The following is a 57,375-nucleotide window of genomic DNA, read 5'->3' as shown; positions in this document are numbered from 1 at the left end:
GAAGCGGCTGACACGGCGAGCGGGCTTACGGCCGCACTAAGGCGGCTGATCGCGAATGTTCCGGGCCAATTCCTGCCGGGCTCGTTATCCTGGGTGGTAATCCGCAGCAGGGGCGACCGGCCGGTGATACTGAACGAGAACGGAGTTATTGCTCCCGACGGAACGAGCATCGTGGCGTTGCTGGACCGGGACAACAGGTCGGGGCCAAATCCTCGCACGTTGCAAAGAATGTTTGGCTTGACGAGCGCAGAAACGCACCTCGCCTTGCGTTTGGCTCAGGGCGACGCACCTTTGGAGATCGCTCGCAGCTGGCGTCTCAGCCGCACCACGATCCGTTCCCAGCTTGCCTCGCTGTTCGCCAAGACCGAAACGAAACGCCAGGCGGAACTGGTGGCCCTTCTTGGGCGTATTTCGGTCCTGCCATAAGGGCCGGCCACTTAAATGCAATCGCCGGACGTCGGCGTCCGCCCGGGATCCAGACGACGCAATTTGGAGTGTCATGATTTGGCAGGTCGTGCATCGCGTTGCGCGGTTCGTGGCACCGACGTCGCCTGAACTCCACCAGGTTCGATGCGCTGACGTAAATATCGGAAGCTGGAATCTCGGACCGGCAATTCGGTACTGTCGAACGGAATTCGAAAGGCGACAAGTTGGACAACGATCTATGCAGCGAGTCTGTCCTTGCCGCAACGGAGAAGGTGGAAATCGCCCGATCGCGTTCGGATCAAGCGGTGAAGAGACTTGCGCGGACAGGACCGATCGTCGTCACCGGCGCAGCAGGTTTCATTGGTTTTCACGTGGCCTCGCGGCTTTTGCGTCTGGGTGTCAAAGTCGTGGGCGTCGACAATTTCACACCCTATTACGATCTGCGGCTCAAGGAAGCGCGGTTTGCACGCCTCTGTAGCGAGGCGGAGTTCACGCCGATACGAATGGATCTGGCGGATGCCGCGCGCGTTCAGTTGCTGTTTTCAAACGTTCGCCCCTCACACTTTGTCCATCTCGCGGCTCAGGCCGGCGTGCGTCATTCAATTGTTGACCCGCACGCCTACGTGCAATCGAACATAGTGGGGTTTCTAAACGTCCTTGAGGGCTGCCGGCATTACGGCGTCAGTCATCTCGTCTACGCCTCCTCGAGCTCCGTCTACGGCTTAAATCGAACCATACCGTTTTCCGAGCACCACGGCGCCGATCATCCCGTCAGCTTCTACGCCGCCACCAAGCGTTCGAATGAATTCATGGCGCATTCCTACAGCCATTTGTTCGACCTGCCCGTGACGGGACTGCGCTTCTTTACCGTTTATGGCCCCTGGGGCAGGCCCGACATGGCGGTCTATTTGTTCACGCGCGCGATCATCGAGGGCAAGCCAATCGAAGTAGCCAATGCCGGCCGCGTCTGGCGAGACTTCACCTATGTCGACGATATCGCTGAGGGCGTGGTTCGGGCACTCGCTGCACCGCCGCGGCCCGATCCGAATTGGGACCCTTGCACCGCCGACCCTGCTACAAGTTCCGCGCCGTGTCGCGTCTACAATATCGGCAACGACCGGCCCGAGGAGATCAACCGGCTGATTTCGATCATCGAGACCGCCCTTGACAGCCGGGCGCTTCGCGTGGATGTGCCGTTGCCGCCTGGCGACGTTCTGGAGACGCGCGCCGACGTCAGCGATCTCCGCAAGGCCGTCGGCTTCGCCCCGGCGACACCGCTTGAGGACGGAGTGCAACGCTTTGTCGAATGGTACCGGGACTTTCATGGAACGGATGCCGCGGTCAGCATACGGCAACAAACGTCGGTGAATGATGAGGCCACGGTGTAGGCCGCGCCTTGTCGGGCAACGATCTGCCACTCGGCAAATTTGAGATTTCGCATTTTTTCGGACAGAGAATAAAGCGAGTGTCGGCCCCAAAGCCGCCCCCGCCAGCCTCTATCCGACACAATCTTGGACTCGAAATTTCTGAACGCTGATGCCGTCGAGTATCGGGCGCGATAACATCAGATCAGCGCAGGAACCAATGAGGCGGCTGGCCTTCGACTGCGCGCGTTCTGAGCGACGCCAGCGCAAAGATCAGCCCAGGGAGAATTTTCAGCCGTTTGCTGATATAAATCGACATCGCCACATTCCAAATCGCCAACGCAAGCGCGAGGCCCACTGCGGCGCCCGGCGCGCCGTAGAGCGCAATTCCTGCGGCACAGCCCATGATGCTGGCCGCGGCGCCGGCGATCATGGTTGCGGCTGCCGCCCATTCGTTTCCAGTCATCATCAAGAGGAGCATCTGGGGTCCGCATAGCGCGACAAAGACATATCCGAGAATGAGTATCCGCGCGACGGGTGCCGCTGTACTGAAATCTCCGCCGAACCAGCTCAACAGAGGTTCAATAATCGCAAGCATCGGGATGGCCATCGCTATGGCGCCGCCAGAGGAAAGTAGGGCGGCCCGTGAAAACAGCTGCTGCAGAGCCATCCGATCGCCTCGGGCATGAAGGGCGGCCGCTGTCGGCGCAAACATCGTCGAGACAGCGACCAGGGAAAGGCTCACAAGCAATGCGACGTTCAATCCCAAGGCGAAAATGCCCGCTTCGCGAATGTGATGCGTCCAGCCCAGCACCATGACCCCGGCCCGGCTGATGAAAACATCGAGCCCGGCCATGAGCATCATTGGCGGAACCGCGGACCACCATTCCCGCGACTCGTCGCCTGGCTGAACCTGCCGCAAGCCGGGCGGCTGAAATTTTGCCGCCATGATGAACACCAGGCCGACCGTGATGGCTGAACTTGCCAGCACCGCCTGCATCACCAGGGGTGCGTTGGGGGTCCATGATCCGGATAAGACCGCCATTCCCAGCAACGTCAACAATAGGCCGTCGCGCACGATGCGTTCCGGCATGAGGGCCGAGACACCGCCGCCGAAAGCACGAACAAGTGTTGCGCCCAACGCGTAGGCGGTGACCAAAGGCACTGCTGCCATGCCTAGCAGCTGGCTGGTTTGAAGCTCCTTGTGAGAAGAATCCGAAAAGAACAAGACCAAGGCGGCGCCAATGATGCCGAATAGTGTCGCTGCCGCCAGCGACCTTTGCAGAGCAAACCTGATTACCCCGTGTACCAGGTCAAGCCGCCCTTTGGCACTGTAGGCGGAGACGAAACGCAGCAAGGATACATGGAACCCAAGCGTTGCAAGATAGGCAAGCACCGAGGTCCAGGCCAGAACATAGGAGTAGATGCCATAGCTGGTGGAGCCAACGATGCGCGCAATCAATAACTGCGCCAAGCTGGTCAAGCCCGCACCCCCGATATAGACCAAAAGAGCGAAGATGCTGGCATAGCCGAGACCCCGGCCCGTGTCCTCCTTGTGCGGCAAAACCATATTTGTTGGAGCAACGGAGGCCGCAGGGAAGCGGGCGAGCTTCGGATCGCTGCAATCGTCGATGTCTCTTGCGCCGGCGGGCCCAGCTCCGGTCTGCGAACTCTTCGATATTATCTTCCGCTCGACAGACTGACTGCCGCGACGGTCGTTACGCGGAAGCCCGCATGTGACACTCATGATGTTCTCTCGAGCAAGAGATCTGCGCTGTCCCCAAACCGATAGCCAGCGTGTTTCTGTAGATTGACGTGCGTGAGAACGCTGCCTACGGGGACCTGAGCCGTCTCGTCCTCCGTCAGCAGCTGCAGAACACCGCGCGCGATGCTGCGACGCGTCCTGCCCCAGCGAACGGCGAACAGAACCACGTCAGCCCAGCCCGTCAGTAGCCTGGCCTCAGGTCCTCCAAGTCCCAGCGGTCCATTTATAATGACGACGCTGTAGATTGAGCGCAGCTCATCTGTGACCAGGGATCCGTCGATCATCGACAGCTGCGGCAGCAGATCCTCTGATGGTGCCAGCGCCATGAAGTCGATTCCAATTTCAGGCATTCCCGTGACCGCGTCGTGCAGGGGACAACGGTCGTTCATATAGTCTCCAAAGGATTTATGCGGCCGGAGCGCGCCGAATTCGTTCAGGAACTCGTTCGTGAGGCGGGCGCCCGTGCTGTCAAGATCGAGAAAAAGCACTCGTCCCCCAAGTCGGGTAGCTGCCAACGCCAGGCTCCATGCAAGCTCGGTCTTGCCATCATGCCGGATACTGGACGTTACGAGGATGACGTGCGAAGCGCGGCCCCTCGCCTTGTTGAGTGTCACGGTGACGAGGAGGGAAGTGATGGCTCGGCTGTAGCTGGACTGTCGTTGGCCAAGAACCAGCTGCTGTAGTCGTTTCGCGTGTATTGTGGGCGCTTCCGGTATCAGCCCCAGGCATGGGACCCTGAGCGCGGCTTCAGCTTCGGCCTCGCCGCACAAGGTCTGATTGAGGCGGCTGCGGACCATCACGAAGATCCCGCCAATGAGACCAAACACGATCATGCCGGGCGGAATAAGGAAGATGGGCGGCAGGGTTTTTGGATTCGTCGGCGGCCACGCCGCTGAAAGGATCGAGACTCCGGGCAAGGGAGTTGCGATACGCTGCACCAGATCCTGTTGTTGCGTGAGTAGCTGGTTGTATCGCTGCGTCAAGATGCTGACCTGCGGCTCGAGCGCACGCAAGCCGGAAAGCCGGCCGGCTGTGTCGGCCACCACCGCATCAAGCACATTCTTGCGCCCCTCCAGAGCCGCAATCTGGGCACGGTAGATGTTCGCCTCCGCAGCAATGCGAGCAGTGCCTTGTTCGATCTCGCGGTTGATTGCAGTACTCAGGCCCGCATCCGCATTGTCGTTGGCTTGGCGAGCCGCCATGTCGGCCAGTACCGGTGACCCGATCGCTTCGGCGAGCGCCGCGACCGATGCTCCTTCCTTTCGCAAAGCCTCGATGTGTTGAAGGCGAGATTCCGTTGCGGAGAGATCCGCCTTCGACAAAGATATCTGCTGGCTGAGCTCGGCTGTCTCCTTGGCAGCGTTGTCCGCCGCACCTTGATCGACCGCGCCATGGCTCAGCCGATACTTTTCCAGGCGGTCGGTTGCTTTCGCCAAGTCGCTTTGTACGACCGGTAGGCTAGCGACGATCGAGGCGAGTTCCAGTCTGTCTGACGCCCTGCGCTTCTGTGCGAGATCGTCGATGTATACTTGGACGAACGTATTGGCCACAAGGGCGGCTCGCGCCGGATCGTTGTCGGTAAAGCCGACCGTGATCACTCTTGATCGCAGTTCCTGTCCAACCCTCATGCCCTTCCGTAATGCCTTGAGTTCGTCTTCATCGGCGGCCGCCGGCTTGCCCTGCGGCCAAATGCTTTCCAGCAGACCGGCTGCGAAGGTGCGTATGTTCTGCAAGTCGCCGCCGGCCGGAGCGGGGCGTGAATTTCCGGTTACGACATCCCCTTGCTCAGCAATGTTACCAACCTCCGTCTTGCGCAGGGCTGCCACCACGCGACGCAGATGCCCCTGCGAAGAGAGCATGGTTAAGTGGTCATCAATGCTCGCATCCAGCATCTCCTGCGCAGAATCTGCGCCTCCGGGAGCCGCATTCCTGCCAGGAGCATCGACAATCACCTGTGCGGTCGACTCGAACAGGACGGGACGCGCAAAACCCGCAAGCCCAGCCAACACACCGCCCAAAATCACCATTGCAAGCAGGAACCATTTTCTCCTCGCGACGGTAATAAGGAGTTGATGGAAGGGGGTCTGCGCGTCGATCTGTTCGCGCAGGAATGGCCTCATGCGCGGGTTGATCTCGCGCGTCGGCACGTGCATTTCAGTGGCGCGCGGAAGGTGAATGCGGCTGACTATGGAACCTTCCATCTTATACTCCTGTCAGTTCGAGCACTGTAGACATGCCCGTTGCCGGCCCTGGGGGCCGCCCGGCCTCGTTGCGCCAGGCCTGGAACATCAATGCGGGCCACAAATCACGAGAATGGTCCTGTCTTCCGTCAAGGTGGTCGCGCCAGCACATCGCGACCTTCGCAAAGTCGAAGATCCCATCTCCGGAGAGGCGCATATCGGCGACCAGATCGCTGGCCCAGTCGCGCAACGGGCCTCTCAGCCAGACCGCTATGGGAACATCGAAACCCTGCTTCGGCCGGTCGATCAGCCGTTGCGGAAGATAGCGGCTCAGCAACTGACGAAGTATCCACTTGCCTTTGCCATTGCGAACCTTCGCATGTGCGGGCAGCCGCCAAGCGAATTCGACAACCCGATGGTCGAGAAGCGGGCACCGGCCCTCGAGGCTGTTGGCCATGCTGGCACGGTCCAACTTCACCAGTATATCGTCGGGCAGGTAGCCGGCCATGTCGTCGTACAAGAGACGGGACAGCAGGCCATCAAGCCGGGGTGACTCTTGAATTGATGTGGGCGGCTTGTGGAGTGTGAGGCTCTCGGTCGATACTCCGGTCAGCCGTTGATACAATTCGTCCTCATCTGCTGCGGCGAGCAGCCGAGCGAGGCGGTGCAGCCGATCGCTCCGCAGCGCGAGCCGTGCACTCGCCGAAAGCGGCAGCTTGCTGACGAGATCGTAGCGCGCCGCACGGGCCAGCAATTCGACCCCTGCAGCAAGCGTGTGACGCAGCGGCGACGGCAGCGCATGCTGTCGTTTCAACCGCGCCGCCATGAAGTGGCGGGCGTAACCGGCGAAGCATTCATCGCCACCGTCGCCTGACAGGGCCACGGTAACATGCTGGCGGGCGAGCCGCGCCACCAGCAAAGTTGGTATCTGCGATTCGTCGGCGAACGGCTCGTCCCAGATCTGCGGCAATTCTGGAATGACCTCGCGCGCAGCGGCGGCCGAAAGGTGTAGTTCAGTATGATTGGTGCCCAGATGCCGCGCAACCTCCGCGGCGTGGGGAGCCTCATCAAACCCGCCTTCTCCGAAAGCAATCGTGAATGTGCGCACCGGCTTCGGCGACTGAGCCTGCATCAGCGCCACAACGGCGGAGCTGTCGATGCCACCAGACAGAAAGGCACCCAGCGGCACATCGGCTACCATGCGTTCCCGAACGGCAAGTCGCAGCAGGTCGTCGAGTTCGTCGGTCAGTTCTTCGTCGGTGCCGGCGATTGGATTCAGTCGACCGTTCGCGGCGACTTCAGGCAGCGACCACCAGTGTCGGACGCGTTGCGAAAGGGATGCGGCACTGCGCGCCTCGGCAAAATCTGCCGCCGTCACAGACAGAACCGAGCCAGGAGGTAACTTGAATACGCCTTGCCAGATGCAACTGTTACCCGGCACCCATCCCTTCGAAAGCATCGTCGCAGCCGCGTCGAGATCGAGCTCCTGACAGAACCCTGGAAAACGATTGATCGCCTTCAACTCGGAGGCAAAAACAAGCGCATCGCGTGTTGCAGCAACATAGAGCGGCTTTTTGCCCATTCGGTCGCGGGCGAGATGGAGGGTCCTGGTCTTCAGATCCCACAATCCAAATGCGAACATGCCAGCGAGGCGCGTCAGTGCGGTGTCGAGACCCCAACTCTCGATTGCGCACAGCATGACTTCGGTATCGCTGGCGCCACGGAACCGATGGCCAGCGCCTTCAAGTTCGCGGCGCAGATCGCGGAAATTGTAGATCTCGCCGTTGAACGTAATGGCATATCGGCCACTTGCCGAATGCATTGGTTGGCGTCCCGCCTCCGATAGATCGACGATAGCCAAACGCCTGTGGCCGAAGGCGATGCCGGCTTCACGGTTGACCCAGAAGCCTTCACCATCAGGCCCGCGATGACGAAGGCCCGTCGTCATCTGCCCTATGGCCGTGAGCGGCCTGGCACTGGCTGCATCGGGTGCAAGGAGAATTCCGGCAATCCCACACATGCCATCACCTCCGGTCGCTCGAGGTTGCCGAAACCGTTTGCGGCGTTCCGGCAACAAGGCAAATGGTCAGCGCAAACCACACGATTGGATGGCGGATGATCAGATGTGGCATCCCGAAGATAACGATCGACACGACGAGCACGAACAGGGCATCGAGCTTTGCACGCCATGCGCATAAAGCCGCCGCGCCGACAATCCAGGCCAGGGCTAGGACTGCAATCAAACCACCTTGAGTGTATAGATCGAGAATCGTGTTGTGAGCCTCGAAAGGCCGGGGCAGAAACTGGCTGTAGGAAATGGGCGGGCGCTCCAGATGCGGCCCAGGACCAAGGCCCAGGGATCCTGACGTCAGGCCCTTGCCCAATGCATCTCCCCAGAGATGGAGGCGAAGTGCGGCGGTTTCGGCGGTCGCGTCGCCGCCCTTGTCCTTGGTGAGACTTAAGGCGAACTGTTCGACGCTGCCCGCTTCCGTGAGAATGTAGGGCGTCATCGACAAGGCCAACGGAAGGAAGCCAATCATCAACAGGAGGGTAACTTGCCGGGAAAAGCTGGCCTTGCCGTCACCGGTTGCGAGCCATGTCCGAACCCGCAGCCCAAGAAATATCAGGCAGGCCAGGACCGTCGTGTACAGATAGGTATCACTCTTCGTCAGCCTTCCGATATAGATGGTCAGGATAAGGCTGCTGAGCCCGGCCAATCTCGCCCACGGATTGCTAGTGGTCGTCGCAAGATGCAAGGCGAATGGGCCAAAGAGTGCACAATAGAGCGCGAGCTGGTTCGGGTTCTCGGACCAGCCGCGGAAGCGATCCCAGTACCACGGATCGACGCCGGATTGGTGGATCCAACCCCATCCAAGTGCCAGCTGAACAATAAAGCCTGCATTCGCGATCGCGACCACCCACCACGCAGTACTGCGCAGATGACGATCAGCCTCGGGCTCCGCGGCGGCTAGGCAGGTGACGCAGATCAGCAGCAGGTAGGCTATCATATCGTGCATCACCACCGACAGGTACAGCACCGTGGTCAGATAGCCGACGATGGTGCCAATCCCCAGAGCAAGCGTCATGATCAGCCAGAAGCCCGCGACACGGATCAGGGCGGGCCTGACTACCAAGTGACCGCCGGCGAGCACCCGGCCGATCGACAGCATGATCCAAAGCGCGAGAAACAGCTCGCCATAGCCGAGCGGCACTCCCGGAATGGTGAGCTGCGCCGCATAGGACATCGCAACGCCGCAGGCCAGCAACGCGTCGCGGATCATCGGCGCGCTCCACCCAATGCGCGGTTTACAGCAGCCTCTTCAAGCAACGCCGGCGACGCCGGTCGAGCGAAGCCGCCATGGGATTTGGCGCTAAGGACATTGTCGTAGAGATCACAATATTGCTCGACCACCCAGGGCAGCGAGAACTGCGTCCGGACCAGCTCGACAGAGCGAGCGCCCATGGTCCTTCCTTTCCGGCGGTCGGACAAGACGTCTATAATTCGACACGCAAGGCTGTTCGGATCGTGCGGTGGGACGAGATGGCCGTTCCATCCGTCTTCGACCACCTCATTGCAGCCAGGCATCCTTGAGGCGACGATAGGCAATCCTGCCAGCCCTGCCTCCAGCAGGACGCGCGGAATCCCTTCGCGGTATTGTGTCGGAAAGGCGAACAGATCGGCCATGCCAAGCAGGGCAGGAACGTCGCGTCGTGGGCCCAAGGCGATGACATGGGGCGCATGTCGATCAATCTCCGCCTTGTCCACCGCAAATGGGCCCTCGGATTCCAATGGCCCGACAAGCACGAAACGGGCATCGGGCCTTTCAGCCAAAATGCGAGGGACTGCCTTGAGGAGTGTCGGGATGCCTTTCTGGCGAGTTAGCCGGCCGACAAAAATTACGATCTCGGCGGATTGGAGCCCAAGCTCCTCGCGCATTTTCATCGCCGACGGGCCAAGATGCCTTGCCATGGCGAACGCATCGACGTCGATTCCAGAACTGCGGATCACTCGTCCGCTGCCACGTATGATCAGTCGGTAGCGTTCAAAGAATGACTGATCGTCCCGATTTTGGAACACCGTAGCGGCCGTCCATAAGGACGAAAGCCATTGCAGTCCGCAAAAGATTGGGCGCAGGGCCAGGGCGCGCGGTTCCAGGGACGAGAACGTCCAGCCCAGACCGTTGATTGTGCGCACGACTGGAACGCTCCCGCGCACCGCAAGTGGCGTCACCAGGTTGGGCTTGGTGTCGAAGCTTTGGATAATATCCGGCCGGAGTTCCGCCATCAGCTTTCGAATGGTTTTGATGGCGGCCCATTCCCCGCTGCTGCTGGAAAAGCGGTCGAAACCGTAGCTGCGATGCGGAATGCCATGCCGCAGGAATGCGGCTTCACCGCCGCTCGAAACCGCAGTAACCTGGAATCCCTTCTCTCGCAGCGACATCAGGAAGGGGATTCGCAGGGCGTGATCCTCGCCTCCAACACACACGAGGTGCGGATTCATCCTGCGTCTCCTGACCGTTCGCCGTAGCCCGATCGCGCGAAGTGGCCGGCCGTTGAATTTGCTTTCATAGTGTTGGTTTCGTTACCCATCACGCCCAAGATCACGGTAGGGGCAGGCCTTGCCACTGTCCTCGTCTGTTTGAATGACACACACCGTGTCCCGGAAACGGATCGCCGTGCCCAGCCGGTTCAGGTAGCCGCGCGTTGCATCAAAAAGGTCGGCACTGCCCAGATGCCCGAGCACGGAGTGGTCCGTTGACAAACGGCTCGCGCTCCGCGGCACTTTCCTGTCTTGGTGCTGGTTGCCGTCGGAATGCCGCCTAATTTGCGCGGCTAGCTCATCCTCTGGATGCGCGAAGTTTGACCACGCGGGAGATGATCGCCCGTGCCTCCGATGCTAGCAGGATCGGAATGCCGTCGCGTACCGGGTAGGCAAGTCCTGCGCTCTTCGATACGAGTTCGTCGCGATCCCCATCCCAGGCAAGTGAGCCTTTGGTCACTGGGCATACTAACCGTTTCAACAACTCAGGATTGAAAGAGGCATTCTCTTCGGCTCGCCTATCCGCATCCATCTGCTATTCCTTTCTCGGCTCCGACGCGAGCGTCTTTCGCACAAAAGCCATCACCCGACGTTCGAGTCATTTCTGTAAATCGTAGAGTTCCGGCAAGTGTCATAAGCCTTGCAAACAGCACTTTCACGGTAGGTGCAGGCTTGGCCACCTGTCGTCGTCTGTTTGAATGAATTGACATTGAACGGAGCTGCGTGGCGGCGAAGTTGGAGGTGAGGTGTTGAACGCACAATGGGTAAGCACGATCGGAGACAACCGTGATAGGTGACCGGAAGGTTTCGTTATTGAAGACCGCTCGCGGTTAATGCTCTCGAGCCAGTGTTTGACCGTTCCGGCCAGTCAATACGGGCGACGAAATCGTAAACCGGACCGCCGGGTACTCCCCAATTGCTTGACCAGACCACCTGTGAACCGTCTGGGGACGGCGAGGCGTGGGTCTCACTCCAGTAGTCGAATGGAGCGTTCTTCGTCTGCACAATACGTCGAACCTCTCCGCTGCCGTCGATGCGCAGCGCGATGACTTCCCGCGCATACGGCGCCCAATTCGGATATTTCGATACTTCGTCCGGGTCGCCGGAATAGCTAAGGAACACCCAACCCGGCCTGTCCAGTGACCTGAGCGATGCATGCTGTGCTTCGCCATATCTCATCAGCGAGGTGACTTTCCCATCTGACAGCCTTCGCTTGATCACCTGGAATATGTCCGGATCGGATTTACTGATCCCCACATAGATTTCGCTGCCGTCGGCATCGACCGTCATGTCCCCATGGCCAGGCCGATGATGCTCGGTCCATTTTTGGCGCAGAACGCCGTCAACCGAAAAGATGAACGTCTGTTCAGTTTCGTCTTTTAGGTACTGAATGCATAAGATGTTGACGCCTAGCGGCGAGATTGAGCAGGCGCTGTTGGTCCCGACAAGCTGTGCGAGATCGATTTCCGGAAACTTCCGCCGCTGTTTGAGATCGTAGGCAAAGACGACCGCTTTGCCGTCCCCGCGAACCGCGCGCACGGCTATACGGCTGCCGTCACGGCTCGGATTCCCTTTATAAGGGCCGAACTGGAGATCGCTACTGTCAGTCGAAACAAACAGGACCTCCTCATGATTGGTGCGTGGCGCCCACGTCGAGATTTTCCGACCACCGACGCAGATCATCAGGTCGGGATCGCGAGGGTGCCATTCGCATTCGATCGATCGAACACGGCGAAAAAGCGGAGCGTAGGTGCGCCCATCCAGGAAGCATAAGCCGCCGCAGCCGTTGCTGATGACAAGAAGGCTCTGATCCGAATTCCAGGCCTGAGCGCTCGAATAGCGGTGGCTGCAATATTTGCTCCCGCATGCGATGCCGGCGCCGAGGATTCCGGGTTTGGTTATTCGCGTGAAAGTTGTGCCAAATGCCGCATCCTTCGCCGGGTGCAGGTAATCAGGCAGGTCCATGGCCACCGGCGCGACGAACTTTGTCGATGCCACATCCTCTTCACTCACCGCTCCGCGCAGATCTATGGATGTCGCGCTGGCAGCTAGCGTCAACGCCAAGACAATTTGGTAGCGAAAAAAGCGCATGTCGTGTCAACTCACGCGGTTCCGTCTCAATAGTTCGATTTCCGTTTTTATTGGACACCTTCTTCTCGACGCTTCAAAACCGTATCTCTCTAAGCTTCAACCCTTTTAAATTTCGCCCGCGCCGCGCCAAACTTGTCAATTACTCCACGCGCTATTATTTCGGTGGCGGCAGCGAGCCCGTCTGAATCTAAGCTTTCAACGCAAGTTGTCGGTACCGGGAACGATCCAAGTTGTTCCTCGATAAGATTAACGTGGTCGATATGATCAAGACTGCTCTGCAGATCAACTTCGAGGAACTTCTGAATGATGCCGAGATTACGCCGGCGTTCCCTCAACCGCGCCTCTAGAATCTCTCGTGGCGCCTGCAATCGGACAAGCAGGTCCGGTTTGGGTAGAAGCTCGAGGGCGCACGACACCCTTTCACGATCCGTTATGCCGCTGAACAAAACCAGCGAGCACACGAATTGCACCATACCCTGGTCAAAAATTGAGATCGTGTCCTTGGACGCTATTGCCGCGCGCCAGGCTTGTAGAAGAGCTTCAAGATGCCAGTTCAGACGAGCCGCCCACAGCTCATTCTTGGGTGGAAGGATCTTAAGCACTTCTGCACCGAGAGAACGCTGTCCAATCCACTTTGAATGCAAGCCGGAGACTAGTTTGAAGGCGGCTCTTCTAACCGGGTGTCGACGGTCGCCGGTCTGCAAAACAACAGAGTAGCCCTGAGCTCGCAGAACGTGCACCAGCTCGCACGCCAACGTCGTCTTACCAGCACCGGACGGCCCAAATAGCTCCAAGATCATCTTTCAATCCAGACTGAGGGAAGCCTTCCGGCAGTGATGTTATGTCCATTTGCTGAAGCGAACGCCCATCTCTTCCCGGGATGTCTAGCCGACGAGCCAGGAATTCGCGCCATCCGTATGAATGACGGTGTGGTCACGTTAGGATATCGACGAAGGCCATAATCGTGAACGGAAGGAGTGCGTTTCGGTCACTATCCTTCCCGATTGCCTTCCATCCGTTTGCCGTTCCGTCCCCGACAGGGCTGTGCAGTAGCCCAATGCCCCAGCGCACCTCCACGGGGCTCAGTAGTCATAAGTTCGGCATGTCTCATCCGTTCGGGGGATGCGAGATACCCAGCCATCTGGAAACCTTACCTCTGCGATGGCCCCACCCAGAACTGATCTTTTGCCGCCTCTATCGCCAATAGAACAGCTTGGGGGGCATCCAATGAATATGTTGGACAAAAAATCTTCGATTCCATCTCAGGAGAAATCGTATGAAAGCGGGCAGATGAGCGAGGACCTCAAGTCATATCCGTCAGCAGGGGCTACAGCCGCTATGCCTACTAGTTACGACGCCGAAGTCGCGGCCGCGGCCTATGATCTCCCAACAAAGCAGAGATATCAGGATCCGAGCTTTGCGAGCTGGTACCTGGACGGATATGCAGGCCGCTTGAAGCTGTCTACAATTGCATCCTACGTCATTGCGCGACGGGAGCAGCGCTGCATCGCCAAGGCGCTGGAGAGGTGCAGCCCGCCTCCATCCCAGGTGCTCGATATCCCATGCGGAACCGGGAAGCTGGCTGGCGTGCTGGGCCGGCATGATTGTCAGGTGCTGGCTGCAGACATTTCAATGGAAATGATGGCCCTGGCTAAGTCAGCATATGAAGGTCAGCCCGGATTTCGGGGATTCATCCGATGTGACGTGACGCAACTGCCGTTCGCCGACGAAAGCTTTGACACGGTGGTCTGTCTTCGCCTCATCCATCTTATCCCGCCACATCTCAGGCGCGACATTATCATGGAGCTCGCGCGCGTTGCCAGCCGCCGTCTGATCGTATCCTACGGCGTTGGCACCCGCCTCCAGAGAATGCGACTAAGGCTGCGGAAGATAATCACCGGAAGGCTGTCGGCGCCTCATCCCGTCAATCTTAACGTTGCACGACAGGATTTCGCAGAGGCGGGGCTCGAACTGGTACGCTCTTTCAGCGTCCTCCGGTTCCTGTCCTGCGAGCAGCTGTTCGTACTTGAGAAGGTAAAGGCGTGGCCTGCCGCCGGTTTGCAGCCTTTGCGTTAGCACTGGCATTGCGGATCAAGCCGCTGATGGGTGTCAAAAGCTGAAACGGCGACGGGAGGTGGCTGTGGAACCGGCAGGCAAGGCCATTCCGGCGCGCATGGCATCACTCGACCTGCTGCGCTTGGCCGCAGCCCTCGCGGTCGTGCTCTATCATTATCTTTTTGGCGGCGCGATCGCCGGAAGTCTCGATGTGGAATATCCTGCCGCAGCACCTTACGCCATCTATGGCTATCTCGGCGTCAATCTGTTTTTCCTGATCAGCGGTTTCGTCATCGCGTGGTCGGCCGAAGGTCGAACCTGGCAGGAATTCGCGGTCGCCCGCTTCGCCCGGCTTTATCCCGGATTCCTCGTCTGCATGACCGCAACTTTTGTTGTTCTCGTCGTCGCCAAAGACCAGCGTTTTCCGACCGATATTGCGACCTATGTAGCCAATCTCTCTATGTTCGCCCGCCTCTTCGGCAGACCATCCATGGATGGGGCCTACTGGTCGATCATGCTCGAGATCCTGTTCTACGGCTGGGTTGCAGTGCTGATCTTTGCGGGTGCCTTTCAGCGCTGGAAAATACCTATCGCTGCCATCTGGCTCGCAATTTCGGCAAGCAACGAGTTCTTCTTTGAGAACGCGGTGATACGCATTCTCTTTATTACAAACTATGCGCCTTTGTTTGCCGCCGGCATCCTCGCGGAAGACATCGTTGCAAGGGGCCGTTCGCCGGCTGCGTTCCTGCTTCTTGCCGTCGCATTCCTGGTGTCTTGCCAGACCATAATCTTCTCTCACAACTGGATGCATGAGCACTTTGGCGCTGCCATTTCGTATCCTGGTCTCCTCGCTGCCAATATAGTGGTCTACGGAGTCTTCTCTGGCGCGATACTGCTCCGCTCCGTGATTGCTCCATCCAAGGTTGTCATGATGCTCGGAGGATTGACTTATCCGCTGTATCTTTTGCATCAGTATATTGGCTACATCTCGCTTAACGCGCTGGCGCCGCATGTCGGAAAGAACGCCGCATTCTTCGTTGTCTTTGCCGGGATTCTTCTTGCCTCTTTTCTCGTCTGGCGCTTCATCGAGACGCCGGTACGCAAGCCGCTCGTTCGCGCTCTGGTGTCTGGGATATATCGCCTTGCACCAGCGTCGCAGCCAATCCGGCCAACCTCGTCCGCACGAACATCGTGATCAGAAGCGCTCGGCGGGTGTGCCAGAAAGATTCGCGTTAATCGCGAAACACCGGGGTATCCAGGCTTGGCACGCTGTACGGCACACTGGATGTGTCCCGCTTCCGGTTTCATTGACGGCTCAGCCGATTCCCCAGCACCCCGCATGACGAGGCTTCAAGAGCAGCGAAGCGCACTCCAAATAGCGCACGCCAGGTCCGGCACATGGCGCAAGACTCTCTTGCGACCTGGCACCGCATCGAAGGGCTTATCGGGGAGAAGGTCGCACTGTGTGTATCAACTTACGATCAAAGTTTCTCTCACGGGGTGCCGGTATGTGATTTGGCGCTAATATACGCAGTCTGTAGGTAGGGCGCTGTCGAAACAGAAAAAGGAATATTGGATGACAACTCTGCATTACACGTCAGGTGGATCGGGCACGGAAATTGCTCAAGCCGGATTCAATCTGGCTGACGTTTCATCCGTTGACCAACTCAATGCGCTGCCGGACGGTATGAAAGGCATGGTCTATCTGAACGAAACCGACGGAGTAACCTCCTCCTTTGTCGACAAGGTCACGCCCTTCATCGGTAATCCAAAGCTGTTCGGATTCTTCCTGGTTGACGAGCCGGATCCCACCGGCCAATGGGGTACCTACGCCTCTGCCGCAAATCTGAAGGCAGAATCCGACTGGATTCATTCCAATGTGCCGGATGCCAAGACCTATATCACGATGATGAGCCTGGGGACGTCGGCGAATCCAGATTTTTCGAACACCTACAATCCCGCCAGTACGGGTATCGATTACTACGGCGTGGATGTCTATCCTGTCCGCACGGATGGCGCGGTCGACTACAACATGATCGACAAATTCGTCGCCGCCGCTCAGGCATCGGGCATCCCGACGAGCCAGATCATTCCAGGCTACCAGACGTTTGGAGGTGGCGACTATAACACCGACATGGGTGGCAAATATGTCGTGCCCACCGCCACCCAGATGGAAACCATGATGGACCACTGGGCCAAGCTGGTTCCGTCACCCGCCTTCGACTACGCATACGCCTGGGGTTCGCAGCGAGGCGACACAGCGTTGGAGAGCTCTTCGGAACTGCAGGCCGTTTTCCGGGAACACAATCTCAACACTGGAGGGACTGCTCCTTCCGAAGCCGCGGCTACTGATCCCAGTTCTACGGCGAGCATCCCTTCCGAAGCCACCACCGGCGATAGCGCCTCGACTGCCACGGCTCCGTCCGAGGCCACCCCCAACGATAGCGCCTCGACTGCCACCGCCCCGTCCGAGGCCACCCCCAGCGATAGCGCCTCGACTGCCACGGCCCCGTCCGAGGCCACCACCGGCGATAGCGCCTCGACTGCCCCTGCCGAGGCCACCACCGGCGATGGCACCCCGACTGCCACGGCCCCGTCCGAGGCTACCCCCAGCGACAGCACCTCGACTGCCACGGCCCCGTCCGGGGCCACCCCCAGCGACAGCACCTCGACTGCCACCGCCCCTTCCGGGGCCATCACCGGCGATAGCAGCTCGACTGCGACTGCCCCTGCCGAGACCACTACCGGCGATAGCAATCATAGCAAGACCGCGCTTTCGCACCTCCTCGCTGGCAATAGCAGTTCGACCGACACCGCCGCCTCCACAAGCGATGGTAGTGATAGCAAGACCGCGCTTTCGCATCTCCTCGCCGGCAATGGCCGTTCGACTGATACCGCCGCTTCCAGCGCCACCACAAGCGATGGCAGTCATGGCAAGACCGCGCTTTCGCCCTTCCTCGCCAGCGACGGCAGTTCGACTGCTACCGCCGCTTCGGGCACCACCACCAGCGATGGCAGTCATGGCAAGACCGCGCTTTCGCACCTCCTCGCCGGCAATGGCAGTTCGACTGATACTACCGCTTCCGGCGCCACCATCAGCGATAGCAGTCATGGCAAGACCGCGCTCTCGCACCTCCTCGCTGGCAATGGCAGTTCGACTGATACCGCCGCTTCCGGCGCCACCACAAGCGATGGCAGTGATAGCAAGACCGCGCTTTCGCACCTCCTTGCCAGCGACGGCAGTTCGACTGACACCACCCACGATAATGCCGGCGACAAGGTAAGCGAGGGCAGCAGCGTTGACCGCATATTGGCTGCGTTGAACCATTCTCTTTCGGCCGGCTCGGAGCTTCTCCCGACCAACGACCCGTCCGACACAACGGCAACCAGCCTGGTTCGCCACGGGTTCGCGCAGACCGTCCAGCCCGATGAAAATGTCGGCGCCCAGGCAAAAAATGGCGCCGCCGAGATCATGTCCGGCCACGGAGGCAACGACGCCTTCGACTTCAGCAAGCTCCAGGACAAGCTCCACCTCGATCAACCCGCTCTTACCGAGCTTAAGTCGGGCGGGCTTTCATTGCATGCTTCCTCTGCTGATACGGCCGCCGATGATGGTTCCCACCACATCATCTTTGACAGTACAACCGGATCGCTCTCTATCGACAGCGATGAAGTCGGCGGCGCAGCTCAAGCGCAGCTCGCTACCCATTTCCCGTGGCAGCATCAGTCTTTGTGATCTGAAAACCCGGAGTGGCGGACCTTCAAATGGAGTCGGGTCCGCCGCTCCGTCTTTGTTCAATTGCGCCACGGAAGCTTGGCCAAGGGAAGATAAGATACCGGCGGACATCGGAGAGATCGAAGTTGGTCGGCATCATCACCAATGCGAATTTCGGATTCGCAACACTAAGCGGTCTCGGCAATTTTCAGCACGGCGTCGATCTCGGCCATCACCGCTGCCGGCAGCGGCCCTCTTTCCAGCGCACCGAGATTGTCCGCGACCTGCTCGGGCCGCGTGAAGCCGGGAACCGGCAAGGCGATTGCCGACTTGGCGAGGATCCAGCCGAGCGCACCCTGCGCAAGCGTGCGTCCGCCCGAGGTGAGCAGGTCGCGGATTGCCGAGAGCCTTGACAGATACTGCGGGTTGGCGGCGCCATCCCTGAAAAACACCATCCAATCGGCATTCCCGCCGCGCACGTCATCGGTGGGCAGCCTCATGGCCGGCGTGTATTTGCCGGTGAGCAGTCCCATTGCCAGCGGCAGCCGGCTGAACGAGACGAGGTGCTCGCGCGCCGCAACGGCCATCAGCTCGTTCGCCGGGGTAAACACATTGAAGTCGTTCTCTACGGCGACGAAACCCTCGCGCGGCGCGTAGGCCGCAAGCCGTTCGCAGTGATCGGTGCTCCAGCCGAAGCCGCCTATCTTGCCCTCCTGGCGCAACAGGCCGAGCGTATCGAACACCTCGCCGGCGCGTTCGATCGGATATTTCGTTGATGTGTAGCAGCACGACGTCGATAAAATCGCGCTGCAGGCGCTGCCGCGAATTGTCGATCGATGTCCGGATCGCCGCGGCAGAGGCATCCTCGGGAGCGATCTTGCGCGTTTCGGGATCGCCGAAATAGCCGACCTTGGTGACGATGACGGCTTCGTCCTTACCCTTCAACGCCCGCCCGAGGATTAGTTCGGCATTGCCGGCGCCATAGGCGGCAGCCGTGTCGAACACCCGCGCGCCGATGTCATAGGCCATCGCCAGCGCGGCTTGCGACCTGATATCGTCGACCTCGCCATAGATTGTCGCCGTGTCGCGCCAGCGCGCGGCACCCCCCGCTGCCCAGGTGCCGATCCCGATGCGCGGCACCGATCGGCCATCCCAAAGCTCCATCATCTCCATGCCCGTTTCCTCAACGGCGTAGGCTGGCATGGCGGGCACGCTCGCGGATCTCATCGCGGGAAATGCCAGCATCCACCAGTGTGCTGTCCGGGGCCTGCCTCAAGCTCGCAAGCGTCTGGCGATAGGCAATCCAGCGGGTGAAACGGTATCGAAGTTCATACAACATGGTCGTCTCCTTTGGCGCGCAGAATGCCCGCGCGCCTGGGTTGATCGAAAGCGCAAAGCATCTGCGCGAATCGCATGCTCGATCGAAAAGATGGCGCTCGCTTCTTGGCCAGCCGAGGCGCTTATCCCTGTCCCGTCAGGCAAGATTATCCAACGCCTCCAATTCCTGCATACTTGCGCGCGATGCCCGCTTCGCGCTACAGCCACGGTCGCAAGGAGTTTTTCATTTCTGCAAAATGGATATTGGCTGGGACGATCTGAGGTTGTTTCTCGACGTTGCGCGGCTGGGTGGCTTGAGCGCAGCGACGGGAACCACGCGCCTCAGCGCAGCCACCCTTGGACGACGCGTCACCGCGCTCGAAAAGCAGATTGGCGAACCGCTGTTGCGACGGTCGGAGACGCCGAAGTTGCGGGCCGCACTCTCGGCGCCGGACGCGATGCCGCCGCCGATCGCGAACAGATGCAGCCCGTACCGCGATCCGTAGAGCAGTTTCCAGCCCACCAGGATCACGACGATCCCCCAGAAAACCGGATAGGGAATGCCGAGGAAACTGCCGGAAACGGCAGCGATGACGATTTCAGGCACGGTGCCGCCGGAGACGGGACGTAAGATGCGCGTGATGCCAAGCACGATATACTGCGTCGACAGCGTCGCGATGATCGGATGGACGTTGAAGCGGGTGATCGCCAGGCCGTTGATCAACCCGATGAACGCGGCCAGCAGAAAGACCGCCGGGATCAGCACGATCGCCGGCTGGTCCAGCGCCAGCACCGCCGTCGTGAAGCTGATGACCGAGCCGACCGACAGGTCGAGCCGCCGATCAGCACGACGATGAGCTGTCCGAGCGCCGCGATGATCAGCGGCATCGCCTGGGCAACCAGGTTGAAAAGGTTTTCGGCCGTGGCGAACTGTGTCGTCTCGACGGTCAGCCACAGCGAAATGAGCAAGGCGACCAGCAGCGGCAGGCCCCACAGGCCCTGTCGTGTGTTCCGGCCACTCAGGATGTTGAACAGCGAATGATACATGGAAGCCCCTAATGCTGGCGCGTGGAGCCGCCCATCAGGGCCGCGTCGAGGATCTTGTGTTCCGTCGCCTGCGCCGCCGGCATTTCGGCAACGATGGTGTCGTGGTGGACGACGTAGATGCGGTCGCAGAGCCCAATCAACTCGATCGTCTCGCGCGACAGCACCAGCACCGCGCCGCCCTTGCGGGTGAAGTCGCGCAGCAGGTGGTAGATCTCCGACTTGGCGCCGATGTCGACGCCGCGGGTCGGCTCCTCCACCAGCAGAAGATCGAGATCCGCGGCGAGGTAGCGGCCGAGCAGAACCTTTTGCTGGTTGCCGCCCGATAGGGAGGCGACCGGAGCGGATGGACCTACCGCCTTTATGTTCATGACCTCCATCAAGCGGGCGATAACGCTTCGATAGGATCGCGCCGACGCAAGTTCGGATCGCCTCGAATGCAATCCGATGGCAATGTTGTGGGCGATCGGCAGGGCGAGAAAGAGCCCCTCTTCCTTGCGGTCTTCGGGAACGAAACCGACCTTCAGCTGCTGCAAATGGCGAACGCCTGATGATGTCGAGAGCGGCATCTTGAGCGCTTTGCCGTTGATGGAAATCGTCCCCGCAAAGGGATGGTAGCGGCCGATCAGCGATCTCAGGAAGCGCTGCTGGCCCTGCCCCTCCAGCCCTGCCAAAGCGACGATCTCACCCTTGTGCAAAGTCAGCGACAGCGGCTGCGATGTCTCGGTGATCCTGAGGTTTTCGACGCGCAGGATCTCGTCGCCCTTGTCGCCCGTGCGATCGGGAAAAAGGTCCTGGAGTTCGCGTCCGACCATCATGGCGATGAGTTCGTCGGTGGTGATCTCGGATACCACCCTGGTGCCGACCAGCGCGCCGTCCTTCAGCACCGTGACCGTGTCGCACAGCTCGAAGATCTCCTCCATGCGATGCGAGATGTAGACAACAGCCTTTCCCTTATCGCGCAGCCGGCGGATGTTGCGGTTGAGCACATCGACGTCGGCCGCGTTCAGCGCCGCCGTCGGCTCGTCCAGGATGAGCACGCTGGCGTCCGCCTGGATGCAATGCGCGATCTCGACGAATTGCCGCTCGGCGATCGTCAGGTTGGAGACGAGTTGTGATGGGTCGAGGGTGAGGCCGAGTTCGCCAAGCGCCTTGGCGGTCTGGCTGCTCATCTCGGGATAGTCGATCGAGCCGAACCGGGTCGTCGGCTCCCGGCCGAGAAACATGTTCTCTGCGATCGACAGATTGGGCAGCAGCGAGTGCTCCTGGAAAACGGTCGAAATGCCGGCATCCAGCGCGTCGCGCGGCGACTTCAGATCGAGCTTTTCCCCGTTCATGAAGATTTCGCCGGAATCGGGCTGATGCACGCCCGCCAGGATCTTCATGAGCGTCGATTTCCCGGCGCCGTTCTCCCCCATCAGGGCGTGGACGCTGCCCGCCTTCAGATCGAGGGAAACGGAGTGGAGCGCCTTGCTCCCTCCGAACGCCTTCGAAATGTGGGACATCTCGATAAGATTGGTCACGAAACCCTCGAACGAACCGGATTCGACAGATGGAACGGCCTGCGGGGAATGCTTGTCCACTCCCCGCCAGCCACGGCGCCGTCACTTCTTGCCGTAATATTCCTTGAGCTTGTCCTCCGGCAGTTCGCTCGGCCACCAGACATTGACCGTCAAATCATCGCGATAGTATTTGGCAGCCTTGTCCTTGTCCCAGCCGTCGGGGTTGTAGACATAGCGCTTGTAGAGCTGCTGACCCTCAAGCAGCGCAACAGCGGCGCGCACGCCGGCGGCGCCCTGGGCGGGGCTGTATTCGGGAGAGATCGACTTGAATCCGTCCGTGATCCACTGGCCGAAATAGCCATTGTTGCCCTCGCCCGAAATCGGTGGAATGGGCGTGCCGAACTGCTTGAAGACGTCGACGCAGGCGCGTGTCATGTCGGCGCCGGACGACCAGATGCCGTCGACCTGCGGATTGTTCAGATAGAGTGTCTCGCACAGCTTCTTGGCCTTGTCGTACTGCCAGTCGCCATGCTCCTCGGCGGTGATCTGCACATGCGTGCCCTTGAGCGATTCCAAGAGGCCGTTGTAGCGGTTAGTGTCTTCCGGATGGCCGGCCAGGCCACGCAGGACCCAGATCTTGCCGTTGTCGCCGACGGTCTTCACCAGCCAGTCGCCCATCACCTTGCCGAAATGTTCGGCGCCGCCCTGGATTTCGGTGGTGTAGGCATCGGAATCGATGCGGCCGGTATGAAGAATGACGGGGATGCCGGCGGCGACCGCCTTGGCGATGCTGGCGTTGGCCGATGTGCTGGTCACCGGCTGAACGATGATCGCGTCGACATGTTGCGCGATCAGATCCTCGATATCGGCCACCTGCTTCTTCTGGTCGAAGCCGGCATCGAGCAGGATGAACTTCGAGATGCGCTTGTCCTTTGCTGCGGCATTTTCCGCCTCGTGCGCCACCTGCACGGTCCAGGTGTTTGCGTTGACGCCGAAGTCGCTCATTCCGATGACCCAGGGCGGGTCCTTCTTGAACGCACCGGCCGCGGTCATGCGCGTGTCGTCGGGGCGCGGCGCGACGCCGTCCATCAGCTTGACATCTTCCGCATGCGCCAGGGATGTTACGGCAAGCGCTGATACAACGAGCACTCCCAGACTGACGGTTTTCAGCAATCCTAACATTGAATTCTCCTCCTTGTGGTTGCCCCGGCCGTACGAATGCGTACGGCCGCGAGACGCTCCCCCAATGCACGCTCGTCGTCGCAAACCGACCGATGCACGCAATTCTCCCGCCCCCGAACACATGCGTGTCGAGGTCCAACCTGGGCTGGACGATGATGACGGTTGAGGACTCCTCCGGGCACTTTAGAAGCACAGCGGATTCGGCCTGTCAATAGTTAGTCATGTTGAATTACTATTCCCTTGCTTGCCTTTCACCGCTCCTCTATCCATCATGAATGGCGCTCGCCGGCTTCGGCGCGCTGTCAGTCCCGGCGGGAAAAACATGCGATCAGTATTGTGCTACGGCGACTCCAACACGCACGGCCAGATCCCCGGCAGGGGGCCGCTCGAGCGCTATGGTCCCGATGAGCGTTGGCCGGGGATACTGCGTGCACAGCTGGGGGCCGATTGGTATGTCATCGAGGAAGGATTGAGCGGTCGCACCACCGTCCATGACGATCCGATCGAGGGAGCACACAAGAACGGCCGAACCTATCTTCGCCCTTGCCTGCAGAGCCATGCGACGCTCGACCTCGTCATCATCATGCTCGGCACTAACGACCTGAAGATCCGCTTCAACAAGCCGCCGTCGGAAGTGGCGATGGGAATCGGCTGCCTCGTTTACGACATCAAGGAGCTGGCGCCAGGTCCGGGCGGCACCACGCCCGAAATCATGATCGTGGCGCCGCCGCCGATGCAGGACGACGTCAAGGAATGGAAGTCCATCTTCGCCGGCGCGCCGGAGAAATCGCGCCTGCTGGCGCTCGAGTTCGAGGTTCTGGCGGACTCGCTCGAACTGCACTTTTTCGATGCCGGCTCGGTGGTATCCTGCAGCGAAGCGGACGGGTTTCACATCGATGCCGAAGCCCACAGATTGCTGGGCACGGAGCCGGCCCGCGCGGTCGACGCCATCGGCTGGAGCCGCTCGACATGAGCAACCAAACCGCTGCCAGGCAACGCGCTCTTACCGACGGGGAGACCCTTGCCTGACATGAGATTCGCACCACCCAATCCCTTGCGCATCGCGGATCGTGCGAGCGGGCTGAATGCGTTGAGCGTCCGCAGCTACAATGAGCGGCTGGTGCTATCGTTGCTGCTTCAGAACGAAGGCATTTCGCGGATGGAAATCGGCGAGAAGACCGGCCTGTCGGCGCAGACGGCCTCGGTCATCGTCCGCTCGCTCGTGCAGGAAGGCCTGGTCTCGCAGGGCGAGGCGCAGCGCCGCCGCGTCGGGCCGCCCACCATCCCGCTTTCGCTCAATCCGGAGGGCGCCTATGCGGTCGGCGTCGGCTTCAGCCGGCGCAGGATCGACATCGCGCTCATCGACTTCATCGGCACCGTGCGCTTCCACAAGCAGCTGCCGGCGGATGAAGCCAATCCCTTTCCGCAAAGCAGTGATTTGCTGGGAGCGATCGGGCAGGCCATGACGAGCCTGCCGATCGAGGCGCGCGGCCGGGTCGCCGGCATCGGGCTGGCTGTTCCCGACGAAGTCGACGCCATGGCTGCAATCCGCAACGGATCGAGCACCTCCTTGAAGGCTCTGCAAGGCGAGATCGAAGAGCAGAGCAAGCTGCCGGTTTTCGTGCAGAACGACATCACCGCGGCAGCCGGCGGCGAGAGCATGTTCGGCGTCGCAAAGCCGCTGAACGACTATTTGTTCTTCTATCTCGGCGCGAGACTACAAAGCAGGCTTATCCTCAATCACCAGATCTACAAGGGAAACTCCAGCGCAAGCTTCGATCATGGCCTTGTGCGCCTGGAGAGCGAACTGACCGAGCGCGGGCGCCCGTCCCAAATCATCTGGAGCAGCAACCCGGAGTGGCCTGATCTCGGAGAGGCCTACAGCGAATGGCTGGGGGAATGCTCCAATCGCCTGAAAGCGTCGATTTCGGCGCTGACCCAGTTTGTTGAGTTCAGGACGGTCGTCCTGTCCAGCTATGCGCCGCGGAAAATCGCCAAGGCGTTGTGCGCCGACATCAACCGCGAATTCGTCACCATCGAAGCGTTGCCGGCGCGGGTCACCATCAGCCCGAAGGCCGTGGGAGCGGCGAGCCTGCCGTTCAGCTCGCGCTTCATGATCCAGTGATTGTGCCCGAACCGCTCTGTCTAGCCGACCCAGGCGTTCGCCTCGCTTCTGCTAAAACAGCCTCACATTACCACTTAGGTTGTCCTCAAGGGCCGTTCGGAATTCCCGCTCGAATACCCCGGCATGGAGCGAGCGGGCGTTCGATGAGACCAAACCGGCCTTTGGTTGGCCCATGAGCGCCGCGGCTGCACCGGAGACGTCGTTGGAGTTCCGTCAAGCGATGGCGGCCCTTCCGGCATCTGTTTTCGTCGTGACGACGGCGGGTCGCGCTGGAAGGGCCGGCATGACAGCGACGGCCGTTTGCGGATCGGCCGTAGGTCGGCCATGAAATAGAAGGCGGGATGTCTCCCGCCCCCTTTTTTATTACTTCGCGATGCAGGTGGCGACCGTCTCCGGCGTGCAGACGTCGAGGCCGGTATAGGTCGGATCGGTCGGAGCAGGCTTGCCGTCCTTCATGTCCTTGAGCGCAAACATCGTCTTGTAGCCCATTTCGAACGGACGCTGACCGACCTGGCCGAGGGAGTATCCTTCCTTCATCTGGTCAATCTGCGTGGGCAAGGTATCGGCAACGACAAGGGCCAGTTCCTTCTTGGCGATCTTGTCCTTGTAGGGATCGACCGCAGCACGGTTCGCGTCCGGGACAAATTGCGGGAAGCCGCCGGTCGGCACGAATGCGTCAAGGTTCGGCATCTTCGCCATGTAGTCCTGGAACTGCTGTACCGAAAGCGGAAAGTCGTCGTTTGTATAGAGCGGGCAGCCTGGCGCCTCGGTCCAGCCGTTCTGACCGGTCAAGGGATCGCCGGGCGAAGCGGCTGACTTGGTCCCGGAGAGCGTGTCGCGGATGCCCTGCATGCGCTCGTTATGGTTTGCTGCAGCTGCGCCACCCGACTGGATGCAGATGGTGCCGCCTTTCGGCTTGATCGTCTGCACGATCTTGGCGAGGTTCACGCCAATCTCGTAGTTGTGCGTTCCGACATAGGCGGCGCGCAGGTCCTTGTTCTCGGGCAGCACGTCCGCGTCCCAGGTCAGAACAGGAATACCAGCTTCCTTCGCGGCTTGCAGAGCGACGGCCATGGCTGCCGCGTTCGCCGGTGCAACGGCGATGCCATCGACCTTCTTGGCAACCAGATCCTGCACGATCTGAACCTGTTCCTCACCGCCACCGTGCTCGCCGGGTCCGATGTACATGCACTCGAATGCGCCGTTGGACTCGGCCTCTGCCTTCTTGCAGCCATCACGAGCCTGGTCGAAATATGGGTTGTTCATGTTCTTCGGCACCAGCGCGAATACGAGTTTCTGCTGGGCGTAGGCCTGCCCCGCCGTCAGGGCGGACGCGGCAACCGCCGCCGCCAAAAGATATTTCTTCATCGATGTTCCTCCGTTTGTTGTGTTCACCTCAGGATATTCCACCGGCATAAGCCGGCAGAGCTCTAGCCACGCTTGATGGTGAAGGACTTCAGCGATTTGCCGGAAGTACCCAGACCCAGAAGCACAGCGAGAATTATGAAGATGCCGACAAAGGCACCCTGCCAGTTGGAATCGATGCCTGCCATCAATAGGGCGTTGCGGATGACCTCGAGGAAGGCCGACCCGATGACCGCGCCGAAGGCTGTGCCGTAGCCCCCCATCAGGTTTGCGCCGCCGATAACTGTGCCGGCGATGACGCGCAATTCATACCCGGTGCCGACGGCGTTGATCGCCGAACCGCTATAGCCAAGCAGCAGCAGGGATGCGATCGAGGCGCAGAAGGACGAGAAAACATACGCCTGGAACTTGATCCGATCGACGGGCACGCCCGTCATGCGTGCCGCATTCTCGTTACCGCCGATCGCGAACAGATGGCGGGCCCACGCGGTGAAGATGAATACCCAGCCGAGGGCTAGCGCCATGATCACCATCACCCAGAAATGGGACGAGAACTGCGGTATCCAGTAAGGAGCCCATCCCTCCAGCGAGTGCACCGGCCACTTCGCTTGGCCGATCGCTTTCACGATCGGCGCGTCAGGTCCGAATTGGTAGAGCATCTGGTTGCCTGACAGCACCACGGCAAGGGAACGAGCGATCGACAACATGCCGAGTGTGACCACGAAGGACGGCATGCCGATATAGGCGACGAAAAAGCCGTTGAACGCGCCGCAGGCAACTCCAGCGAGAAGGCCGGAGGCGAACGCCACGTACCAAGGATAATGCCAGGTCAGTAGAAGACCGGCCACGATGGCCACGAGGCCCATGACTGACCCAACGGAAAGATCGATCCCGCCCGTAATCAACACCACGGTCATGCCCAGGCCCATGATGGCGATCAGCGCGAAATTCCGGGTGATGTTGGTTGCGTTTTCGGCTGTGCCGAAGCTCGGTTCCAACACTGCCATAAACGCGACAAGGACGAAGAGCGCGACCGAGACCCAGAAGGCCTGGCTACTTCTCAACTTCTGAAGCGCAGTTTGTTCCATGATGCCGACGACGTCGGCAATCGAGGCGTGGCTTTCCTGGATCGCTTCGGGTTGACTAGGCTGCACGGATCGCTCCCGTGATTAGTCCGGTGATTTCTTCCGGAGATGTCTGAAGGGTGGGTTTGTCGGCAACCTTCGTTCCGCGCCGTAGAACGACGATGCGATCGCACACGGCAAAAACGTCTGGCATGCGGTGGCTAATCAGGATCACCGCGACACCGCGCGCTTTCATGCGCCGGATCAATTCCAGGACCTCAGCAACTTGGCGCACGGAAATCGCAGCGGTCGGTTCGTCCATAATGACGAGTCTGGCGTTGGACAAACGGGTCCGTGAAATCGCAATTGCCTGGCGCTGACCGCCCGACATTTTTTTTACGAGATCGCGTGGCCGCGTTTCTGACTTCAGTTCGCTGAACAGCTCCGCGGAGCGATCGATCATCGCCTGCTTATCGAGTATTCGGAAAGGCCAGATGCCCTTTTTGAGTTCTCGGCCTAGAAACACGTTCTGCGCGGCGGTTAGATTGTCCGCCAGCGCGAGATCCTGATACACGACCTCGATCCCCTCGGCGCGAGCATCGAGCGGCTTATGGAAGTGGCAGGCCTTGCCGCCGACTCTGATCTGCCCTTCGGTCGGGGGAAAATTTCCCGAAATCAGTTTGACCATTGTCGACTTGCCGGCGCCGTTGTCCCCCATCAGGCCGGCCACTTCACCGGGTTCGATCGAAAAGCTGACGTCGGACAGCGCGCGGATTGCTCCGAAGCTTTTGCCGACGCCCTGCACTTCAAGCAAAGACACGTGGTTCATCCTCCCGTGGACCGGCGGCTCTTGGAGTCTCGCCTCGCCTCATTTTGCAACGGAAATTGCATATGAAGTTCTTGTGCAACAATGCTTATTGCAGAGTTTTATAATTTGCAACAACTATTTTGATGTCAATTAACTAACTGTTTTTAATGATATGTTTTTGCGCGACTTCATGCGGAATCGCTTTCAAGCGATTGCCCAATTGCGGCATCTGCTTTGTTGCAACGGTTTCCTGTTGCACCGGACTGACAGACCTTGGGTAGCGGCTTCCGGTGGTTGCTTAGCGGCTGCGATGCTATCAATGGCCGTTCAGCTCTTTGCCGTTGACCACGAGCATCGGGTCGATCCTGCTCTCGAAGAAATCGAGCACATTGCGCACAGCTGACACGGCCATCCGTTCACCGCATTCGGCGGTGAGGCCGGCAATATGCGGCGACAGGATCACCTGATCGCAGGACAGAAGCGGATTGTCGGCGGCGGGGGGTTCCTCGTCGAACACGTCGAGGCCAGCGGCCGCCACCTTGCCAGACGCAAGGGCTGCAAGAAGTGCCTTTTCGTCTACGACGCCGCCGCGCGCGGTGTTCACGAGCCAGGCTCCCGGCTTCAGAAGGGCGAACTCGCGCTCGCCGATCACAGGAGCATCGCCCTTGGGAGCATGGACGGAAATCGCATCCGCCCATTTAAGGGCCGACGCCAGATCGGAGACGGCTTTAGCAGGGCCTTCCGGCCATCCGATTTTTTCGAGATACGGATCGTAGGCGGCGACTTCCATGGAAAAGGCAGCCGCCATCTTCGCGAGATGCCGGCCGATGCGGCCGTAGCCAAGAATCAGCAGGCGCTTGCCGGCCAGTTCCGAAGCTTCCAGCCGGTTGCGCCAATTCCACACACCCTCGCGAACTGACCGGTCGCCGCGCACAGCATGCTTGGCGCAGGCAAGGAGCATCATCATCGCGTGCTCGGCGACAGATATGGAATTGACGTCTCCGACGACGGCGAGCGTGATCCCACGCTTGTTGAGGGACGGCAAATCGACAGAGTCGTAGCCGACACCGTGGCGGGACACGATCCGGAGCCTGTGCCCCATCTCAACGGTCGCCGCCGAGAGAGGCTGTGTGCGGATCACCAGCCCGTCGGCCTTGTCGATCAGCGGGGCATAACTTGGCTCGGAGACTTCCTCCACGTAATCGTAGGTGATGCCGGCGGCCTGTTCGAGCAAGGAAATTCCAGCCGGATGGAGTTTCCCGGCAACTAGAACATGCGGCATCAGTACCCTCCCTTGGAACCGGCGCTGACGCTTGATCCGCCCGTGAGTTCCCTGAACTTTTTGACGTTCGCTTCCGCCGCACCGGCCAGCATGCGCACGTCGTTGGAGACGGTGGTCATGTTGTAGCCCCACCCGATCGCACGCGCCGCGTAAGCCGGAGTTCCACAGTGCAATCCCGCGGCTATGCCGGCTTTTTTGCAGGCCGCCACGATATGCTGGATGGCCTCGATCATCTCCGGTTCTTCGCGGTCGAAGGCAGGCGGCAAGCGGCCCTGGGTCATGCCGAGGGTCAGGTCGGCCGGACCAACGTAGATCCCGTCCAGTCCAGGGGTCGAAGCGATCGCGTCGAGATTGTCCATCGCCTCGGCCGTCTCAACCATGGCAAAGGCAAGTATCTCGCCATTGGATTCAGAAGCGTAATTGGCACCGGCCGCGAAATTCACACGTGTCGGACCAAAGCTTCGGCTGCCGAGTGGCGGATAGCGCACGTAGCTGACAAACTCGGCCGCCTGTTCGGCGGTATTCACCATCGGACAGATAACGCCGTAAGCACCTGCGTCGAGCACTTTCATGATGATGCCTGGCTCCAGCCAAGGCACCCTGACGAGCGGCACCGTAGCGGAGGCACGCATCGCCTGGAGCATTAGCAGCAGGCCGCTGTAATCGAGCGCTCCATGTTGGAGGTCGACGCCGATGCAGTCGTAACCTTGCGCCGCCATGATCTCGGCGGTGAAACTGTTGCCGATCGAAAGCCAGCCATTGATGGTGGGCTTCCCATCGGCCCAAAGCTGCTTGAGCCTGTTCTTGATCATGAAAAACGCTCCTTAGAATACGATATGAGCCAGCTTGGTATCGAGATAGTCCCGGATACCTTCCGCGCCGCCTTCCCGGCCCATGCCGGAATGGTTGGTCCCGCCGAACGGCGCCTCGGAAGCCGCTAGCGCAAAGCTGTTGATGCCGACCATTCCGGCCTTGAGCGTCGCGACAACTCTGCGGGCGCGCCCCGCATCCCGGGTGAAGGCATAGGCAGAAAGCCCCATCTTCGAGGCGTTTGCCCGACCCAGGACCTCCTCTTCGGACGAGAAACGGGTGATGGCCGCGATCGGACCAAAATTCTCCTCGGCAAACACGGTCATGTCGTCAGCAACATCGGTAAGGACCGTCGGCTCAAAGAAATGACCGGCGTTGAACGCCGGCGAGCGGCGGCCGCCTGCGGCAATCCTGGCACCGGCCTTTTCCGCGTCGGTAACGATTTGTTCGATTTCGTCGGTCCTCCTGGCATTGATCAAGGGGCCCATCTGCACCGTCGGATCGAGACCATCACCCAGCTTCAGGGCCTTCGCCCGCGTGACGAACCCGTCGACGAAAGCATCATGGACCTTTTCGTGGATGAAAAAGCGGTCTGGCGTGACGCAAACCTGCCCGGCATTGGCGAACTTCGTGGGCACGGACACGTTGAGCGCGCTTTCGATATCCGCGTCGTCGAAGACGATGAGAGGCGCGTTACCGCCAAGCTCCATCGACACCTTCTTCACCGTATCGGCTGCGTCGCGCAGCATTTGCTGCCCGACCCGTGTAGACCCGGTCAGCGAAACCTTGCGCACAAGCGCCGACGCCATCAGCGGCACGTAGGTTGTGGCCGTGGACCCGACGAGAAGACCGACCGTGCCTGGGGGGAGCCTGCCCGCACGCAGGCAGTCGATCATCACCATCGCGACCCCTGGCGTCTGGCTCGAAGGCCGAAGGATGGCCGAACAACCGGCGGCAAGCGCCGGGGCGACCTTGCGGGCGACGAGCGCGGCCGGAAAATTCCATGCCGTAAAGGCCGCCACGACGCCGATCGGCTCATGCAGCACTTCGAAGCGACCTCCGGGGACACGGCTCTCGATGATACGGCCATAAACACGCCGAGCCTCCTCGGCGTACCACCGGAACTGATCCGTCGCCAGAACCCACTCGCGTTCGGATTGGGCAATGGGCTTGCCCGTCTCCAGCGTAATCATGCGGGCGGCTTCGTCCTTGCGCCGGCCCATTTCGTCGGCGATAGCGTGAAGCGCGTCGGCGCGCTCGAACGCGCTCTTTGCTCGCCAGGCAGAAAGGCCACGTTCGGCGGCCGCCAAGGCAGATTGTGTATCGTCCAGCGTCGCGGTTGGAGTGTCGCCCAGTGAGCGTTCGGTGACGGGACTGGCTACGGTCGCCGTGCTTCGGTCGGAAGCGGCGCGCCATTCACCGTCGATGAAAAGTCCGTATTTGTCATACATTGCCGTCACCGATCTCGCTGGTGCTGACCACCCGACGCTCTGCGACAGATTTGATCGCTGCTTCGGCGAGGACCAGCGCAAGGCGTCCGTCCTCGAATACGACCGACGGCTGGCGTCCATTTTCGATGGCGTCGACGAAGTCGTCGATTTCAGCGTTGAACGCTTCCCTGTATCGCTCGATAAAGAAGTGAAGGTATGGCTGCGCCCGATCGCTCAGCCCATCGGCATAGATACGGGCCTCATGCGCGCGTCGGTTCTCGGAAATCGCCATGCCGGCCGATCCGAAAGCCTCGACGCGCTGATCGTATCCATAGACCGCGCGTCGTGAGTTGTTGATGATGCACTGCTTGCCGCTGGCGGTGCGCAAAACCACGGTCACCGTATCCCAGTCATTCGTCTCGGCCATCAGGTCCGGGTCGACCAGCCGGCTGCCGGTCGCAAAGACCTCAACGGGCTCTTCACCGAGCATGAAGCGAGCCATGTCAAAATCGTGGATTGTCATGTCGCGAAATATGCCGCCGGACACGCGTATGTAGGCAGCTGGCGCCATGCCAGGATCCCGCGACGTGATGATCACCTGGTGGAGCTCGCCGAGCTCGCCACTCTGGAGAGCCGCCCGCACCGCAGCATGCCCGGGATCGAAGCGGCGGACGAAGCCAATCATGATGGGCAGCTTGCTTCCACGGATGTTCGCGGCACAGCGATCGACACGCATCAGGTCAAGGTCGATGGGCTTCTCGCACAACACTGGCTTTCCGGCCGCCACTGCCCGCTCAATGTAGTCGACATGGGTATCGGTGGCCGTCGCGATCAACACGGCGTCCACATCGTCCGTGTCAAACATGGCGTCGGCCGAGTCCAACGCGGGAAGGCCGAGCATGGCTGACACTTCGTCGGCGGCGGCGCGATTGACGTCATACACCGCCGCCAGTTTCGTTCGTGGGTGTGCAGCGATATTGGCCGCATGCATGCGCCCGATGCGCCCGCAACCGAGCACGCCAATTCTCAGCATTGCATTCCTCCGCAACAATATTTTTGCAATGATCGTTGCAAAGAGGTTGATTTGTCAATGGCTATTTCGTAATAGTCTGCACAACGGAAATTCGCCAGGGAGGAAGCGATGACGAAGACCATTCGTCTGACCATGACGCAGGCGCTCGTGCGCTATTTAAGCAATCAATTCACCGTTATCGACGGCAGCAAGGCTCCGCTGTTTGCGGGCGTGTTCGCCATTTTCGGTCACGGCAATGTCACCTGCCTGTCCGAGGCCTTGGAGGCCGCGCAGGACGTCCTGCCAACATGGCGCGGCCAGAACGAGCAGTCGATGGCACTGGCTGCGATCGGGTTCGCGAAAGCGAAGCGCCGGCGCCAGATCATGATCGCCGCTACCTCTATCGGCCCGGGCGCTCTGAACATGGTGACCGCCGCAGGCGTCGCCCATTCAAATCGGCTTCCGGTACTGATGCTTGCCGGCGACACCTTTGTCAGCCGCCGGCCGGATCCGGTGATGCAGCAGGTCGAGCACTTCGGCGATCCTACAGTAAACGTCAACGACGCGTTCAAGGCGGTGACTCGCTACTGGGACCGTATTGTCCATCCCGAACAGATCATCTCCTCGCTGCCCCAGGCGGTCGCGGTTCTGCTTGATCCGGCCGACTGCGGGCCGGCTTTCATCGCCCTTCCCCAAGACGTGCAGGAGGTCGTCTGGGATTATCCCGAGTCCTTCTTCGAACCCACGGTCCATGCGATTCCGCGCCCCCGGCCGGATCGCGCGCGTCTCGAAGAGGCGGTGCGTCTTCTCAAGGCGGCAAAGCGTCCGCTGATCATTTCAGGCGGCGGCGTGCGTTACTCCGGTGCGGAGGCTGCTGTTGCGAAATTCGCCGAGGCGCGCGGTATTCCGCTTGCCGAAACCATCGCCGGTAAGGGCACGGTGACGCACGACCATCCTGCCCATGTCGGGCCCATTGGCATCGTCGGCTCGACATCGGCGAACGCGCTTGCGGGTGAGGCCGATGTGATCCTGGCCGTCGGCACGCGGCTCATGGACTTCACGACGGGATCGTGGAGTGCGTTCAGCCCCGACGCCAAATTCGTCTCGATCAACGCCGCGCGGTGGGATGCCACGAAGCACCGGGCTCTCGCCGTGGTCGGCGATGCGCTGGAAACCATCAACGAGGTCGAGGCCGCGCTCGGTGACTGGAAAGCCGAAAGCGGCTGGACCGAAAAAGGCAAGGTCGAGTTTGCCAAGTGGAACACCGCGCTCGACGGATTCCAAAAACCCACGAATGACCCGGTTCCGACTTACGCGCAGGTCGTCGGCGTGGTCAACGCGAAGGCCGGCGAGCGGGATCTGCTGATCACCGCGGCAGGCGGGCTTCCCGGGGAAGTCATGAAGAACTGGCGCGTGAAAGAGCCGAACACCTTCGACTGCGAGTTCGGATTTTCCTGCATGGGCTATGAGATCTCAGCCGGATGGGGTGCGGCGATGGCGGATCCGAGCCGCACGCCAATCGTGATGATCGGCGACGGCACCTACATGATGATGAATTCCGACGTCTACTCATCGGTCCTCGCCGGCCACAAGATGATCCTGATCGTCTGTGACAATGGCGGTTATGCGGTGATCAACCGGCTGCAGAATGCCAAGGGCGGCGCGTCGTTCAACAACTTGATCAAGGATTGCCGGGTCAAGGAGCCGTTTTCGGTCGACTTCGCCAAGCACGCCGAGGCCATGGGCGCCCTCACGCGGCGGGTAGAGAGCCTTGCCGATCTCGGCCAGGCTGTGGAGTGGGCCAAAGGGACGGATCGCACCACCGTGATCACCATCGTCTCCGATGGCTACACCTGGACACCCGGCGACGCCTGGTGGGATGTCGGCGTGCCGCAGGTCAGCGAGCGGGCCGAGGTGCGCGAGGCCCATTCGGTTCAAGCCGAAGGCCGCAAACGGCAGCGCATCGGAGTCTAGGTTTTTCGGACGCCCCCTGGGGCGTCCTCTGCCGGAACGATGCCACACTCCCTGAGCATTGTTCCGGCAGTTTTTTCGCGGCGCCAAAAGTGGGCGGCGGCAGCTGGAATGATGATGGAGATCAAGATGAGAGCCAAGCTCGGCATCGCGCCGATCGCCTGGTGGAACGATGACCTCGCCGAATTGAGCGACGACGTTTCGCTGGAGGAGTGTCTGCGGCAGGCCCGTGAGGCCGGCTTCACCGGCATGGAGACCGGCCGCCGCTTCCCGATGGACGCGGCGGTTCTCGAGCCCATTCTGAGGCAGCACGGCATGAGCGTCTGCGGCGGCTGGTTCTCCGGTCTGCTGCTTGACGGCGATATCGAAGCGGAGAAAGACCGCATCGCCCAGCAGATGCAGCTCTTCAAGGCCGTCGATGCCCCCTGCATCGTCTACGGCGAGACTGCAGGCACCATACAGGGTGATCTCCGCGCCGCTTTCCACCAAGCGGCGGCTCTCGGAAGACGAGATCAGAATCTATGGTCGCAAGATGACTGCCTTCGCCGAATGGTGTTCGGACGAGGGCATGCCGATTTCCTACCACCACCACATGGCCGCGCCGATCGAGACCGAGGAAGAGCTCGACTTCCTGATGAAACATTCCGGCGAGGGTCTGGCCCTGCTTTACGACGCCGGCCACATGGCCTTTGCCGGCGGCGACGTGCTGCGGGTGGTCGACAAGCACCACGCCCGCATTTCGCATGTACACACCAAGGATATCCGCCAGGCAGTCGTGGACGGGCTCGACCGCACCCGGGAAAGTTTTCTCGACGCGGTGGTCAAGGGAGCCTTCACCGTGCCCGGCGACGGCTCGCTCGACTTCGAGGCGATGATCAAGCGCTTGGCGAGCCACGGCTACGAAGGCTGGTTCGTCGTTGAAGCCGAGCAGGATCCCGTCAAAAGCCCGCCGCTCGAAATGGCGAAGATAGGTCACAAGGAATTGCTGCGCGTCATGGCCGCGGCTGGCTACACAGTGGAGGACAAGGCATGAACCGGATGGATGGTAAGATCTGCGTCGTCACCGGATCGACGCAAGGACTGGGCGCGGCTATCGCTCGCCAGCTCGCCCGAGCCGGAGCCGCTGGCCTCGTCACACTTGGTCGTAACGAAACCAAGGGCCGCGCGGTGGCCGCAGACATTTCGCACGCCACGGGCGTGCCCGTGCACTATGTCAACGCCGATCTTGGCAATGTCGAGGATTGCCGCCGCGTGATCGCGGAAGCGGAGCGCGTTTTCGGAAGAATCGACGTGCTGGTCAATGCAGGCGCGCGGACGGACCGAGGCACGATCCTCGACACATCGCCAGAATTGTTCGACGCCCTGTTCGCCGTGAATGTACGCGGACCTTATTTCCTCATGCAGGAAGCCATCCGGCACATGATCGGCCATGGCATCGAGGGTGCGATCTGCAACATCGGCTCGATTTCGCAGCAGGCCGGCCAGCCCTTCATCAACGTCTACTGCGCCACCAAGGCGGCACTGGCGACACTGACCCGCAACACGGCATTTTCCGTCATGAAGAACCGCATCCGCGTCAACCAGCTGGATATCGGCTGGATGGCGTCCGACCACGAGCGGGAATTGCAGGCGAGCGAGAAGGGCGATCCCGACTGGGAAGCGAAAGCCGTTGCACACCTGCCCTTCGGACGCCTGATCGACCCCCGCGAGGCGGCACGAGCGGTCAACTTTCTCGTTTCGGACGATGCGGGTCTCATGACGGGTGCGGTGGTGGATTACGACCAGACCGTGCTTGGCGCCGCACCCGGTCCCATGGCCGTGCCTGAGAAGGCGATGGCGCTCTGAAGCCATTGGAACCGTCGAAGCGGAGACGGAAAAGAAAGCAGCTGCCCTGTGAGGACCCACATCACTCTTCTGGGCGGCTCCGATAACGGATGAACCGGCGGCCCTGCCGCCAGAAGGAGAGCAAGATGCGGACCATTAAGGGGCCAGCTGTGTTTCTGGCTCAATTCGCGGGCGACGAAGCACCGTTCAACAGCATCGAGGGATTGGCCGGCTGGGCCTCGGCCAAGGGCTTCAAGGGCGTGCAGATACCGACCTGGGACAAGCGCGTCATCGATTTGAAGCAAGCGGCTGAAAGCCAGACCTATTGCGATGACTATGCCGGCAAGCTCGCCGAACACGGCCTGGTTGTCACCGAACTGGCGTCGCATCTGCAAGGTCAGCTTGTGGCCCTGCATCCCGCCTACGATCATCCGGCGGATTCCTTCGCCGCACCCGAGGTGCGGGGCAATCCGGCCGCACGGCAGGCGTGGGCAGTCGAGCAGCTTCATCTCGCCGCCAAGGCGTCGAGGCGTTTCGGCATAGACCGCCATGTCACCTTCTCAGGTTCGCTGCTGTGGCCGTTCCTCTATCCCTATCCGCAATGGACGGATGGGCTGATCGACGACGGTTTCGATGAGCAGGCTCGGCGCTGGCGGCCAATCCTTGATGCCTTCGACGAGAGTGGCGTGGACCTGTGCTACGAAATCCATCCTGCCGAAGACCTGCATGACGGGCTGACCTTCGAGATGTTCCTGGAGCGCGTCGGCAACCATCCGCGCTGCAACATCATGTACGACCCCAGCCATCTCGTGCTGCAGGCGATCGATTATCTCGCCTACATCGACCACTATCACGAGCGCATCAAAATGTTCCACGTCAAGGATGCCGAGTTCCGGCCGGACGGTAAGACCGGCGCCTATGGCGGCTTCCAGCCCTGGATCCGGCGCGCCGGCCGCTTCCGCTCCCCAGGCGACGGACAGATCGACTTCAAGGCGATTTTCTCGAAACTCTCCGGCTACGACTTCGACGGCTGGGCGGTGCTCGAGTGGGAATGCTGCCTCAAGAATTCAGAGGACGGCGCGGCTGAGGGAGCCCGCTTCATCGCCGATCACATCATCCGCGTTTCCGAACGCGCCTTCGACGACTTCGTCAAGGCCAGTGCGGACCGCACGATCAACGATGCCATTTTAGGTATCGACAGGGGGGCACGCTCGTGACTGCTGATTTTCAGCGACCGCTTCGGCTCGGCATGGTCGGCGGCGGCGAAGGCGCCTATATCGGCAACATCCATCGCATCTCCGCCCGGTTCGATGGCGCCTTCCAGCTTGTAGCCGGCGCGTTCGACGCGGATGCAGCGCGCGGCCACCGCTTCGCGGCAACGCAAGGTATCGATCCCGCCCGATCCTATGACGACTTCAAGGCCATGATCGCCGCGGAAAACGATCGCGAGGATCGCATCGACGTGGTGGCGATCTGCACGCCAAACCACACCCATTTTCCGATCGCCAAGGCTTTTCTCGAGGCCGGCTACGAGGTGATCTGCGAAAAGCCGCTGACTAACACACTCGAAGACGCGATCGCGCTCGAGCAGCTGGTGCGCGAGACCGGACGCTTCATGGGCGTGACCTATACCTATTCGGGGTATCCGATGGTGCATGAGGCGCGCGAGATCGTGGCAGCAGGCAAGCTTGGCGCGATCCGCATCGTGCAGGTGGAGTATCCCCTGGAATGGATGGCGACGGCCATCGAGACCGCCGGCAATGTCCAGGCCGCCTGGCGCACCGACCCGAAGCGATCGGGGCGTGGCGGCTCGATCGGCGACATCGGCACGCACGCCTATCATCTGGCTGGCTTCGTGACCGGGCTGAAGCTGGAGTCCCTGACAGCAGACCTCGCTTCCTTCGTCGAGGGACGCGTGCTTGACGACAACGCCCATGTGCTGCTGCGCTACGAAGGGGGCGCGCGAGGGCTGCTTTGGTCGTCACAGGTCGCACTCGGCTGCTCGAACGGGATCCGGCTGCGTGTCTTCGGCGAAAAGGGCGGGTTAACCTGGTTCCAGGAGCAACCGAACGAGCTGATTTTCTCACCGCTGTTCGGTCGCACCGAGACCATCAAGCGGGGTGCTGACGATCTGAGTGAGGCAGCGAAGGTGCGAACCCGCACACCGCCCGGCCATCCCGAGGGCTATCTGGAGGCCTTCGCCAATCTCTATCGCGGCTTTGCCGAAGCCATCCACGCCCGTCGCGAGGGGCGCAAGGCAGCGGCAATAGGGTTGAACGTGCCGACCGCTTATGACGGGCTGAAGGGTGTGGCATTCGTCGATGCAGTCGTCGATAGCGCCGAAGCCGAAGGGCAGCCATGGCTGAAACCTCACGCCGTCTGACAGGCCATCGGGGGTGCGCCGACGCAAGGTCGGCGGGCCCTCAATCCTTCCGGGGAGTCTGGGTCAAAACTCAAGTAGCTGGCTACCCAAGTGGTCAGGATGGAAGGGGAGTTGCCCGCTGCCGGAACGAGAAGTTAGCGCCAATGGCGGCCGTTCGGAGGCATGTTCCGGAATGACTTCATGGGGGCTGGACGCGGAATGGCAGCTCTCGTGCTACTGACCTTAGAGAGCGGACCGTAGGTGGGGTGGACGTCGTCACCACCTGACCTTTTCTAGCATTGAGTTCCAGCCGGTCTGCGGCGTAAACGGAACGCGATCATGCCGCCGGCGCTACTCAATGCGATTTGATTAGTCGGCATAGCAATCTGACGACCAACGCTAGCTCTGCACGCGTGTCGAAGATTTTCAGGCTGGTCAACCACGTTCGTGGCTTGGCGGCAAAGGACGCCCGCCCCGAACGCGCATACTATCCTGAAAGAACTTCTTCATCTCGCGAAAAGCGGAGAATCCAAAACAGCGGGCAAGCCTTGTCGGCGCAGTAGTGCCCACGCCACAGCGGCGGGCAATCGCGGCCGCGCTTTCAAATGCAATGATCTCCGGCTTTTCAAGTGCTTGCCGAGCTACCTTCTCGAGAGCGGGGGTCAATCGAAGCTCGCGCTTCGCGATCGCAGTTTTGATCTCATCAAGACATTTGGGTCTGTGTGCAAGTACAGGCGATTTCATCCGAAACCCTCCAGACCTTCGAAGAATCGGTAGCCAGCTAGCCCTGAAATCCAGCCCATGACGGCAAGGCGTTCACGAGCCACGTCAGCCCAATCGCTCTGAAGCAAACGATCCAGGCGACGCGGGGAATACGACGGTCTTGTTCCCGTTGAGGAAAACCCGACGATGGATATGGGCGTGGATTGCCCGGGCGAGCACCTGTGCCTCGACGTCGCGGCCGAGGCTGACATAGTCCTCGCTGGACTGCGCATGCGTCACGCGGATCGTGTCCTGCTCGATGATGGGTCCTTCGTCCAGGTCAGCCGTCACGTAATGCGACGTAGCCCCGATCAGCTTCACACCTCGGTCGTGGGCCTGTTTGTACGGATTGGCGCCTTTGAACGAGGGCAGGAAGGAATGGTGGATGTTGATGATCCGGCCAGACATTTTCTGGCACATCTCGTCCGAGAGAACCTGCATGTACCGCGCCAGGACGACCAACTCGGCGCCCGCGTCCTCGACCACGCGCATCTGATGTGCCTCTGCCTCGGCCTTGTTCTCTTTCGTTACCTTGATGAGGTGAAACGGGATTTCGTGGTTCACGACGACCTTCTGGTAGTCCATGTGATTGGAGATCACTCCGACGATGTCAATCGGAAGCGCTCCGATACGCCAGCGATACAGAAGGTCGTTGAGGCAATGGCCAAACCGCGAGACCATTATGATGACCCTGCGCTTGACGCTCTCGTCGAAGAATTCCCACTCCATGCCGAACTGCGAGGCGATTGCTTTGAAGCCCGAACGGAGTTCTTCCAGCCCCCATCCGCCTTCGGAGCGGAAGCTCATCCGCATGAAGAAGTTGCCGGTGTCGGCGTCGTCGAACTGCGCGCTGTCAGTAATGTTGCAGGTTTGGTCGGCGAGGAACGTCGAGATCGCCGCGACAATCCCCCTGGTCGAGCGGCATTTGACGCGAAGTGCAAAGTTCAACATTGGCTCTCTTCCTGGGCGGACTTACGCCTGAAGGCTGCGGCGGAACGCCGTCAGCGTATTGGAAAGCAGGCAGGCGATCGTCATGGGGCCGACGCCGCCAGGGACCGGCGTTATGGCGCCGGCGTGGGCCGCCTCTGCGAATGCGACATCGCCCACGAGCTGCGGCTTACCGTCTCGCGTCACGCGGTTGATGCCGACATCGATCACGACCGCACCTGGCTTGATCCAATCGCCTCGGATCATCTCTGCCCTTCCCACTGCTGCCACCAGGATGTCGGCTGACCGGCGCCAGATCGCGGGTATGCGAGTGCGCGATGGTGACGGTGCAGTTTTCGGACAGCAGCAACTGGGCCATCGGCTTGCCGACGATGTTGCTGCGGCCGATGATGATGGCATGCAGTCCGGACAGGTCGCCGAGCCTTTCCTTCAGGAGCATCAGGCAACCAAGTGGTGTGCACGGCACCAGCGCCTCCTGGCCGGTCGCCAAGCTGCCGGCATTTTGGATATGAAATCCATCAACGTCCTTGCTCGGCACAATGGCATTGAGCACGGCGCTTGCATCGATCTGCGGCGGCAACGGGAGTTGCACGAGGATGCCGTGCACTGCGGGATCGCCGTTCAGCTTCTCAATCAACCCGAGGAGGTCATCTTCGGTGGTCCGCACGGGCAGCCGGTGCTCGAAGGAAGCCATCCCCGCGGCAATAGTCTGGCGATGCTTTGAGGAGACATAGACGGCGCTGGCCGGATCGTCACCCACCAGTACGGCCGCCAGACCAGGCACCAGGCCGGTCTTCGCTCTGAGTGTCGCAACATCAGCGGTGACCTTGCCCGCCAGAACGGCCGCAGCGGCCTTCCCGTCGATGATCATTTCAGGACGTGGACTTTCCATGGCAAATCCTGTTTTCCAAAACGCTAGATACTGCCTGCACCGGTTCCGAATGACGAAGCCGGAGGGCCCATGCTTTCTGATCCGGCAAGAGTCCCGACGTTTGGTGATCCGCCGGCTCAGCCCAGAACGCTCGCTAGACTGACGGGGGCACCGGTCTTCGCCGACACCGTTGCTGCCTCTGCCATCGCCAGCGCGGCAATGCCGTCGTCTAGGGTGACGGGAACCGCCTTGCCACCATTGACTGCCTCGACAAAACCGGCCCATTCGGCGGCATAGGCCGGCATGTAGCGCTCCGGGAAGAAGTAGGTCGGCTTGGCCCCCGTCACGCCAGAGGTGGTGGACTTCACCACCGTGTTTTCCAGCATGTTCTGCGCCTGCAGTAGCCCTTCGGACCCCAGAAGTTCCACGCGCTGATCATAGCCGTAGACAGCGCGGCGGGAGTTTTGATGACCGCGATCCGGCCGTCCGCGTAGGTCAACGTGACGACAGCCGAGTCGACGTCTCCGGCTGCCCCGATCTCCGGATCGACGATAGAGGATGCCACCGACGTGACCGCTACGGGAGCAGTTCCCATGATGAAATTCGCCATGTCGAAATCGTGGATCATCATGTCCCGGAACAGGCCACCAGATACCTTGATGTGGGCAACCGGAGGCGGCGCCGGGTCGAAGGACGTAATCGACAGGAGTTCGGACTTGCCGATCTCACCTCTTCAGCGGCCGCCTTCAGAGATGCAAAGTTCGGATCGAAGCGGCGGTTGAATCCTATCATCACCGGGCGGCCAGTTCCGGCGGCAACTTTCTGGCAAGCGTGTGCGCGGGCAAGGCTCAGATCCACAGGCTTCTCGCAAAGCACGGCCTTGCCGGCGACAGTCGCCCGCTCGATCAGGTCGGAGTGAGTATCGGTCGAAGTTGCGATTAGCACCGCGTCGATCGAGACATCGTTGAGTATGGCGTCAGTGGTCCGAGCCTCGGCATCATACTGGGAAGCGAGCTTTTCCGCGGCTGCGGCATTGATGTCCGACACCGCGACGAGCGTGCTGTCGGGATGCGACGAGATAGCCGTCGCGTGAACGCCGGCGATACGTCCGGCACCGAGAAGGCCGACTTTGAGCATAGTTGTCCTCTAGCTTTGCTGTGTGTCTGGTTGATCTTTAGATCAGCGAGAAAGTTTTGAACGCGCTTGCCCGCTGATGGGGGACGAGCCCGTCCCTCCCCATTTGAAGGATGTCTCTGGATCTGGTTTAGGCTTTCGCCTGCTCCAGGAATTGGCGGTATTCCGCCTCCGCGATCGCAACATTGTGCTGCGGCTGCGGGTAGGCTCCCGAACCGACGTCGGCGACGAATTCCTTGAACGCCGCAATCCGCTCCTGTTGGAGCCGCGCATACTCGGCCGCGAAATTGCGATAGGTCTTGGCATGGCGCGGCTTATGGCCATCGGTATGGCCAAGCACGTCCTCGGCGAACAGATATTGCGCATCGGCTCCCGGCCCGGCCCCCATGCCGAGCATGATCATCGAAGTGTTCTTCGAGATGAATGCACCGACTTTGTCAGGGACAACTTCAAGCTCGGCGCCGAAGCAGCCGATGGCCTCAAGCTGCTTCACCTGCTGCCAGACTTTCAGGGCTTCCTGCCCGGTCTTGCCCACCGCCCGAAAGCCTGTCCAGGTGATGTAGGAAGGAATGAGGCCGACATGTGCGACGATTGGCACGTGATTATCGCATAATGTCTTCTGGATGTCATAGGAGGCAGCGCAATAGAAGCAGTCACCTCCCATCGCTGCGAAGTGGAAAGCTGCTCGCAGATAGTCCTCGGCAGTTGCGAGAGGTCGGCCCTCAAAGGTTCCCCAGCCACCATACGGCAGACCGACCTGGACGAAGCAGCGCCCAGCCGCCTCACGCATTTGAGGACTGAAAAAGCGCCCCTCGATCGACAGCATCTGGATCCCCGCCGCGTTCGCGGCCGCGGCCTCTTCTTCCGTGGTGACATAAAGCATCGAGATCTTCTCGCCGCGCGCCTTCATGGCGCGAATGTCTGCGACGGTGGGCCGGGTGTTCTTGGTGACCATTCTTGTTCCTCAGACGGTGAAAGCTTCGCGGAAGGCTAGTAGCGCCGCCTCGGGATCACCGGAGGCAAACGCCTCCATCCCAACCGGCCCGCGGTAGCCCATGTCTTTAAGCGCGCGGGCGATGCCCCGGTAATTGATCTCGCCGGTGCCGGGCTCCATGCGTCCGGGAACGTCGGCCACCTGGACCTCGCCGATCCAAGGCAGACAGGCGCGACAGAGCGCGATCAGATTCCCTTCGCCGATCTGCGCATGGTAGAGATCGAGATTGAGGCGCAGGCCCGGTCGGTTGACGCTCGACACCAGCGCAAGTGTGTCTTCGGCGCGCCCAAACGGCACGCCGGGATGGTCGACCGGAAGGTTCAGATTCTCCAGCGTGAAGGTCACTCCCTCGGCCTCGGCTAGATCCGCGATACGGTTCAGCGTCTCGCGCGCCTTCAGCCACATCGCGCCGGTTATCGTTTCGCAAGGCGTGACCGGCATGCCGCCATCGCCGAGCCCGGTGCCGTGCAAATTGAGCCGCGCGACGCCGAGGCGCTTGCCAACCGCCGCCGTCTCCTTTGCTGTCTTCAACAGTTCGGCGGCACCCTCGTCGTCGGCAAGCCTGCCGCGCAGATAGCCGTTCATGATCGAGAAGATCGCGCCGGATTTCTCCAGCATTGCGAGGTCGTGATCGGGCCAGTTCCAGAGGCCGACCTGGAAGCCTATTTCGGTGAGGCGCTTGACGCGCCATTCCATCGGCCGGTCGCGCCAGAGCATCTCGGCGCATGCCGCAAGCGTAAAGGTATCGGACATGTCAGACCTCGATATACACGCGGCCGTCCTCGACCTTTGTCTTGTAAGTCTTGAGGTTCTCGCACGCCGGTGGCGTCTCTACTTCGCCGGTCGTGAAGTCGAAAACGGAAGCATGCTTGGGGCACTCCACCGTATTCCCCATGACAAGACCGTCGGCAAGGTGGATCTTCTCATGCGTGCAAAGCCCGTCTGTACAATAGAATTCGTCCGCGTCGTTGCGGAAGATTGCGAAGGTACGGTCGCCATTCTCGAAGCGTTTAGCTTCCTCGGCTTCGATTTCATCAGCGGCACAAGCGTCAACCCAGGGCATTGATTCTCTCCTCAGATATCTTGCGGTTTGAAGTCTGCGGGAGCGGACGGCATCACGCCCTGGAGCAGCGCGACGGACTTCTCGAGTCCCTCCAGCGAATTCAGAAGGACGTCTTCGTGCTCGATGGAAAGCCAGCCGTCATAGCCAGCCATCTTGAGTCGGTAGCAGAACTGCCGCCACCACTCCTCGCCGTGCCCGAACCCAAGTGTAATGTAGCTCCAGGACCGTGCCGGAATGTTCATCAGGCTCCCATTCTCAAGCAGCGAGGTCGTTGCCTGAACCGGCCGGTTGAGCATCGTATCCTTGGCGTGAACGTGATAGACGGCCTCGCCTAGCGCGTCGGCGGCAGCGAGAGGATCAGCGCCCATCCAGAACAGGTGCGAGGGGTCGAGATTGGCGCCTAGGACAGGTCCGACCGCTTCCCGCAGTTTCAGGAGCGAGGGCACGTTGTATACGCACTGATTGCCGTGGAGTTCGAGCGCGATGCGATCGACACCGTTTTCCTTCGCCAGCGCCGCGATCTCGGTCCAGAAGGGTATCAGCTTATCTTCCCATTGATATCTAAGGATGGTCTGCGTTTCCGGCGGCCAAGACGAGACGACCCAGTTCGGCATGCTGTCGCCAGCGCTGCCAGCCGGCAGACCGCTCATGGTGCAGACGGTGCGAATGCCCATCTCTCCGGCGACGCGGATCGTGTCTTTCAATCCTTGGCCTTGGGCCGGATCGGTCGGGTGCAGCGGATTGCCGTTTGCGTTGAGGCTGATGATCTCCAGGCCGCGTTCCTCGAAGGCTGCAGCAAACCGCTTCTGCGCTTCCCTGTTACCCAGCATGGACGAAAGCCGGAAATGCGGGGCGGTCGACCAGCCGCAGGCGTTTACTTCGATGCCGGATACCCCCATGCGCTGGGCATGATTAAGCACCGCGTCGAACGGCAGATTGCCGAGACTGTCTGAAACGAAACCCAGCTTCACGCGTAGAACTCCGGCTTTGCAATCATCTGCACAGGCGTACGACGGGCTTCCTTCAACGCACTCACGCCAGCCTCGGCAACGATTGCGGCGCAATAGCCGTCCCAGCAATCCGAGGCGGTCGTGGGGAACTCACCGGTCATGACAAAGCGAAGGAAGTCGCGGTTCTGGCGGCGATAGGCATCATAGTACCTGGTCCGCCAGTCGGCGTCGTAGCTTGTGCTTTGGGCAAGCGCCGACTCCCTGTGGGTGTAGGCAATGTTGTTCGTCGCCACCGCTCCGCGCTCGCCGATCAGTTCGGCGCGGACGTCATAGCCGTAGGCGGCGTTGTTGTTGATCTCGATATTGACGAGCTGCCCGTCCACCGTCTCCAGCACCATGACGACAGGTGCGACACGCGCGTCCGAGCGGCGCGGCTGGAACGCGGAAATAGAGGCATATTCTGTCCCGAGCACGTAACGCACGACGTCGAATTCGTGCGGTGCCGAATTCGTGATGGCCATAGCGCCGGTAAAATCGGCCGCAGGTGTCTCAACATTGCGGTGAAAATTGTGCATCATCAGCGCCCGGCCGAGATGACCATTATCGAGCGCTTGCTTCATTTCCTGATAGGAGCGGTCGTAACGCCGCATGAAGCCGAGCTGGACGAATTTCGCCCCTGCCTTCTGTTCGGTTTCCATCACGGCGATGCAGTCAGCGGACGATTGTGAAAGGGGCTTTTCGCACAGAACGCGCTTGCCCATGGCAATACAGGCCATCGAGAGAGGTGCATGCGTGAAATCGGGGCTCGCAATGATCACGGCGTCCACGTCGTGCCGCGCGATGGCGCCGTTGGGGTCGGTGGCAATGTCGACGGCACCACATGCATCGGCGACCAGGCGAGCGCGCTGCTGATCCATGTCGCAGATCAATTGGAGCTTTGCGCCTGGAAGCTCCTCGGCGACTATCTTGGCATGATCTGCGCCCATCAGGCCGGCGCCGATCACCGCAATGCGGATTGTCATCTTAGTCCTATTCTTTGCGTTTCTAATTTACGGGGCAGCGGCGCGCCGTGATGCGCAGCCGACTTGCCGGGGCTCCAGGGAAGGGTCTACGGAGCGGCTGATCCCTCCAGCACCTGGAAGGACGGCGGATGGCCTTCATGCTCGGCCATGTAACCTTCGACCTGGGCTTCCAGGCCGGCCATGGTCTCGCCGCCAGCCATCAGATCCGTGATCTCCTCGCGGGACCTTTGGCCCTTGCGGAAATCATCGGCGATGGCGCCGCGGATCAGCACCGCGAAATGGTCGCCGACAGTCATGGCGTGCATGACCTGATGGGTGATGAAGACCACCGCCAAGCCACGCTTCTTGGACTCATTGACGATACGCAGCACGTGGGAGGCCTGCTTGACGCCGAGCGCCGCGGTCGGCTCATCCAGGATCAGCACGCGCGCTCCAAAATACACAGCGCGGGCAATGGCAAGCGACTGGCGCTCTCCGCCCGACAGGCCGCCGACTAGGCGGTCACCGTCATCAATGCGGGTAATTCCGAAATCCCGGACCGCTTTCACCGCGATCTCGTTGGCGCGCTTGCGGTCGTAGATCTTGAACGGTCCCCAACCTTTGGTCGGCTCGACGCCGACGAAAAAGGACCGCCCGATGCTCATCAGCGGAAACGTGCCGCCGAACTGGTGCACCGTGGCGATGCCCCGTCCCTGCGCATCACTCGGCCCAGTAAAGGTCACCGGCTGACCATCCATCAGTATCTGGCCGCTGGTTGGTTTGTGGACCCCGGCCAGGGTTTTGATGAGGGTGGACTTGCCGGCGCCATTGTCGCCGAGAAGGCAAAGCACTTCGCCGGCGCGCACCCTCAGCGAAATATCGTGCAGGACATCGATCGGCCCGAAGGATTTGTTGACGCTTTTCAGCTCGAGAATGGCAGGTTTGTCGTTCATGGCGTGCGCACCTCTTCATCTGCGAACCGGCTTGGCTGATGCGGTTGATCGGCCAGGGTATTCATCGAAGCTCGATGCCCGTTGACGGAAGCGAGTTCAGGGCCCGGCTGCTGTAACAACTCGTTTCTCATGGGTTTGCTGGCTCCCGCGGCAGGCTTCGCTTACCCCGCGGTCTGAAGTACAAAGCCAAATCGCGGAACGACTGGTTCATCAGCACGGCCACCAAGAGCATCACACCGATGATCAGGTTCGACCAGTTTCGGTCGATCTGGGTGAAGTAGATGCCCTGGCTGACTATGGCGAAGGTGATGGTGCCGACGAAGATACCAACAACCGACCCGAAACCGCCGGTCAGCAATACGCCGCCCACCACCACGGACACGATGGCGTTGAAGATGAAGTTCATGCCGCCGGAGACTTGGGCGGAATTGAACAGGATCGCCTGGCAGATGCCAACAAAGGTGGCGCTGACTGCGGACAACACAAACAGCGCAATGGTCATGCGGTCTGTCGGAATTCCGGCGTTGCGGGCGCTGACACGATCGCCGCCCATTGCAAACAGCCAGTTGCCGTAACGGGTCTTGTGCAGAACGAAGCCGATGATCACGGCGAATGCGATCCACCAGATGATGATGACCTGGTGACTGCCACCGATCAACTGGCCGAACAGGAATTTGGCCCAGCCCGGCGCGGTCAGGGCAACGCTGGCAGTCCCGGTCAGAAGCACCGAAGCACTGAGCACCACCCCCTGCATGGCGACCAGCGTGGCCAGAGTAATGATTAGCGAGGGCACGGAGGTGCGGATCGTCAGCAGGCCGTTGACCAGGCCGACCGCCACGCCGACTGTCAGCGCCCCAGCAATTCCCACCCCAATGGGCAGTCCGTAATAGCCGGTGAGTATGGCGGTTGTCATGGAACCCGCGGGGATCAAAGCGCCGATGGAGATGTCGAGTTCGCCCGAGATCATCAGCAGCCCGACTGGAATGGCGACAATGCCCAGATTGGCCGCGAAATTGACCCAACTCGCTGCACCAACGAGCGTGCCCAAACTGGCGCCGCCGAACAGAACGAAGAACAGCACGACGCCGATAAGACTGAGGATCGAGCCGGCTTCGGGACGGCGCAGCACCGATTTGATTGCGTCCATCATGACTGCGGCCCCTTCTTCGACGAATAGCTGAGCGCCAGCTGCCGGAAGGTGTCGTTGGTCAGCACCGCGATCAAAAGAAGCGCGCCAATTATGACGCTACCGATGTTGGGATCCATGCTCGTGAAGTAGATGCCCTGGTTCACGATCGAGAAGGTAATCGTGCCAAACACGATGCCAACGATCGAGCCGAAGCCGCCCGTGAGCAGAACGCCCCCAATGACCGCACACATGATGGAATTGAAGATGAAGGACTGACCGGCCAGAACCTGCGCACTCTGGTAAACCATCACCTCGCTGACCCCAACGAAAGCGGCGCTGAAGCCGGACAGCATGAACAGACCAATGGTCAGCCGTTTGGTCGGAATGCCGACATTACGCGCGCTCTCCTTGTCACCGCCGAGTGCATAGATCCAGTTGCCTATCGGGGAGATGTGCAATAGCCAGAACAAGCCAATCACGAACACCACCCACCATAGGATCGTGACTTGAAACATGCCGCCGAGATAGTCGCCGAAGATTACCTTGGTGAGCGGGTCCGGCACGAGCGAGACGCCGGTGCTGCCGGCGATCTTGACGGTGAGACCTAGCGTCAGACCCATCGTGAGGAACATGGTGCCAATGGTGATTGTGAGCGACGGGATGGTGGTTCTCGTCACGAACAGCCCGTTGAGAAAGCCGACAGCGAGGCCGAGACCAAGCGCGGCCGTTATGCCAAGCCAGTTGGGCAACCCATAGTGACCCGAGACGATGGCAGCGGTGAGAGACGCCGCGGGGATCACGGCACCGACCGAGATGTCGAGTTCCCCGGCGATCATCAGCAACCCTATCGGCAGCGCGATGATCCCGATCTCAGACGCGATGTTCAACCAGCTGGCCGTGCCGGCTGCCGACGTGAAGGCACTTCCGCCGAACAGGCCAAAGAAAAGCAGAACTGCGACCAGCCCGAGGAACGAGCCCGCCTCTGGTCGACGCGCCAGCCGGCCGAGGGCTAGTCCGGACCGCGTGCGGTGAGGCGCCGGGGTTAATGTGGACGTCACGGGATGTGCCATTAGGGTAATCCGCGATCACGCGGCCGGCCGCGATGTGGCCGCCGCAGAGAGAGGGAAAAAGGGCCGCCCGCTGTAAAGCGAGGGCGGCCCAGGCGGGAGGATTATCGCGCCCCTGCTTTCACACCGGCGATGGTGGCGTCGACGTTTGTCTTGTCGATGATGCCTGGTCCCGTAAGGATTTCGCGGGTGGGCACCGCCAAGCCGTAATTGACGTGGCCGTTCAGGATCGCTACAGCTAGGTATCCCTGCAGGTAGCCTTGCTGGTCGATCGCGCAGGCTTGCTTGCCATCCTTGATGTTGTTCAGGATGGTTTCGTCAAAGTTCATGCCGCAGAGTTGCACTTTCCCAACCTTGCCGGCCTGGGTAAGGCCGTTCATGGCCGAGTTGGCGTCAACGTTGCCGATGGTAAAGACGGCATTCACGTCCTGGTGCTGCAGCAGATAGGCTTTGACCGCCTGGGCGACGGCCGTTGCCGAGCCGAAGGATGTAGCGGGCAATGGCAGGACGTCGGCTTCGCCACCGCCGTTCTTCATCCCCTCCTTGAAGCCGCCGCAGAAGGCCTCAATATTGGCGGCGCCGGGCAGCGTGTTGATGCAGACGCCCTTCTTGTTGCCGGCCTTGGTGAGGTACTCGCCAGCCGCGACACCGCCTTTGTAGTCGTCTGAGCCGACATAGTTCATGGCGCCAAGACGATCGGCCGCTTTCAGCCCGCCGGCGTTGTAGATGATCAGGGGAATGCCAGCATCCCTCACTGCCTTGAACGCCGGGTCCATCGCTTCCGGCACCCAGTCCGGGCCGACGATGGCGTCGGCCTTCTGATCGATGGCCTGACGGATCAATTCGGCGGCGTCCACGCCCAGATTGTCATAGTTCTGCGGCCCGAGCCAGGTGACCTTGCCACCTTGGGCCTCGACGACCTTGCCAGCGTCTTCAGCACCGCGCTTTACGATCGACCAAAACGGATCGTCCGGCTTGCCGCCAACCACGAAGATATTGGCAGCGAGCGTCGCGCCGGCGCTGAATCCAATCAGCACCGCTGTCGACACGAGTGTCTTGAAAAGCTTCATAATCTTCCTCCCAATTTACCCCGTGGGGTCTCAACAAAAAAGTCTTGCTGTCCCGGGCCCACTCCTCTCAGGCGCAGTCGAAACAGCGTTTGGATCGTTATTCCGCCGGCATTCCAGACGTGGGATCGCTGCGGCCTTCCTGCTGGCCACGCATTTTTTCCTTCTTCTTGCGGAAGCGGGCCTTCATGACCTCATCGGCTTCTTTGCTGCCGTCGTGCCAAGTGCCGAACAGCTTATCGAGGGGTACCAGCCCATCACCGCCGTAGTTCACCTCGAAATACTTGTGGTGTAGGTAGTGCACGTACGAATGGCTATCGAGTTTAACCTTGTCGGTGATTTCGAATGTCTCGAAGCCGAGGTGGCCGTTCACCGCTCCAAATCCCGCTCCGTGCAGCGTGAAGTAGGCGCAGACCGGATTAGAAAGGATCAACAGGTGCAGCCAGGCTTCAGCATGATAGAGGAAGCCTTCGCCTGGGTGCATCGACAGCGACGACCAGGGACTTGGATTGATCGAGTTATGGTGGACCGAATGCACCCATTTGTAGAGCGGCGGCCAATGGATCGCCCGGTGAAGGAAGAAGAAATAGACCTCATGCACCGCCGGCGCGATAAGCACCAGGAACGAGAGGTAAAGCCAATTCGTCGTCCATGGCAGCCAGACCGCCCAGCTGTTTGCATAGACCCACAGCATCACGATCTCGACCACTGTCCATAGTGGTATCGTGACGAAAAACGAGCGGGTGAAATTGTCGATGTTCTGGCTTTGAAACCAAAACACGTCAGACGGCGCGTCCGAAGGGAATTTTGGATTATATTTGAAGCGGTTCTGTTGCTTCCGCTGGAAGTAATAGCGCAGCTCGAAGAAGCCATAGAAAAGGAATATGCCGGCGGCGTTTAGGCCGTATAGCCAGAAGTAGTTGAGAACTGAGAAGGTCGCGAGGCTCTGCCAGCTTGGGATAAGGAAGTTCACCCAAATAATCGACGTGGCAATATGAAAGGCGTTCCACGGCCAGAGAAATTCAGGAATCCACGCCACCACCTTCTTTGCATTGAACGGATGATGCCAGATTGGCGCCGGCTCGGCCCGGCGATGCGGAGCCCAGTTACCGCGTTTATCGCGCGTTCCATACTGAAGGTCATCCATCGTAACAGCGCCTCCCTGCGGAGCTATTCCCAACTGGGCTCGTCCAAACATCGGCCCTCAATTGGGTGGCATTCATATCGGAGGCTTGATATTTCTAGAAGGCGAAAATAGTATCAAAGCGACATTTGTATCATTTAATATCAGTCATGATGATATAGATGGGATGGAGCTCATGAGGCGACCGACAATCCACGATCTCGCTACTGCGGCAGGCGTTTCGGTGGCGACCGTGAATCGAATTCTAAGTGGCACCGTTTCAGTACGCCCGAAGACCGTCCAACGAGTACAAAGCGCAGCGGAGGAAATTGGGTTTTACGGAATCGGAGCCATTGATGATCGGGCTCGTAAAATATCTCCACACTACCGATTGGGCTTCCTGCTTCAGCAGTCGACCCGTGATCTCTACCAATTGTTCGGGAAGAAGATTATTGCCGCCTGTCGCGAGCGTCGCGACGAGGTCATCGATCCAATAGTCGACTTCGTGGATCTGCTGACGCCGGAGACAATCGCGAGCGGTCTGATTGCGCTGGGCGATTCATGCGACGCCGTTGCGGTGGTCGCGGCAGATCATCCCATCATTGGCCAGGCCATCCGTTCGCTGAACGAGATGGGCAAACCGGTTGTCTCCTACATCACGGATCAGTCCGCGCCGGAAAGGGCCGCATATGTAGGCACCGACAACTGGAAGCTGGGGCGCACTGCAGCCTTCCTGATTACCCAAACCACTCACGGACCGGGTCGTATAGCGGTTTTCATAGGCAACCACCGGTATCAATGCCAGGATGTGTCAGACGCCAGTTTCCGTTCCTATTTGCGCGAGCACGCTCCACGGCTAGCGGTAGAGGAAAGCCGTCCGACCCACGAGGAAGCCAGTGAGGCCTATCGAATGGTGACTGAGCTTCTGAAATCGACTGACGATCTTGTCGGAATTCTGATCGTCGGCGGCGGAATAACTGGTGTACTTCGTGCCTTGAGGGAGGTGTCTCCTGAGCGGCGGTCGGGTATCAAAGTAGTATGCCGTGACATTGGACCCGAAACTCGAAAGGGACTGTCTGAGGGCCTGATCACTGCAGCTCTTTGCCACCCGCTCGAATCGACCTCGGCCCTTCTTGTCCAAACGATGATCGATGTCATTGGACCGCAAGCACCATTTGCCACCCTTCAGCGATCCATACCTTTTGAAATCGTCACGCCGGAGAATATCTGACGCAGATGTCAGCTACTGGCGCGGGCGTCCTGCGACCCGATAGGATGTCGCTTTCAGGTGACGCACAAACGGACCTCAACGGCTATATTTGGGCGCGGAGCGGCTATGCCCTGCTTCACCTGCGAGTCTGCTTCGGGTCAGATCGCGTCATCGAACCTTCGAAACTGAACGACCGCCAAGGTATCGAATTCGGTCGTTCAGAGTGGGTTTGAAGCAAATCAGAAATTCTGCTGACCCATGGCCTTTTCGATCAGCTTGTCGATCGATACCGCCAGCACGAGAAGCAGTCCCGTCACGATGAGGCGAACGTAGTTCTCGACGCCCATCAGGTTGAGCCCGTTCTGGACTGTTCCGATAACAAGCGCGCCCAACAGGGCCGCGTGAATGGAGCCGCGGCCGCCGAACAGGCTGACGCCGCCGATGACGGTGGCGGCAATTGATTCCAGCAGCAGCGTGCCGCCCCCTACTCCGCCACCGGAGAAGACGCCAACGCCTAGTGCCCGCGACGCGCCCAGTACGCCAGCCAGCGCAGCGATAGCGCCGGCAATAGCGAAGGCCGCCATCTTGATGCGCGCAACCTTGACGCCGGCCCGTCGCGCAGCCTCGTCATTGTTGCCGACCGCATAAAGATAGAGGCCGAACCGGGTTTCCTTGAGGATATACCCGCCTATCCCGAGCAGGATTGCAAAGATCAAAACCACAACTGGTATGCCCTGATGTGCGTTGAGGATCATCACGACGATGGCGCCAAAAATCGCGGCCGCGCCGAGCGGCAGCACAAATCGGCTGAACAGGGAAGCTTCCAGACCGGCGCGCTTTCTGCGGGCAATGCCCGACAGGACCAGAGCGGCAAACGCGACGAGCCCAATCGCCAGCGCGCTCCATGACGTGATCCCCGAAATCTTAGTCTCTGCAATCTTGTCGATACCGGTTCCCATCAAACCGTAGCGGGCGGTCGGAGGCAAAAGCACGAGTTGCAAGCCATTGAGAGCCAGTCCGAGCCCCAGCGTCACCACGAAGGACGGTACGCCGACAAACGTGACCCAGCGCGCCGAAAAGCTGCCGATAGCAGCACCCATTACGATTGCGACCGTCACCGCCAGCCAGGGCGAAACGCCGTAGTCGACAACCAGCTTGGCCATCAGGACCGATGTCACGCCGTTGATCGCTGCGACCGACAAGTCTATTTCCTTGACCAGCAGCACGAACATCAGACCGATCGCCATGATGCCCACAACCGTGCTCTGGACGAGCAGGTTCGACAGGTTCTGCGGTGTCAGGAAGACATTGCTCTGGAGCGCGAAGAACACCCACAGCGCCACCAGCCCGATTATGACGGGCAGCGCACGCATGTCGCTGTTGAGCACTTCGCCGATGGTGCGGCGTTTGACGTCACCGGAAGCGGCGGCCGAGTTTGCCATTCTTGACGTATCCTTCTGATACTTTTCGCCCCGCGGGGCTCAGCCAGCGAGGTTGACTGCCTCGTTGCCACCGACCATCGCGTTGACCACTTGCTCGCCTGTCACTTCACTCGATTTAAAACTCGCGACGTTCGCGCCCAGGCGCATGACCTCTATGCGGTCGGTGGCGTTGACGACGAAATTGTGGATGTCGTGGCTAACCACGACTATGCCGAGCCCTTCGTCGGCCAACGTGCGGACCAGGGCCGAGACCTGTTCGGCTGCGGAGTGGCTGAGTGCGGCTGTCGGCTCGTCGAATATGACGACCTTCGGCGTCCACAGAATGGAACGTGCGATGGCTATGTTCTGTCGCTGGCCGCCAGACATTGCTCCGACAGGACGCGTCAGTGACAGCTGGCCGAGTCGCATGCGCGTCAGCACCTCGCGGGCACGAACTTCGCACTCCGCACGCCGGATCCGTCGGCCGAACCATGTCGGACCGGTCAGCTCGCGCCCGAGAAACAGGTTCTGCACGGCGTCCAGATTGTTGCAGAGCGCTAGATCCTGATAGACGGTCTGGATCCCAAGGGCAGTGGCGTCGGCAGGATTGCCGATTTTCGCCGGTTGGCCTTCGATGGTGTACTCTCCAGAGTCGAAGCCGAAGACGCCCGCCATGATCTTGACGAGCGTGGACTTGCCGGCGCCGTTGTCGCCGACCAGGGCGACCACCTCGCCGGCGTGGACGTCCACCGAAGCCCCCTGAAGAGCATGGACCGACCCGAACGACTTACGGATATTGCGCATCGAAATTAGCGGCGTGGATTTATGCGCCGCACGAACATCGGCGCCGCCGCGGGTTGCTGCCGCTTTGACCATCAGGCTCCTCCCATCAGGTGACCGAAGGACAGCGAGCGCCGCTGTCCTTCGGTCGATCTCGCTATTTGTTGTTCTTCTTGCAGACTTCGGTGTCTTCGATGCCCTTGCAGATTTCTGGCCAGGTCCAGACGCCGGCGGTGACGACGTCCGAGAGATTATCCAAGGTGATGTTCTTCACCGGCAGGAAGACAGCCGGCACATCCATGAACTTGTTGTTCACTTTGCCGTTGATCAGATCCTTTGGCACTCCTTTGCCATTCAGGATCGAAGCCACGACGTCCGCCGCATAGGTCGCTTCAACCTTGAGATCCTTGAGCACGGAGTTGTCCTGCCATCGCTGTGCGACGTACCGCAACGCTTCAACGGTCGCGTCCTGTCCGCCGGTCACCAGCTTGTCGCCAGGCTTGGCCCCCTGGCTGATCAGAGCGGCAACCGAGCCTCCGGTGGTACCGTCATTCATGCCGAGGAAGACATCGACATCACCGCCATTGCGGGTCAGGCAGTCTTCGGCGAAAGATTGAGCCAGCGCCGGATCCCAGTTCTGCGTGTACTGCTCGCAGACGACCTTCACCTTGCCGGAATCGATCAACGGCTGAAGGAATTCGTTCTGGCCCTTTTCATACTGGCCTGTACCGTATTCGCCCTCATTACCCTTCACGCGCGCAACCTTGACCGGCGACTTCTTCATTGCGCTGATCAGCTCGGCGGCGCGCTTGCCTTGGGCTTGGCCAACTGACAATGAGTCGAAGACGACGTGCGCTTCGGCCTTGCCGCCGACCGCGTCGTGATCATAAAGGACCACCGGCACCTTCGCATCAGCTGCCGCCTTAAGACTGCCAGCGGCGAGGTTTGCGTCCGTCGCCGCGAGCACGATCACGCTGGCGCCTTGGGTGATGGCGTCTTCGACCAGCCGCTGCTGCCGCGCCGGATCCCCCTCGCCATTCTGCACGGTCACCTGAGCGTTCGGCGCCTTCTCCTTCATTGCCGCGACAAAGAACGGCGCGTCCCGGCTTGTGAAGCGAATTGTCGTGGTATTCGGCAGTAAAAAGAACACTTTCTTGGCATCTTGAGCATGTGCCGCCGCCAAGGCGCTTGCCATAGCGGTTGCCGTCAGAAATGCGGTCAGAAGTCGCTTCATAGTTTCCTCCCATGGAATACTCAGTTCGCCCCCCTTCACGACGGCACGGGGCACCCCCGAACCGGTTTAAGGATAGGCTGCAACGAAAATTGCAAGATATAAATATTCCGCAATGAACGATGTGTCAACGATGCGACAATGAAATCTTTGCATCGTGCGAAACGCGCAATTTCTATTGCGACATCCAGGCTCGAGTGCACCTGGCGCGCTTGGTTCGCAACCGGAATGCCAAGGACGCGGAACGCCCGGGTTGTTGTCGGGGAACCGCTACTGCCCGGTGACGGTGGGTATGCGCGGACTGACAGCGTTGTTCTGCAGTCGCGCCGCGAGTGCAACCGTCAGCGCCTGGGCGAGGCACATTGGGGCGGCAAGCGAACGGGAAAAGGTATATTCATGCTCCGGTACGGCGAAGAGAACACTGGCGTTCTTGGCTA

At 60.4% G+C, this 57,375-nt stretch carries 50 protein-coding genes and 5 pseudogenes (2 of these 55 running past the window's edge); 14 read left to right on the top strand and 41 right to left on the bottom strand.

Annotation, left to right across the window (positions count from 1 at the left end; genetic code table 11):
- A protein-coding gene (locus NKJ09_RS24430; RefSeq protein ID WP_352494501.1) for a helix-turn-helix transcriptional regulator crosses the window boundary here: on the top strand, positions 1-426 show its 3' portion. Its footprint begins 285 nt before the window's first position; only the last 426 of its 711 coding nucleotides appear in the window; its start codon lies off the left edge, out of view; it ends in the stop codon at positions 424-426.
- A 272-nt stretch (positions 427-698) separates the two neighbouring features.
- Positions 699-1,814 carry an NAD-dependent epimerase gene (locus NKJ09_RS24425; protein ID WP_352494502.1) on the top strand — a complete coding sequence of 372 codons (1,116 nt, stop codon included), beginning with the start codon at positions 699-701 and terminating at the stop codon, positions 1,812-1,814.
- A gap of 181 nt (positions 1,815-1,995) precedes the next feature.
- Here the strand turns inward: NKJ09_RS24425 and NKJ09_RS24420 are convergent, their stop codons facing one another.
- The 8 genes from NKJ09_RS24420 to NKJ09_RS24385 form a co-directional block, all read right to left on the bottom strand.
- Positions 1,996-3,537, bottom strand: a complete 1,542-nt coding sequence (locus NKJ09_RS24420) for a lipopolysaccharide biosynthesis protein (RefSeq protein ID WP_051409648.1) — start codon at positions 3,535-3,537, stop codon at positions 1,996-1,998.
- Positions 3,534-5,756: a GumC family protein gene (locus NKJ09_RS24415; protein WP_352494503.1), complete on the bottom strand. Its 2,223-nt coding sequence runs from the start codon at positions 5,754-5,756 to the stop codon at positions 3,534-3,536. Before NKJ09_RS24415 ends, NKJ09_RS24420 begins: the two co-directional genes overlap by 4 nt.
- 1 nt (position 5,757) lies before the next feature.
- Positions 5,758-7,755 (bottom strand): asparagine synthase (glutamine-hydrolyzing), encoded by a 1,998-nt coding sequence (asnB, locus tag NKJ09_RS24410; RefSeq protein ID WP_023718566.1) that lies wholly within the window; start codon positions 7,753-7,755, stop codon positions 5,758-5,760.
- A gap of 4 nt (positions 7,756-7,759) precedes the next feature.
- Positions 7,760-9,016, bottom strand: a complete 1,257-nt coding sequence (locus NKJ09_RS24405; protein ID WP_023718567.1) for an O-antigen ligase family protein — start codon at positions 9,014-9,016, stop codon at positions 7,760-7,762.
- Positions 9,013-10,236, bottom strand: a complete 1,224-nt coding sequence (locus NKJ09_RS24400; protein ID WP_031193856.1) for a glycosyltransferase family 4 protein — start codon at positions 10,234-10,236, stop codon at positions 9,013-9,015. The genes NKJ09_RS24405 and NKJ09_RS24400 overlap by 4 nt, the downstream gene beginning before the upstream one ends.
- Positions 10,237-10,573: 337 nt before the next feature.
- Positions 10,574-10,807 carry a Trm112 family protein gene (locus tag NKJ09_RS24395; RefSeq protein ID WP_084642590.1) on the bottom strand — a complete coding sequence of 78 codons (234 nt, stop codon included), beginning with the start codon at positions 10,805-10,807 and terminating at the stop codon, positions 10,574-10,576.
- 278 nt (positions 10,808-11,085) lie between these two features.
- Positions 11,086-12,366 (bottom strand): hypothetical protein, encoded by a 1,281-nt coding sequence (locus NKJ09_RS24390; RefSeq protein WP_352494504.1) that lies wholly within the window; start codon positions 12,364-12,366, stop codon positions 11,086-11,088.
- An 89-nt stretch (positions 12,367-12,455) separates the two neighbouring features.
- Complete coding sequence (locus NKJ09_RS24385; RefSeq protein ID WP_023718570.1) at positions 12,456-13,166, bottom strand: AAA family ATPase; 711 nt, start codon at positions 13,164-13,166, stop codon at positions 12,456-12,458.
- 427 nt (positions 13,167-13,593) lie between these two features.
- Here NKJ09_RS24385 and NKJ09_RS24380 point away from each other — a divergent pair, with 427 nt between their 5' ends.
- The 3 genes from NKJ09_RS24380 to NKJ09_RS24370 all read left to right on the top strand — a co-directional run bounded on the left by NKJ09_RS24380 (position 13,594) and on the right by NKJ09_RS24370 (position 18,157).
- Positions 13,594-14,442 carry a class I SAM-dependent methyltransferase gene (locus tag NKJ09_RS24380; RefSeq protein ID WP_352484582.1) on the top strand — a complete coding sequence of 283 codons (849 nt, stop codon included), beginning with the start codon at positions 13,594-13,596 and terminating at the stop codon, positions 14,440-14,442.
- 64 nt (positions 14,443-14,506) lie between these two features.
- Positions 14,507-15,616, top strand: coding sequence for an acyltransferase family protein (locus tag NKJ09_RS24375; RefSeq protein WP_352494505.1), 1,110 nt, complete (start codon positions 14,507-14,509; stop codon positions 15,614-15,616).
- 381 nt (positions 15,617-15,997) lie between these two features.
- Complete coding sequence (locus tag NKJ09_RS24370) at positions 15,998-18,157, top strand: calcium-binding protein (protein WP_352494506.1); 2,160 nt, start codon at positions 15,998-16,000, stop codon at positions 18,155-18,157.
- Between the two features lie 167 nt (positions 18,158-18,324).
- Here the strand turns inward: NKJ09_RS24370 and NKJ09_RS24365 are convergent, their stop codons facing one another.
- The 3 genes and pseudogenes from NKJ09_RS24365 to NKJ09_RS24355 form a co-directional block, all read right to left on the bottom strand.
- Positions 18,325-18,879, bottom strand: a complete 555-nt coding sequence (locus NKJ09_RS24365; protein WP_352494507.1) for an aldo/keto reductase — start codon at positions 18,877-18,879, stop codon at positions 18,325-18,327.
- A gap of 82 nt (positions 18,880-18,961) precedes the next feature.
- Positions 18,962-19,300, bottom strand: a pseudogene (locus NKJ09_RS24360) (aldo/keto reductase); the annotation flags it as partial.
- A 19-nt stretch (positions 19,301-19,319) separates the two neighbouring features.
- Positions 19,320-19,475, bottom strand: coding sequence for a YjiS-like domain-containing protein (locus NKJ09_RS24355; RefSeq protein ID WP_352494508.1), 156 nt, complete (start codon positions 19,473-19,475; stop codon positions 19,320-19,322).
- Here NKJ09_RS24355 and NKJ09_RS24350 point away from each other — a divergent pair.
- Positions 19,474-19,815: pseudogene (locus NKJ09_RS24350) on the top strand (hypothetical protein); the annotation flags it as partial. The gene NKJ09_RS24355 and the pseudogene NKJ09_RS24350 overlap by 2 nt on opposite strands.
- Here the strand turns inward: NKJ09_RS24350 and NKJ09_RS24345 are convergent.
- From NKJ09_RS24345 to NKJ09_RS24330, 4 genes are all read right to left on the bottom strand, one after another.
- Entirely contained in the window at positions 19,698-20,219 is a 522-nt protein-coding gene (locus tag NKJ09_RS24345; protein WP_352515670.1) for an ABC transporter permease, read from the bottom strand. The pseudogene NKJ09_RS24350 and the gene NKJ09_RS24345 overlap by 118 nt on opposite strands.
- Positions 20,213-20,500, bottom strand: a complete 288-nt coding sequence (locus NKJ09_RS24340) for a hypothetical protein (protein ID WP_352494509.1) — start codon at positions 20,498-20,500, stop codon at positions 20,213-20,215. Before NKJ09_RS24340 ends, NKJ09_RS24345 begins: the two co-directional genes overlap by 7 nt.
- 8 nt (positions 20,501-20,508) lie before the next feature.
- Entirely contained in the window at positions 20,509-22,020 is a 1,512-nt protein-coding gene (locus NKJ09_RS24335) for a sugar ABC transporter ATP-binding protein (protein WP_352494510.1), read from the bottom strand.
- An 81-nt stretch (positions 22,021-22,101) separates the two neighbouring features.
- Entirely contained in the window at positions 22,102-23,181 is a 1,080-nt protein-coding gene (locus NKJ09_RS24330; RefSeq protein ID WP_352494511.1) for a substrate-binding domain-containing protein, read from the bottom strand.
- 322 nt (positions 23,182-23,503) lie between these two features.
- Here NKJ09_RS24330 and NKJ09_RS24325 point away from each other — a divergent pair, with 322 nt between their 5' ends.
- A complete protein-coding gene (locus NKJ09_RS24325; RefSeq protein ID WP_352494512.1) occupies positions 23,504-24,154 on the top strand; it encodes an SGNH/GDSL hydrolase family protein in 651 nt (216 codons plus the stop codon).
- 57 nt (positions 24,155-24,211) lie between these two features.
- Positions 24,212-25,306 (top strand): ROK family transcriptional regulator, encoded by a 1,095-nt coding sequence (locus NKJ09_RS24320; protein ID WP_352494513.1) that lies wholly within the window; start codon positions 24,212-24,214, stop codon positions 25,304-25,306.
- A gap of 363 nt (positions 25,307-25,669) precedes the next feature.
- On the opposite strand, the gene NKJ09_RS24310 is transcribed toward NKJ09_RS24320, so the two are convergent.
- The 7 genes from NKJ09_RS24310 to iolG form a co-directional block, all read right to left on the bottom strand.
- Positions 25,670-26,674 carry a substrate-binding domain-containing protein gene (locus NKJ09_RS24310; RefSeq protein WP_352494514.1) on the bottom strand — a complete coding sequence of 335 codons (1,005 nt, stop codon included), beginning with the start codon at positions 26,672-26,674 and terminating at the stop codon, positions 25,670-25,672.
- A gap of 62 nt (positions 26,675-26,736) precedes the next feature.
- A complete protein-coding gene (locus NKJ09_RS24305; protein WP_502901320.1) occupies positions 26,737-27,759 on the bottom strand; it encodes an ABC transporter permease in 1,023 nt (340 codons plus the stop codon).
- Positions 27,760-27,814: 55 nt separating this feature from the next.
- On the bottom strand, positions 27,815-28,564 hold the full coding sequence (locus tag NKJ09_RS24300; protein WP_023718614.1) for an ATP-binding cassette domain-containing protein: 750 nt from the start codon (positions 28,562-28,564) through the stop codon (positions 27,815-27,817).
- A gap of 295 nt (positions 28,565-28,859) precedes the next feature.
- Entirely contained in the window at positions 28,860-29,825 is a 966-nt protein-coding gene (locus NKJ09_RS24295) for a hydroxyacid dehydrogenase (RefSeq protein WP_352494516.1), read from the bottom strand.
- Positions 29,825-30,637, bottom strand: a complete 813-nt coding sequence (locus tag NKJ09_RS24290; RefSeq protein ID WP_023718616.1) for an HpcH/HpaI aldolase family protein — start codon at positions 30,635-30,637, stop codon at positions 29,825-29,827. The genes NKJ09_RS24295 and NKJ09_RS24290 overlap by 1 nt, the downstream gene beginning before the upstream one ends.
- A 12-nt stretch (positions 30,638-30,649) precedes the next feature.
- On the bottom strand, positions 30,650-32,086 hold the full coding sequence (locus NKJ09_RS24285; protein ID WP_023718617.1) for an NAD-dependent succinate-semialdehyde dehydrogenase: 1,437 nt from the start codon (positions 32,084-32,086) through the stop codon (positions 30,650-30,652).
- Positions 32,079-33,098 carry an inositol 2-dehydrogenase gene (gene iolG / locus NKJ09_RS24280; protein ID WP_352494517.1) on the bottom strand — a complete coding sequence of 340 codons (1,020 nt, stop codon included), beginning with the start codon at positions 33,096-33,098 and terminating at the stop codon, positions 32,079-32,081. The genes NKJ09_RS24285 and iolG overlap by 8 nt, the downstream gene beginning before the upstream one ends.
- Positions 33,099-33,230: 132 nt before the next feature.
- On the opposite strand from iolG, the gene iolD reads away from it, so the two are divergent.
- The 5 genes and pseudogenes from iolD (at position 33,231) to NKJ09_RS24255 (ending at position 39,255) form a co-directional block, all read left to right on the top strand.
- Positions 33,231-35,051 (top strand): 3D-(3,5/4)-trihydroxycyclohexane-1,2-dione acylhydrolase (decyclizing), encoded by a 1,821-nt coding sequence (gene iolD / locus NKJ09_RS24275; protein ID WP_502901318.1) that lies wholly within the window; start codon positions 33,231-33,233, stop codon positions 35,049-35,051.
- A 126-nt stretch (positions 35,052-35,177) separates the two neighbouring features.
- Positions 35,178-36,081, top strand: a pseudogene (gene iolE / locus NKJ09_RS24270) (myo-inosose-2 dehydratase).
- The gene (locus tag NKJ09_RS24265; RefSeq protein ID WP_352494519.1) at positions 36,078-36,893 is read left to right on the top strand and encodes an SDR family oxidoreductase; all 816 of its coding nucleotides are present in this window, start codon (positions 36,078-36,080) and stop codon (positions 36,891-36,893) included. The pseudogene iolE and the gene NKJ09_RS24265 overlap by 4 nt, the downstream one beginning before the upstream one ends.
- Positions 36,894-37,018: 125 nt before the next feature.
- Entirely contained in the window at positions 37,019-38,089 is a 1,071-nt protein-coding gene (locus tag NKJ09_RS24260; protein WP_031193888.1) for a sugar phosphate isomerase/epimerase family protein, read from the top strand.
- 32 nt (positions 38,090-38,121) lie between these two features.
- A complete protein-coding gene (locus tag NKJ09_RS24255; RefSeq protein WP_023718623.1) occupies positions 38,122-39,255 on the top strand; it encodes a Gfo/Idh/MocA family protein in 1,134 nt (377 codons plus the stop codon).
- Positions 39,256-39,669: 414 nt separating this feature from the next.
- On the opposite strand, the gene NKJ09_RS24250 is transcribed toward NKJ09_RS24255, so the two are convergent.
- From NKJ09_RS24250 to NKJ09_RS24180, 15 genes and pseudogenes are all read right to left on the bottom strand, one after another.
- Positions 39,670-39,978 carry a MurR/RpiR family transcriptional regulator gene (locus NKJ09_RS24250; protein WP_084642600.1) on the bottom strand — a complete coding sequence of 103 codons (309 nt, stop codon included), beginning with the start codon at positions 39,976-39,978 and terminating at the stop codon, positions 39,670-39,672.
- A gap of 84 nt (positions 39,979-40,062) precedes the next feature.
- Positions 40,063-40,947 (bottom strand): formyltetrahydrofolate deformylase, encoded by an 885-nt coding sequence (purU, locus tag NKJ09_RS24245; RefSeq protein WP_352494520.1) that lies wholly within the window; start codon positions 40,945-40,947, stop codon positions 40,063-40,065.
- A 21-nt stretch (positions 40,948-40,968) separates the two neighbouring features.
- Positions 40,969-41,815 (bottom strand): annotated as a pseudogene (folD, locus tag NKJ09_RS24240) (bifunctional methylenetetrahydrofolate dehydrogenase/methenyltetrahydrofolate cyclohydrolase FolD).
- A 137-nt stretch (positions 41,816-41,952) separates the two neighbouring features.
- Positions 41,953-42,515, bottom strand: a pseudogene (locus NKJ09_RS24235) (Gfo/Idh/MocA family oxidoreductase).
- Positions 42,443-42,952, bottom strand: a complete 510-nt coding sequence (locus tag NKJ09_RS24230; RefSeq protein WP_352494521.1) for a Gfo/Idh/MocA family oxidoreductase — start codon at positions 42,950-42,952, stop codon at positions 42,443-42,445. The pseudogene NKJ09_RS24235 and the gene NKJ09_RS24230 overlap by 73 nt, the downstream one beginning before the upstream one ends.
- Before the next feature lie 127 nt (positions 42,953-43,079).
- Complete coding sequence (locus NKJ09_RS24225; RefSeq protein WP_023718628.1) at positions 43,080-43,904, bottom strand: 3-methyl-2-oxobutanoate hydroxymethyltransferase; 825 nt, start codon at positions 43,902-43,904, stop codon at positions 43,080-43,082.
- Between the two features lie 9 nt (positions 43,905-43,913).
- Positions 43,914-44,696 carry a TIM barrel protein gene (locus NKJ09_RS24220; RefSeq protein ID WP_352494522.1) on the bottom strand — a complete coding sequence of 261 codons (783 nt, stop codon included), beginning with the start codon at positions 44,694-44,696 and terminating at the stop codon, positions 43,914-43,916.
- Position 44,697: 1 nt separating this feature from the next.
- Entirely contained in the window at positions 44,698-45,006 is a 309-nt protein-coding gene (locus tag NKJ09_RS24215; protein WP_023718630.1) for a MocE family 2Fe-2S type ferredoxin, read from the bottom strand.
- A gap of 11 nt (positions 45,007-45,017) precedes the next feature.
- On the bottom strand, positions 45,018-45,977 hold the full coding sequence (locus NKJ09_RS24210; RefSeq protein WP_023718631.1) for a sugar phosphate isomerase/epimerase family protein: 960 nt from the start codon (positions 45,975-45,977) through the stop codon (positions 45,018-45,020).
- Positions 45,974-46,978, bottom strand: a complete 1,005-nt coding sequence (locus NKJ09_RS24205; protein WP_023718632.1) for a Gfo/Idh/MocA family oxidoreductase — start codon at positions 46,976-46,978, stop codon at positions 45,974-45,976. The genes NKJ09_RS24210 and NKJ09_RS24205 overlap by 4 nt, the downstream gene beginning before the upstream one ends.
- A gap of 86 nt (positions 46,979-47,064) precedes the next feature.
- Positions 47,065-47,910, bottom strand: a complete 846-nt coding sequence (locus tag NKJ09_RS24200; RefSeq protein WP_023718633.1) for an ATP-binding cassette domain-containing protein — start codon at positions 47,908-47,910, stop codon at positions 47,065-47,067.
- Positions 47,911-48,037: 127 nt separating this feature from the next.
- Positions 48,038-49,060: an ABC transporter permease gene (locus NKJ09_RS24195; protein ID WP_502897180.1), complete on the bottom strand. Its 1,023-nt coding sequence runs from the start codon at positions 49,058-49,060 to the stop codon at positions 48,038-48,040.
- Positions 49,057-50,097 (bottom strand): ABC transporter permease, encoded by a 1,041-nt coding sequence (locus NKJ09_RS24190; protein ID WP_352763977.1) that lies wholly within the window; start codon positions 50,095-50,097, stop codon positions 49,057-49,059. The genes NKJ09_RS24195 and NKJ09_RS24190 overlap by 4 nt, the downstream gene beginning before the upstream one ends.
- Before the next feature lie 113 nt (positions 50,098-50,210).
- The gene (locus NKJ09_RS24185; RefSeq protein WP_352494524.1) at positions 50,211-51,176 is read right to left on the bottom strand and encodes a sugar ABC transporter substrate-binding protein; all 966 of its coding nucleotides are present in this window, start codon (positions 51,174-51,176) and stop codon (positions 50,211-50,213) included.
- A gap of 97 nt (positions 51,177-51,273) precedes the next feature.
- On the bottom strand, positions 51,274-52,320 hold the full coding sequence (locus tag NKJ09_RS24180) for a sterol desaturase family protein (RefSeq protein WP_023718637.1): 1,047 nt from the start codon (positions 52,318-52,320) through the stop codon (positions 51,274-51,276).
- 172 nt (positions 52,321-52,492) lie between these two features.
- Here NKJ09_RS24180 and NKJ09_RS24175 point away from each other — a divergent pair, with 172 nt between their 5' ends.
- Positions 52,493-53,527: a LacI family DNA-binding transcriptional regulator gene (locus tag NKJ09_RS24175; protein ID WP_352494546.1), complete on the top strand. Its 1,035-nt coding sequence runs from the start codon at positions 52,493-52,495 to the stop codon at positions 53,525-53,527.
- Positions 53,528-53,745: 218 nt separating this feature from the next.
- On the opposite strand, the gene NKJ09_RS24170 is transcribed toward NKJ09_RS24175, so the two are convergent.
- The 4 genes from NKJ09_RS24170 to NKJ09_RS24155 form a co-directional block, all read right to left on the bottom strand.
- The gene (locus NKJ09_RS24170; RefSeq protein WP_023718639.1) at positions 53,746-54,948 is read right to left on the bottom strand and encodes a sugar ABC transporter permease; all 1,203 of its coding nucleotides are present in this window, start codon (positions 54,946-54,948) and stop codon (positions 53,746-53,748) included.
- Positions 54,949-54,987: 39 nt separating this feature from the next.
- The gene (locus tag NKJ09_RS24165; protein WP_023718640.1) at positions 54,988-55,803 is read right to left on the bottom strand and encodes an ATP-binding cassette domain-containing protein; all 816 of its coding nucleotides are present in this window, start codon (positions 55,801-55,803) and stop codon (positions 54,988-54,990) included.
- A 61-nt stretch (positions 55,804-55,864) separates the two neighbouring features.
- Entirely contained in the window at positions 55,865-56,941 is a 1,077-nt protein-coding gene (locus tag NKJ09_RS24160; RefSeq protein WP_352494525.1) for an ABC transporter substrate-binding protein, read from the bottom strand.
- A 267-nt stretch (positions 56,942-57,208) separates the two neighbouring features.
- Positions 57,209-57,375, bottom strand: the 3' portion of a protein-coding gene (locus tag NKJ09_RS24155) for a MurR/RpiR family transcriptional regulator (protein ID WP_352763973.1). The gene runs 784 nt beyond the window's last position; the window shows 167 of its 951 coding nt (coding positions 785-951); its start codon lies beyond the right edge, outside the window — the gene reads right to left on this strand; it ends in the stop codon at positions 57,209-57,211.

The organism is Mesorhizobium sp. M0189 (assembly GCF_040322135.1).
Taxonomy (GTDB): domain Bacteria; phylum Pseudomonadota; class Alphaproteobacteria; order Rhizobiales; family Rhizobiaceae; genus Mesorhizobium.
This window is presented reverse-complemented; position numbering and strand designations above follow the sequence as displayed.

Bases quoted from the DNA above. Each gene is read 5' to 3' on its own strand.
- NKJ09_RS24420 (WP_051409648.1), bottom strand. From the start codon at position 3,537: ATGAGTGTCACATGCGGGCTTCCGCGTAACGACCGTCGCGGCAGTCAG.
- NKJ09_RS24415 (WP_352494503.1), bottom strand. From the start codon at position 5,756: ATGGAAGGTTCCATAGTCAGCCGCATTCACCTTCCGCGCGCCACTGAA.
- asnB (WP_023718566.1), bottom strand. From the start codon at position 7,755: ATGTGTGGGATTGCCGGAATTCTCCTTGCACCCGATGCAGCCAGTGCC.
- NKJ09_RS24405 (WP_023718567.1), bottom strand. From the start codon at position 9,016: ATGATCCGCGACGCGTTGCTGGCCTGCGGCGTTGCGATGTCCTATGCG.
- NKJ09_RS24400 (WP_031193856.1), bottom strand. From the start codon at position 10,236: ATGAATCCGCACCTCGTGTGTGTTGGAGGCGAGGATCACGCCCTGCGA.
- NKJ09_RS24395 (WP_084642590.1), bottom strand. From the start codon at position 10,807: ATGGATGCGGATAGGCGAGCCGAAGAGAATGCCTCTTTCAATCCTGAG.
- NKJ09_RS24390 (WP_352494504.1), bottom strand. From the start codon at position 12,366: ATGCGCTTTTTTCGCTACCAAATTGTCTTGGCGTTGACGCTAGCTGCC.
- NKJ09_RS24385 (WP_023718570.1), bottom strand. From the start codon at position 13,166: ATGATCTTGGAGCTATTTGGGCCGTCCGGTGCTGGTAAGACGACGTTG.
- NKJ09_RS24380 (WP_352484582.1), top strand. From the start codon at position 13,594: ATGAATATGTTGGACAAAAAATCTTCGATTCCATCTCAGGAGAAATCG.
- NKJ09_RS24370 (WP_352494506.1), top strand. From the start codon at position 15,998: ATGACAACTCTGCATTACACGTCAGGTGGATCGGGCACGGAAATTGCT.
- NKJ09_RS24355 (WP_352494508.1), bottom strand. From the start codon at position 19,475: ATGTTGTATGAACTTCGATACCGTTTCACCCGCTGGATTGCCTATCGC.
- NKJ09_RS24340 (WP_352494509.1), bottom strand. From the start codon at position 20,500: ATGTATCATTCGCTGTTCAACATCCTGAGTGGCCGGAACACACGACAG.
- NKJ09_RS24330 (WP_352494511.1), bottom strand. From the start codon at position 23,181: ATGTTAGGATTGCTGAAAACCGTCAGTCTGGGAGTGCTCGTTGTATCA.
- NKJ09_RS24325 (WP_352494512.1), top strand. From the start codon at position 23,504: ATGCGATCAGTATTGTGCTACGGCGACTCCAACACGCACGGCCAGATC.
- NKJ09_RS24320 (WP_352494513.1), top strand. From the start codon at position 24,212: ATGAGATTCGCACCACCCAATCCCTTGCGCATCGCGGATCGTGCGAGC.
- NKJ09_RS24310 (WP_352494514.1), bottom strand. From the start codon at position 26,674: ATGAAGAAATATCTTTTGGCGGCGGCGGTTGCCGCGTCCGCCCTGACG.
- NKJ09_RS24305 (WP_502901320.1), bottom strand. From the start codon at position 27,759: ATGGAACAAACTGCGCTTCAGAAGTTGAGAAGTAGCCAGGCCTTCTGG.
- NKJ09_RS24300 (WP_023718614.1), bottom strand. From the start codon at position 28,564: ATGAACCACGTGTCTTTGCTTGAAGTGCAGGGCGTCGGCAAAAGCTTC.
- NKJ09_RS24295 (WP_352494516.1), bottom strand. From the start codon at position 29,825: ATGCCGCATGTTCTAGTTGCCGGGAAACTCCATCCGGCTGGAATTTCC.
- NKJ09_RS24290 (WP_023718616.1), bottom strand. From the start codon at position 30,637: ATGATCAAGAACAGGCTCAAGCAGCTTTGGGCCGATGGGAAGCCCACC.
- NKJ09_RS24285 (WP_023718617.1), bottom strand. From the start codon at position 32,086: ATGTATGACAAATACGGACTTTTCATCGACGGTGAATGGCGCGCCGCT.
- iolG (WP_352494517.1), bottom strand. From the start codon at position 33,098: ATGCTGAGAATTGGCGTGCTCGGTTGCGGGCGCATCGGGCGCATGCAT.
- iolD (WP_502901318.1), top strand. From the start codon at position 33,231: ATGACGCAGGCGCTCGTGCGCTATTTAAGCAATCAATTCACCGTTATC.
- NKJ09_RS24265 (WP_352494519.1), top strand. From the start codon at position 36,078: ATGAACCGGATGGATGGTAAGATCTGCGTCGTCACCGGATCGACGCAA.
- NKJ09_RS24260 (WP_031193888.1), top strand. From the start codon at position 37,019: ATGCGGACCATTAAGGGGCCAGCTGTGTTTCTGGCTCAATTCGCGGGC.
- NKJ09_RS24255 (WP_023718623.1), top strand. From the start codon at position 38,122: ATGGTCGGCGGCGGCGAAGGCGCCTATATCGGCAACATCCATCGCATC.
- NKJ09_RS24250 (WP_084642600.1), bottom strand. From the start codon at position 39,978: ATGAAATCGCCTGTACTTGCACACAGACCCAAATGTCTTGATGAGATC.
- purU (WP_352494520.1), bottom strand. From the start codon at position 40,947: ATGTTGAACTTTGCACTTCGCGTCAAATGCCGCTCGACCAGGGGGATT.
- NKJ09_RS24230 (WP_352494521.1), bottom strand. From the start codon at position 42,952: ATGCTCAAAGTCGGCCTTCTCGGTGCCGGACGTATCGCCGGCGTTCAC.
- NKJ09_RS24225 (WP_023718628.1), bottom strand. From the start codon at position 43,904: ATGGTCACCAAGAACACCCGGCCCACCGTCGCAGACATTCGCGCCATG.
- NKJ09_RS24220 (WP_352494522.1), bottom strand. From the start codon at position 44,696: ATGTCCGATACCTTTACGCTTGCGGCATGCGCCGAGATGCTCTGGCGC.
- NKJ09_RS24215 (WP_023718630.1), bottom strand. From the start codon at position 45,006: ATGCCCTGGGTTGACGCTTGTGCCGCTGATGAAATCGAAGCCGAGGAA.
- NKJ09_RS24205 (WP_023718632.1), bottom strand. From the start codon at position 46,978: ATGACAATCCGCATTGCGGTGATCGGCGCCGGCCTGATGGGCGCAGAT.
- NKJ09_RS24200 (WP_023718633.1), bottom strand. From the start codon at position 47,910: ATGAACGACAAACCTGCCATTCTCGAGCTGAAAAGCGTCAACAAATCC.
- NKJ09_RS24195 (WP_502897180.1), bottom strand. From the start codon at position 49,060: ATGATGGACGCAATCAAATCGGTGCTGCGCCGTCCCGAAGCCGGCTCG.
- NKJ09_RS24185 (WP_352494524.1), bottom strand. From the start codon at position 51,176: ATGAAGCTTTTCAAGACACTCGTGTCGACAGCGGTGCTGATTGGATTC.
- NKJ09_RS24180 (WP_023718637.1), bottom strand. From the start codon at position 52,320: ATGGATGACCTTCAGTATGGAACGCGCGATAAACGCGGTAACTGGGCT.
- NKJ09_RS24175 (WP_352494546.1), top strand. From the start codon at position 52,493: ATGAGGCGACCGACAATCCACGATCTCGCTACTGCGGCAGGCGTTTCG.
- NKJ09_RS24170 (WP_023718639.1), bottom strand. From the start codon at position 54,948: ATGGCAAACTCGGCCGCCGCTTCCGGTGACGTCAAACGCCGCACCATC.
- NKJ09_RS24165 (WP_023718640.1), bottom strand. From the start codon at position 55,803: ATGGTCAAAGCGGCAGCAACCCGCGGCGGCGCCGATGTTCGTGCGGCG.
- NKJ09_RS24160 (WP_352494525.1), bottom strand. From the start codon at position 56,941: ATGAAGCGACTTCTGACCGCATTTCTGACGGCAACCGCTATGGCAAGC.